The sequence below is a fragment of the Streptomyces sp. NPDC093225 genome, assembly GCF_044753805.1.
GTDB lineage: Bacteria > Actinomycetota > Actinomycetes > Streptomycetales > Streptomycetaceae > Streptomyces.
The window spans coordinates 86,200-133,268 of the sequence record NZ_JBIVNX010000005.1; the positions used below are offsets into that span (position 1 = coordinate 86,200).

Here is a 47,069-nt window from a genome sequence, read left to right on the forward strand (position 1 = left end):
TCGCCAGGGCCGTCTCCGCGGGGGTGCGCGCGCCCAGGTCCAGCCCGATCGGGCCGTGCACGTGCGCCAGCTGCGCCTCGGTCAGCCCCGCCGCGAGCAGGTCCTCGCGCCGCCGGGCCTGCGTGCGGCGGGACCCCAGCGCGCCCACGTAGGGGATCCCGAGCCGCAGTGCGCCGCCCAGCACCGGCGCGTCGAACGACGGCTCGTGACTGAGCATCACCAGACAGGCCGAACCCCGCCGTGCCGTCAGCCGCTTCTCCGCCTCCGCACGGTCCTGGGTCGTCAGCCACTCCCAGCCGAGCAGTTCCGCCTGCCGCCCGATCAGCTCGGCGAGCTCGCCGGTCCCGCCGATCACCAGGTACGGATCGGCCGGGTACGCCTCGATCAGGACCAGGCCCTCGTCGCTGTAGCGGGCCTCGCGCCCCGCCCGGTGCCGCCCCAGGAGCTCCAGGGCCTCGCGCACCGCCTCCGGACCGCCGGCGGGAGCGGCGCCGTCGCCGACGCGCACGACGGTGCTCACGGCCTGCGTGCCGTCCTCGCTCAGCCGCGTCACCAGGGCCGCGCTCGACCCGAGCGCCAGCTCCTCCCACCACTGCCCGGGAACGGACGCCAGCGGCTGCACCAGGATCTCCGACTGCCCGCCGCAGGTGAGGCCCGCGCCGGTCGCCTCGGTGCCGTGCACCGACACCTGGCAGACCCGCGCCGTCACCCCGTCCGGGACCGCGGCCGCCTCCGCGACGAGCTGCTCGTCGAACACCCCCCGGTACAGGCTCCCCGCGCACTCGCCCCGCGGATCGACGAGCAGCGCCCCGGCGGGGTCCCGGGGGCCGAAGCCCTGCTCGGTCACGGGCCGGGCCAGGAACGCCGTACGCCCCTCGGCCGCCCACCGCCGCGCCGTCTCCACCAGCTCGCGCATCACACGCCGCCCTTCTCGCGTCTTCCCGGTCTTCCCAGGTCAGACCCCAACGTATGCCCGCCGGCGGCCCGCGCACCCGCGCCGGACGGAACTTCGGCCGGTCCGCCAACCCGCTCGCTTGGACGATCTGCCGGGGCCGGCCCGGGACGGCCTTGGTGGAAGTCGATCAAGGCCCGGTCGTACCCCGCGCCGGCAGGGCGCCCGGCCCGGGCGCGGGGGGCGCGCGCCGCGCGACGGGGCGGTACACGGGCTGAAGACAACGAATTCATACCGGTGTGCCAGGGCGCCGTTTCCCGTTCGGCGAGGTCCGGGTTGAGCCGTCCGTGACGACTCCTCCCGGCCCGGCCGCCCCGCCGGGCGCACGCCACGCACCCGTGGCCGCCCTGAGCGGTGCCTACTGGCTCGACTCACCGTCCCGCCACGAGGGCGAGGACTGCGGCCGCTGCGACCAGCTGCGGCGCGCGAACGCCGCGCTCGTCCGGCTGCCCGGCCCCAGCGAACGCCGGGAGCGTCCCGGGCTCCCTCCGCAGGAGCGGGGCGCGGCGGCGCTGCGCGTGGTCATGACCATCCTCGCGGTCCTCACCATCGCCTCGGCCCTGGCCGTCACCGGTCTCGGCGACTGACCCGCGCGTCAGTCCTGCGAGCGCTCCGTGACGGCCGCGTCGGTGCGGTCGCTCAGGAACTCGTACCACCGGCGCTGCAGGCAGACGTAGCGGGTGTCCGCCTCCACCAGGCGCAGGAAGGCCGCCACCGTGTCCGTCAGGCGCGCCTGGAGCCCGGTGTCGGTCAGGTTGCCCTCCGGCGTGAAGCCCTCGTGGGCGCGGGCGAGGCTGAACATGTCCGGGTAGACACGGGTGCCCAGGTGCTCCAGCGGGACGCGCAGGGCCCACAGCCCGCGGTTGCCGCCCACCAGCGAGGGCGAGGCGGACACCAGCAGGGCGTGCTTGTCCTTGAACGGCTGGGGGCGCACTCGGGAGACCCAGTCGATCGCGTTCTTCAGCACGCCCGGTACGGAGGCGTTGTACTCGGGCGAGGCGATCACGAAGCCGTCGCAGGAGGCGATCCGCTCGCGCAGCGCCAGTGCGCCCTGCGGCAGGCCGGTCTCCTGCTCGGTGTCGCCGTCGTAGACCGGCATGTCGAAGTCGGCCATGCGCGCGAGGTCGACGGCGCCGCCGGCCTGGGCGGCGAGCCGGGCGACGAGCTCGGCGAGCCGCGAGTTGAGGGAGTCGGAGCGCCGGGAGGCGCCGAAGACCAGCACGCGGACCGGCTCGCGGCCCGTCCCGTGCGCGGAGTCTGCGGTCATGGGGTGGGGCCTCCAGGGCGGGCGGTGGCGGGCGGGCGGCGGGCCGCCGACGGGGCCGCCGACGGGGCCGCCGACGGGGCGGCGACGGGGCGGCGACGGGGCGGCGACGGGCGAGGCACACCGAGCGGAGCACACGCGCGGAGCCGGGGGCGGGTGCCCGGGCCGTCGCGGGACGGAAGTCACCCGGGCAGCCGCACACCCGGCGCACCGCAATGCTCCATCCTCACCCAGTTGATTCCTTAAGTCCGATTTGGGCTGGAGTGATGGTTTCTGTTGCGTGACGCCCGGCTCGGTCAATTCCTCGGGTTTGGCTGGTCTTTCCCGCTTATGTGGCACCGTCGTGCATTCGGTGACATGTGTCACGTGGGACGCGTCGGGGCGGGGAGATCGACTTCGCGACTGCGGCTCTGTGGAGCCTCAGTTGGCCATCGGCGTGTCGGCCGATCATGTTCGTTTTCCGTCGCCGTTCCTGCGGCAACTTTGCGTTAAGGAATTCGGGACTTGTTCAGCCGTGCAGCTCTCGCCTACGGTCACGCTCATTCCGGGTGGAACGCCGAATCCTGCCGCCGCCCGGATTCCCCACACCACTCACTCATTCACGTACGGCAGGAGCGGGGGACCCAGGTAAGCGCCGCACCGGCCCATCCGGTGCGGCTTGGGGTGAAGGCGCGCTCGACCAGCGCGTCCGGGCATCTCCAGCCCGAACCCGACAGCTCACCTCGCAGGCGACGGAGAGGAATGCGCCATGCCCGGAAAAGGCAAGCACCGCCGTCCCAAGAACTCTCGACTCGGCCGCGGATTCTTCGCGGTCGGCACCGGCGGCGCCGCCCTGGCCCTGCCCGTGATCGGCGCGACCACCGCCGCGGCGGCCGCCCCGACGGCAACGCATTCGATCACTGTCGCAAAGATCGCCGCCCCCACCCTCACCCCCGAGGCCCTTCTGAAGGCCCCGGCCACGTATTCCGTCGTCGCCGGTGACTCGCTCGCCGGGATCGCGAAGAAGCACGGTGTGGCGGGCGGTTGGAAGAAGCTGTACCAGGACAACAAGTCCGTCATCGGTGACGACCCGTCACTGATCCGACCGGGCATGAAGCTCCGCGTGGACGGCAAGGCCGCGGCCCCCGCCCGCACCGCCGCCGCGCGCGCCGACCGCTCGACCCGCCCCACGACCCTCAAGGCCACCCCGGCCGTGGTGAAGAAGACGTACGCGAACAACCTCGACGGTTGGATCCGCGAGTCCCTCGACATCATGGCCAAGCACGGCATCCCCGGCTCGTACAACGGCATCTACCGCAACGTCATGCGCGAGTCCTCGGGCAACCCGCTCGCCATCAACAACTGGGACATCAACGCCCAGAACGGCATCCCGTCGAAGGGCCTGCTCCAGGTCATCCAGCCGACGTTCAACGCCTACCACGTGCCCGGCACGTCGATGGACCTCTACGACCCGGTCGCCAACATCACCGCGGCGTGCAACTACGCGGCTGCCCGCTACGGTTCGATCGACAACGTGTTCGGCGCCTACTGACCGGTCGCCGTACCGCACGCCGGCGCTGCACGCGCCGGCACCGCGCCCGCCGCCTCGGCCGGCCCGGAAGACCGCTCGGGGGTCTATCGGGCCGGCCGTCGCGTCGTCGGCGGGTCACCGCGCGGGCGGGCGGCGGCCGAGGCCACCGCGCGCGGCGGAGGGGCGGCGGGTCACAACGCCTGAGGGAAGCGGAAGAGGCGGTCCGGGTCCAGGGCGCGGCGCAGCGCTTCCAGGCGGGCCAGGTTCGGCCCGTAGTAGGCCCCGCGCCAGTCCGTGAGCGCGGGGTCGGCGTAGTTCTGGTAAGCCGCCCCGCTCGCCCACGGCCGCAGCGCGGACCACAGCCCGCCCAACCAGGCCTCGTGCCGGGCCGCCTCCGCCGCCGAGGCCCCGGCGGGCCAGTACGCCAGGTACTGGGTGAGCAGCCCGTACGAGCGGTGGGCGAAGGCGGTCTCCGCGACGCCCACCCGGTTCAGCGCGCCGCCGCACACCCCGTCCAGCTGCACCACCCCCCGCCCGCCCGGCGGCACCGCCCCCGGGTACCCGGCCAGCGCGTCGAGCAGCGCGGCCACGGCCGCCGGCGGCAGGCCCGCGCCGGTCCAGAAGTCCGACCGGCCGGCGTACGAGTCGCGCCCCAGCAGTCCCGCCGGATCGTGCCCCGGCAGCGTGCCCGGCAGCCGGCACTGCGCGGCCGCGTACCCGAGACACCCGGCCATCGCCCGCATCGTGTCGGCGTAACCGCGCCGGACGACGTACCGGTCGCGCGGCTGCACGCCGACCGCCGCGGCCAGTCGGTCCAGCTCCTCCTCCAGCTCCGCCCGCCCGTCCAGGCACACCACCCGCACGGCGGGCGCGGGCACCGCGCCGTCGCCCCGTCCGCTCCGTCCCCCGTGCCCGCCATGCCTGCCGTCCCCGCCGCTCCTGCCGTTCGGCCCGCGGTCCCGGCCGTCCCGGTCGTCCCCGCCGTCCACGGTGAACTCGAGCTGGCTCCAGAACGGGTCCGCCAGCCCGGCCAACCAGCGCTGCCAGGCCCCCACCAGCCCGGCCGTCGCCGACGCCGGCCAGTGCAGCTCGGCGAAGCCGCAGTCGCCGGCCGGCCAGGTCCGGAACCGGAACTCGGTGACCACGCCGAAGTTCCCGCCGCCCCCGCCGCGCAGCGCCCAGAAGAGCTCCGCGTCCTGCGCCGGGCCCACCTCGCGCACCCGCCCGTCCGGCGTCACCACCCGCGCGCCCGTGAGCGCGTCGCTGGTGGCCCCGTACGCCCGGGCGGCCACGCCCAGGCCGCCGCCGAGGGTCAGCCCCGCGATGCCCACCGACGGGCAGAGCCCGGCCGGCAGGGCCGCGCCCCGGGCGCCGAGCGCCGCGTGGACCTCGCCCAGCCGGGCGCCCGCCCCGATCCGGGCGGAGCCGGTTCCGGGCTCGACCGCGGCCATCAGCCCGACGTCGACGACCAGGCCCGTCCCCGTCGACCAGCCCGGGTAGCTGTGCCCGCCGCCGCGCGCCACGACCGGCAGTCCGGCGCGGCGGGCGAAGTCGAGGCAGGTCACCACGTCGTCCTCGTGCGCCGGGTACGCCACGGCCGCCGGGGCCACCGCGTCGTGCCGCGGCTGGAACAGCCGCCGGGCCTCCGCGTACGCCGCCTCGCCGGGCCGGACCAGCCGCCCGTCCAGCCCCCGCGCCAGGGCGTCCAGGTCCGGCTCGCGGCCGCGCGCGAAACCGGCGGCGAGCGGAGCTGCCAGTAACTGCCGACGACCCAGACCCATGTCCCCTACTCCTGCCATCCCGCTCCCCGGAAAGCCGCGCGCCCCGCCGGGCCGCGCCCCCCGCGTGCCGCGGACGGGCCCGGCGCGGCGCGCGCGGGAGGCCGTACCGCCCCGTGGGCCCGGGGGCTACCGCCGGTAAAACCGAAGAAAATTCCCGGGCTCCGGACTGCGGTTCCCGCACACCCCGTTTTCGTTGCCTTAGCACGTTCTTAACGCGTTCTTGGTCTGTGCGGGCGTGTCAGAGCAACGGATTCCGCAGCAGGCAAGGCATTGACCTGTGGTGCACCGGAGGCTTCCATTCAGCCCGGGAGCCATTGGAACCACCCTGACCACCTGCCGCCTCGGAGGCGATACCGCTCCCACCCCCTGAACCACCGCACACGCCGATCGGAACCGCCAGATGACCGACACCCTCAGCGCCCCGCACGCGCTGGCCCCCCAGACCGGCCCCGTGCCGCAGAAGCTGAAGCGCTCCATCGGTGTCGTGGGCGGCACCCTGCTCACGCTGTCGTGCGTGACGCCGGCCTCGACCCTCTTCGTGGTCGTCCCGGACCTGTTCTCCAGCGTCGGCACCTTCACCTGGCTCACCATCGCGATCGGCTCGCTGCTCTGCATCGGCGTCGCGTTCTGCTACTCCGAGCTGGGCACCCTCATCCCCAGCGCGGGCGGCGAGTACGCCATCGTCTCCACCCTCGCCGGCCGCCTCGCCGGCTGGCTGGTGTTCGTGCTGTCCCTGCTGGTGGTGATGATCGTGCCGCCGGTGATCGCCATGGGCACCGCCGACTACCTCGCCCCCCTCGTCCACGTCCCGGCCCCGCTGGCGGGCGCCGGGGTGATGCTGCTCGCCACCCTCGCGGGCCTGCTCGACCTGCGCGCCAACGCCTGGATCACCGGCATCTTCCTCGTCCTCGAGGTCATCGCGGCCGGCGTCGTCGCGGTCCTCGGCTTCGCCCACTCCGAGCACGGCACCGGCACCCTCGTGCACGGTGCCGTGGCATCGGGCGAGGGCGGGGCGCACGCCGCCGTCACCGCGGGCCTGGTGATCTCCGGCCTGGCCATCGCCCTCTTCATCACGCAGGGCTTCTCCACCGCCGTCTACCTCTCCGAGGAACTGGAGAACCCGCGCCGCAACGTGGCCCGCACCGTGCTCGCCACGCTGGCCATCTCCACGGCCGTCATCCTCGTCCCGGTCATCGCCATCACCATGGGCGCCCCCGACCTGGCGACCCTGACCAACGGCGACATCAGCGGCATGATCGCGGCCTGGTCCAACTCGGCCGTCGGCACCTTCATCAGCCTCTGCGTCGCCCTCGCCATCATCAACGCGGGCATCGTCATGGTGATCCAGAACTCCCGCGTGCTCTTCGCCTCCGCCCGTGACAAGGCCTGGCCCGAGCCCGTCAACAACGCCCTCGCCCGTCTCGGCCGGTTCGGCTCCCCGTGGGTCGCCACCCTGGTGGTCGGCGTTCCCGGCGCGGCGCTCTGCTTCGTGAACCTCGACACCCTGTACGGAGTCACCGGCGTCTCGGTCACCGGCATGTACCTGCTGGTCGCCGTGGCCGCCCTGTTCAGCCGTCGGGGCGCCCACCGCGACATCCCCGCCTGGCGGATGCCACTGTGGCCGGTCGTCCCGCTGCTGCTGATCGCGGTCCTCGGGTACGTCCTGTACATGCAGGACACCGAGTACCTGCTGTGGACCGGCGGCATCACCGCGGTGGCCACCCTCTACTGGCTGTTCTACCTGCGGCCGCGGCAGGACACCCGCTGGCTGGTCAGCATCCCCGAAGACGCGCAGGCCTGACCCCACGGGCAGCGCGGCGGCCCGAGGGCCGGAGCGGCACCCCCGGCCGCCCCGGCCCTCGGGCGTTTCCCCGACCGGCGCGAGGGGGCGCGGCCCGGCGCCCGCGGTGGGATTCTGGAGGGGGAAGCACGACACGCCGTGGGGGACGGAGGGCGAGATGGGCTTCTACTCCGACCGGGTGCTGCCGCACATCATCAACACGGCCTGCGGGATGAAGACGACCCGGCCGATGCGCCGCCGGGTCTGCGAGGGCCTGGCGGGCGAGGTCGTGGAGATCGGCTTCGGCACCGGGCACAACGTCCCCTTCTACCCGCCCGAGGTGACCGCCGTCAGCGCGGTCGAGCCCTCCGAGGTCTCCTGGCGGCTGGCCGCCGACCGGGTCCGCGTGTCCACGGTGCCCGTGCAGCGGGCCGGGCTCGACGGCCAGTACCTCCCCTTCGAGGACGACTCCTTCGACGCGGCCCTGAGCACCTGGACCCTGTGCACGATCCCGGACCCGGACGCGGCCCTGCGCGAGCTGCGCCGCGTCCTGCGCCCGGGCGGCACCCTGCACTTCCTCGAGCACGGTCTGGCCCCGGCCGAGGACGCGGACGTCCGCCGCTGGCAGCGCCGGCTGGAGCCGCTCAACAAGCGCCTCTTCGGCGGCTGCCACCTCACCCGCCCCCAGGACGAACTGCTGCGCGCGGCGGGCTTCACCCTCACCTCGCTCGACCGCTTCTACGAGGAGGGCGCGCCGAAGCCCATGGGCGCCCTCTACCTCGGCACGGCCTCGGTCGGGCGGTGACGACGCCTCAACCGCCGGCGGTGTCGATGACCGACAGGGTGCCGTCGCCGCTGTTGGCTACGTAGACGCGCTTGCTGTGGGGCTCGAAGGCCAGGCCCGACGGCCCGGATCCGACCGGGACCGTGGCGACGACGCCGTGGGACCCGGCATCGATCACCTGCACCGTGTCGTCGGACAGGCTGACGTAGGCGTCCCCCCGAGCGTCGACCGCCACGGCGATCGGATGGGCGGCGACGTCCACGTTCGAGACGCCGCCGGTGGTCAGATCGATCACCGACACCGCGGTGGTGCCGGAGTTGGCGACGTACGCCCGATGCCTGGGGGCGTCGATCGCGATGCCGGTGGGTTGCTGCAGGACCGGGACGACCGCCGTGACGTCATGGGCGGCGGCGTCGATCACCGAAACGGTGTGGGCCTCCGGCTGCGTCACGTACACGCGGTGGTCCGTGGGATCGACCGCGACACCGAGGGCGCCCAGGACCTGGAACTCGGGGAGGACGAACGGGGTGCCGCCGTTGTGGACGGCCGACACCGTGTCGCTGGTGCGGTTGGTCACGTACGCCCGGCCCGCGAGGTGGTCGACGGCGATCCTGGTGGTGTTGGGCGGAGGCCCGGACGGGCCGTCGATGGTGAGGGTGGCGACGAGGGCGTTGAACCTGTCGATCACCGACACGGCGTTCCCGCCGTTGTCGGCGACGAAGACGCCGAACTGCGGATCGGTGGCCACGCCCTCCGGCCAGAAGCCGACGTTGACGGTCGTGGTCACGGTGTTCGTCGTGGACTTGACCACCGACACGGTGTGGTGGCCGACGTTGGTGACGAAGACCTGGTCGTGGACGTCCACCGCCACACCGACCGGATCCGCCCCCACCGGGATGGTGGCGACCACATGCGATTGTTCCGCGTTGAATGTTTCACCCATGACATGGCCTACGTCTCAGCGGATTCCTGCTGGTCTTCCGGACATCGGTTCACGTGCGCACCGGCGCGGACGGGGCGACGCCGTGCAGCCCCGCCGGGCCCCGACCGCTCGCGCAGGGGGAGCGGTGGTTCGGGCGGAGGGGCGGTGATCACCATTATCCCGACGGTCAACGGTCGCGGCATCTCGACGCGGCCCGGTGCCTCGAGCGGGCCGGTGCCCCTGGCCGGCCGTGCCCCCCGGCGATCCGGTGCCTCACGCGGCCCGGCGCCGCTCCCGCCAGGCCCGGCCCAGGATCCGCAGCGGCGCGACCACCCCGTACCCGACGTCGCGCCGCAGCGCGCCCGCCCCGGCCCGCTCGACGGCGGCGAGCTGGTGGGCCATCAGCTCCGTCATCACCCGGCCCACCGGCCGCAGCCCCGGTGCCGCGAGGTCCACCACGTCCGCTGCGGCCGTCAGCGCCTCCCGCGCCCGGGCGCACTCCGCCGCCAGCAGCGCCCTGACCGCGGGCGTGTCCGCGGCCCCCTCCAAGTCGGCGCGGCTCACGCCGTGCGCCGCCAGCCGCTCGGCGGGCAGGCACAGCCGCCCGTCCCCGAGGTCCCCGGCGAGGTCGGCGAGGAAGTCGACCCGCTGGGCCGCGTCCACGAACCGCCGCCATCCCGCGGCCTGTTCCGGGTCCGGCCCGCCCGGGTACTGCAGCCCGGTGAAGACGACGACGCCCGGCCAGGCGTACGCGTCCACGTACGCCTGGAAGTCCGCCTCGGTGGCGAAGCCCGCGAAGCCCGCCTCCGCCGTCCCGGCACCCGCCAGGAACCGGGTGATCCACTCGGTCGGCAGGCCCCGTTCGGCGACCGCGTGGGCGTACGCGCGCACCACCGGGTCCGGATCGTCGCCCTCGGCCAGCACCCGGTCCACCCGTCCGGTCAGGGCCTCCAGCGCGCCGGGCACCCCGCTCTCCGCCACGTCGTCGACGAGGTTCATGAAGGCCAGGCCGGCCGTCAGCCAGGGCTGCAGTTCCGGCGCGGCCAGCAGCCGCAGGGCGAGGTAGGGGGCCTGCTCGCGGCGCAGCACGCGCCGGGCGGCGGCCGTGCAGTCGGCCCGCAGGGCGGGGTCGGTGAGCTGTGCGGCGGTGAGCGCGGCGCGCCAGGTGGGCACGGGGTCCGGGTCTCCTTCGGGGCTGGTCCACGGCCTACGGGCGGACGCCCGGCCGGTGCGTACGGACGCCCGGTGGTTCGTACGGATGTCCGGGCCCCACCGTATCCGCGGTCGGCGGACCGCCCGGCCGCGGGGCGGGGCGGCCCGCACCGCCGGCCGGACCGCGGGGGCGCTCGCCGGGCGGCCCCCGGTCGGGCCAATGGGCGGAGTGTTGCCTTCCGTTCGCGGGGGCGGGTGGGCGCATAGTGCCGCTATGAACCGAACCCGCAGGGCGCTGCTCTGTGCCGCCACTCTGATCGCCGTGACCCTGCCGGTCCTCCCACCCGCCGCCACGACCGCGGCCGCCGCCGGCGGCGGCCCGGGCGGGGGCCGCCCGAACTGCGTCGACTCGCCCCGGCCGGCCCGCGGCAGCGAGGCCCGCGCGATCGTCGACCTCGCGCGCACCGCGCAGGGCGAACTCGGGCTCAAGTCGGTCGTCCTGCGCGTGACGCGGGGCGGGCGCGAGGTGGTCACCGCCGCCATGGGCGAGTCGATGACCGGGGTGCCGGCCACCCCCGACATGCACCTGCGCGTCGGTTCGGTGGGCATCGAGTACATGGGCACCGTCCTGCTGCAACTCGTCGACGAGGGCCGGGTCTCGCTCGACGACCCGGTCGCGCGCTGGCTGCCCGACCTGCCGCACGCGAAGGAGATCACCCTGCGCATGCTCGGCAACAGCACCTCCGGCCTGCACGACTACGTCACCGACCCGGTCTTCCTCGCGGAGCTGGGGGCGCACCCCTTCCGGCACTGGACCCCGCAGGAGCTCGTCGGGATCTCCACCGCCCACGACCTCTGGTACGAGCCGGGCACCAACTTCAGCTACTCGCACGCCAACTTCGTCCTGCTCGGCGCCGCCCTGGAGAAGATCACCGGCATCCGGCTCGACCACCTGCTGCGCCGGCGCGTCACGGGTCCGCTGGGCCTGCCGGACACCCGCAACTCCTTCACTCCCGAGATCGCGCCGCCCCCCGTCCTGCACGCGTTCAGCTCCGGCCGCGGGACGTACGAGGAGACCACCTACTGGAACCCGTCCTGGACCACCGCCCCCGGCGCGGTCCTGACCAGTCACATCTGCGACCTGGCCCGCTCGGCCCGGGGCATCGGCCGCGGCGAGCTGCTCTCGCCCGAGGCCTTCGCGACCCAGCTCGACCCCGGCACCGTGGGCCTCGGCCACGAGACCCGCACCTGCCCCAAGACCGTCTGCCTGCGCAACACCGAGCGCTGGCACTTCGGGATGGGCTTCATCGTCGACCACGACTGGATCTACACGAACCCGTCGTTCACCGGGTACGCGGCCATCTCGGCCTACTTCCCCGGGAGCGACCTGGCGGTCGCGGTGTCCGCCACCGAGGGCCCGGACACCGACCTCGTCAACCCCGCCGAGGAGATCCAGCACCGCATCGCCGCGCTCCTCACGCCGGGCCACGTGCCGGGCGGCCCGGACAGCGCCTGACGCGGGAGCGCCCCCGGCCGCGCGTGCGGCCGGGGGCGCCCTTCCCCCTGCTGGCTGGGCTAGTCGACCGGGTGCCGGATCACGGCGCGGTCAGGCCCAGCGTGTAGGAGCCGGAGCCGCTGTAGGCGTGCACCAGGTAGCGGTAGTAGCCGGCCGAACCGTAGTAGCTGATGTCCTCGTCCGCGCCCTCGTCGCCGGACACGGCCACGTCCACCCACGTGGAGCCGTTCCACTTCTGCAGGTACAGGTCGAAGTCGGTGCCGGCCGGGCCGCGCAGGCAGCCCACGTGGGTGCCGGACCGGCTCGAGTAGTAGTACGAGCCGTTCGGCTGGACCTGGGCCTGGCCGGAGCTCAGCGTGCCCTGGTAGGTGTACTGGGTGTTGTCGCAACCGGTCGGCGGCTGGGTGCTGCCGACGGTCAGGTTGTAGGTGACGCTGTGCTCGACCGAGCCGGTGCCCTTGACGGTGATCTGGTACGAGCCGTTCGCCGTGCCGGCGGCCGCCGCGACGGTCATCGTCGACGAGCCGCCCGAGGTCACCGCGTCCGGGCTGAAGGAGACCATGACCCCGCTCGGCGCGCCGGAGGCGGAGAGCGCCACCTTCTGCGCCGCGCCACCGGTGGTCTGGGTGCTCACGGTCGAGGTGACCGAGGCGCCCGCCTGCACCGAGCCGCTGGTCGGGCTCAGGGCCAGCGAGAAGTCGGGCTGGGTGGTGCCTCCGCAGTCAGTCTCACCGGACTGCGCCGGCACGCCGACCGCGTTCCAGGCCGCCTTGACCGCGTTGCACTCGACGCTGCCGTAGGTGTTCTTCGCGCTCGCCAGCGTCGCCCGGCGGGCGGCGGGGTGGTTCCACGAGGAGGTCTTGCTCAGCAGCGCGCCCATGAAGACCTTGCCGGCCTTCTGGATGCCGATGCCGGTCACGGACGACGGGCCGCCCGAGCAGATGGGGCTGCTCGGCTTGCCGCCCCCGGGGTTGGAGCCCTCGGCCAGCAGGTAGAACCAGTGGTTCTGCGGGCCGGCCGCGGCGTGCACCTCGGTGTTCGAGTTCAGCTGCGGGTAGCAGTTGGGGTCGCCGGCCACCGACGGGTTGTACATGTACCGGATCGGCTTGCCGTCGCCCAGGAAGTCGAGCTTCTCGCCGACGGTGTAGTCCGGGGTGTCGTTGGGGTTGTTGGCGTACGCCTCGGTGAGGGCGCCGAAGATGTCGCCGGTCGACTCGTTCATGCCCCCGTTCTCGTTGCTGGAGCCGGAGCCGCCCGGGGTCTTGTCGAAGACCTCGTGGCCGTACTCGTGCGCCACCACGTCGATGCCGGTGAGCTGCATCGTGGAGTTCTGGTTGTGGCCGTACGTGGTCTTCGTGCCGTCGTAGTACGCGTTGACCTCGCCGAGGCCGGCCCGGGCCGGGACCATCGAGCCCTGGCCGTTCTGGCCGTTGTAGCCGAACCACTCCTTGAGCATGGAGTGTTCCTTCTGGGCCGCGTACATGATGTCCACGCACGCGGTGACCAGGTTGTTGGCCGTGCCGTTGCCCCACGGCGAGGAGCCGGTGTAGGCACCGCCGGTCTGGCCGCCGCACTGGAAGCCGGAGCGGTTCGGGTCGGTCATCGAGGAGGCGGCGGTGTCGATGGTCACCGTGCCGTTGTGGTAGCCGCGGCCCTCGGCGTCGGACACCTTCTGGTCGGCGCGGGCTATCTTCCCGGTCCGCGCGTCGACGTACGTGTCGAGCACGCTCGGGGCGTTCCTCGCGGTGCGGCCGCTGACACGGGTGTGCCAGGCGAGCAGCGCCCTGCCGTCCTTGAGGAGCACGGTCAGGGCGGGCCCGGTCGCGCTCTCCACGCGGTGCAGCTGCCTCCGCGCGGTGGCCAGGGCGGTGGCGGCGGAGACCTTCGCCGTGGTGCCGACCTTGATGGCGGGGGCGGGCGCGGCCGCCACGTCGCGGACCGTGCCCCTGCTGTCCGAAAGCACCACCGCGTCGCCGCCGACCACCGGCAGGCCGCGGTAGGTTCGCTGGTAGGCCGCGTAGAAGAGGCCGTTGGCCCAGGGGGTCACCGACGTGCGGACGAGGTCCTCGTCGCTGCCGTGGCGAAGCCCGTCGAGACCGCTGCTCGCCGCGCGGTCGGCGGCCGCGAGTGCGAGCGACTTGCCCTGCTGGGGAGGCACGGGCGAAGGGGTGGGGGCGGCGGCCGACGCCGCGCCGGCGAGGGCGCCGGCGAGGCTCGCGGTCAGCGCCATGGCTGCCACGGTGGCCGTCAGTCTGGTGCGGTGCACGTCCACTCCGTTCGTGGGGGAGGCTCGGGGAACACGGCCTGCGATTCGGCCGGTTCCCGTCTGGGGTCGCCGCCGAGTATGGGCGTGCTCATGACCGGACAGGGACATCTCGCGCGTCATAACGCGGGAGTTATGGTGTGCCGTCCACCCCTTGCGTAACCTGCTGAAATGCAGCTGGAATTGAGGCATCTGGAAGCCGTCTGCCGGATTGCCGAAGCGGGCAGCCTGGGGCGCGCGGCGAGTCGGCTGGGCGTCTCCCAGCCAGCCCTCTCGGCGCAGTTGCGGCGCATCGAGCGGGTCGCGGGCGGGGAGTTGTTCGTACGCGGCCGGCACGGCGTGGAGCCCACGGCGCTCGGCCAGTTCGTGCTCGCCAAGGCGCGCCGGGTGCTCAGCGAGATGGAGGACCTGACCGCCGGCGCCCGCGCCGTCGCGCCCGGTACGCCGCTGCGGCTCGGCTGCATCCTGCTGGTGCTGCTCGACGGGTTGCTGGAGCAGATCGAGCGGGAGCTGGCCGGGCGGGAGATCACCGTCGACGTGGAGCACTCGGTCACCGCACTGGCCCGGCTGCTGGGCTCCGGACGGTACGACGCCGTCCTGTACGGCGAGGTCAACGACCACGAAGTACCGCTGCCCGAGGGGGTGCTGGCCCGTACGCTCATCCCCCGCGAGCCGTTCTGCGTACGGCTGCCCGCCGACCACCCGCTCGCCGCGCGGACGGAGGTCGAGCTGGCCGATCTCGCCGAGGAGCCCTGGATGACCCTGCTGGAGGACGACGACGGCGGGCCCGAGGCGCTGGTCGCCGCCTGCGCGCGGGCCGGCTTCACCCCGTCGCTGCGCTACCGGATCACCGACCGGAAGATGCACTGGGACCTGATCGCGGCCGGCCGGGCCGTCTCGGTCAGCCAGCCCACCGCGCCGGCGGCCGAGGGCACCGTCCTGCGGCCGCTGGCCGGCAGCCCGATCACCGGCCGGATCCGGCTCGCCTGGAACCGCGCGGCCGTCCCGGCCGCCCAGGCCGAACTGCTCTACCGCGCCGCCGGCCGGGCGTACCTGGCCCAGGTCGACAACAACCCCTTCCACCGCGCCTGGTGGGACGCCCACCCGGAACTGCACCCGGTCCTCGACTGACGGACCGCGGACCTCCGCACGTTCCGGGGCGACCGGGCGGCGGCCGGTCCGCAGGCCGCCGGATCCCCGGCCGGGTCAGCCCGCCGCGGCGAAGGCGAGGATCTCCGCGGCCGCCGCCCCGAGGGTGGCGAAGTGGCGGTGCACCCCCTCCTGCGCGACGGGGGAGTTCACCCCCCAGACCGTCATCCCCGCGGCCAGCCCCGACCGCACGCCGGACGGCGCGTCCTCGACGACCAGGCAGTCCTGCGGGTCCGCGCCGAGCAGCTCGGCGGCGCGCAGGTACGGCACGGGGGAGGGCTTGCCCTCGGTGACGGCGGCCGCGTCCACGACGAGGCCCGGGGCCGGCAGGCCGGTGCGGGCGAACCGGCCCCGGACCCGGTGCTCGTAGTTGGAGGTCACCAGCGCCCAGGAACCGGGCGGCAGGGCCGTCAGCAGCTCCGGCGCGCCCGGGTACGCCGCGTACGTGCCGCTGCGCACGTCCTCGTCCTCCAAGGCGTGCAGCGCGGCCAGGCACTCCTGCGGGTCCAGGTGCGGGGCGACGTGCGCGAAGGTCTCGACCGGACGGGTGCGCAGCGCCACCGCGTACACCTCGTCCGCGTCCAACCCGTGTCCCAGGGCCCAAGTGCGCCACACGCGGCGCTGGTTGTCGAGGGCGTCGACGAGGGTGCCGTCGACGTCGAAGAGGATGCGGCGGCCGGACGGAACCGGGCCCGCGGACTGATCTGTCATGGCCCGATCCTGTCAGGTGCCGCAGCCCGGGGGTCACGCTCCCCCGTGCGCCCAAGGATCGTACGGTTTCGGCCACTTGCCGGATTCCTCTCCATCCCGAGTCGTACGCGCGATCCGCCCTCGGGGATGATTCGCGTGGCTCCGGCATGTAACAGGGTTGTGGCGTCCGTACATCATCGAAAGGAACGGCCTTCGTGCGCATGCGCCGATACGCCCCGCTGCTCGCCGCGGGACTCTTCGCGACCACGATCCCCGCACTCGCCCCCGCGCAGGCCCAGGCCGCCGGCGCTCCCGGGTACCTCACGCAGAAGCCGGCCTGGCACCGGTGCGACTCCCACGCGCCCGCCGCGTACCAGTGCGCCACGATCAAGGTGCCCCTCGACTACCGGCACCCCGAGGGCCGCAAGATCGACCTCGCCATATCGCGGCTCAAGAGCAGCAACCCCGCCAAGCGCCACGGCGTCCTGCTGCTGAACCCCGGCGGCCCCGGCGGCTCCGGCCTGGACCTGCCGCTGTTCCTCGGCGACGCGCTGCCGAAGAAGGTCAAGGAGCAGTACGACCTGGTCGGCTTCGACCCGCGCGGCGTCGGCAGGAGCACCCCCATCAGCTGCGGGCTCAACGACGCCGAGCAGCGCTGGGACCGCCCGTACAAGCGCGAGACCTTCGCCCGCGACACGGCCTGGGCCAAGTCCGTCGCGGCCAAGTGCCGTGCCACGTCCGGTGACCTGCTGCCGTACATCACCACCCGCAACACCGCGCGCGACATGGACGTCGTCCGCTCGGTCCTCCGCGAGCGCACGATCTCGTACCTGGGCTACTCGTACGGCACCTACCTGGGCGCCGTGTACGCGCAGATGTTCCCGACCCGGACCGACCGCGTCGTCCTCGACAGCGCCGTCGACCCGGCCCGGATTTGGCGCGGCATGATCCAGGTGTGGGCCTCCGGCGCGGAGCCGGCCTACGACCGGTGGGCCAAGTGGACCGCCGCCCGCAACCGCACGTACAAGCTGGGCAGCACGCCGGCCGCGGTGTCGAAGACCTTCTACGGCCTGGTCGCCCAGGCCAACCGCAAGCCGATCCCGATCCAGGGCCAGAAGCTGACCGGTGACGACATCCGCAGCTACCTGCGCGGCGCGTTCTTCAGCCCGAAGTCGGCCGCCGAGGCGGTCGTGGAGCTGAAGAAGGCCGCCGCGGGCCAGCACGTCGGTGCCGCCGCGCTGCCGATGCTGCCGACCCCGGCGCGGACCGCCGCCGAGGCGCCGGCCGACAACGGCACCGCCGTCTTCTGGGCCGTCGCCTGCGGCGACACCCGCTCCTGGCCGAAGGACCCGGCGCAGTACCGCCGGGACGCCCTCCGCGACAAGGCCCGCTACCCGCTGTACGGCGACATCGCCTCCAACATCCTGCCCTGCGCGTTCTGGGGCAAGAACATCGAGGCCGAGACCCCGATGACCGGTACCGCCAAGGTGCTCACCGTCCAGAACGAGTGGGACTCCCAGACCCCGCTGGCCAGCGGCAAGGGCCTGCACCGCGCACTCAAGGGCTCGAAGATGGTCCTGGCCCTCGGCGGCGAGGGCCACGGCGTCTACCTGACGCCGGGCTCCTGCGCCAACGCCCCGATCGACGCCTACCTGACCACGGGCAAGCTGCCCAAGGCCGACATCACCTGCCGGACCACCTCCTCCGGCCAGCGCAACCCGCTCTCCGGCGCGGTGCCCGGCCCCTTCCCGGCCGCTCCGAACCGCTTCTGAGCCGCTGCTGAGCCGCTTCCGCGTCACCTCCGAGACGAGGCCGACCCGGCAGCACCGTTCCGTCGCGCGCCCCTGAGGGCGCGGGGCGGGCCGCCCCCGGGCCGGCCGGCCGATCCCCGTGATCGGCCGGCCGGCCCTTTCGCGTGTCCGGCCCGCGCAGGCGACACACGCAGGACCGCCACCCTCCGCTTGCTTGAAACTGCTCGTTTCGGTGCAGTTTCAAGCAGCAATCTCCAAACTGGGCCGTCGGCGCGCTATGTTGCCATGCGCATGCCCAACGCACGGTGTGGTGCGCGGTCCCGGCTCCGGCCCCGGCCCCGCCATGCCCGGACCGCACGAGGAGCTGCCCCATGAGACTCGGTCTTCAGCGCGCACGGCTCGGCGGGAGCAGGGGAGCGCCGCCCCCGCACCGGCGCCGCGGACGCCTCCGGGCGCTCGGCGCCGCCCTCGCGACCGCCCTCGCCGCCACGGCCCTGGCCACCGCCGGGCCCGCGGGCCCCGCCACCGCCGCCCCGGCCGCCACGGCCGGCAACGCCACCGGCATCAGCCAGTCCGGCACCACCTTCACCGTGACCACGTCCACCAACGCCCGGGCCCGCGTGGTCGTCGCCCGCTCCGACATCTTCCGGCTCTGGCTCTCGCCCGACGGATCGTTCACCGACGACCCGGCCGGCTCCGACCTCGCCGTCACCACCGACTTCGGCTCCGTGCCCGCCACGTCCGCGGACGCCGGTACGTACTACAAGATCACCACGCCGTCCCTCGTCATCCGCGTCAACAAGTCGCCGCTGCGCTTCTCCGTCTACCGCCCGGACAACACCACCCCCGTCTGGCAGGAGACCCAGCCCGTCTCCTGGTCCGGCGGAAAGACCACGCAGTACCTCGCCACGGGCGCGGACGAGCAGTTCTACGGCACCGGCCTGCGGCTCGGCGAATGGGCGCTGCGCGGCAAGACCGTGCCCGTGGCGGTGGACAACAAGTGGCGCGAGAACAACAACGCCAGCCCCGCGCCGTTCTACATGTCCACCAACGGCTACGGCGTCATGCGCAACACCTGGGCCCCCGGCTCGTACGCCTTCACCGCACCGGGCGCCTTCACCCACAACGAGACCCGGTTCGACGCCTGGTACTTCACCGGCGACGGCCTGAAGTCCGTCCTCGACGCCTACACCGACGTCAGCGGCAAGCCCTTCATGGCACCGCTGTGGGGCTTCGAACTCGGCAACGCCGACTGCTTCAACGCCTCCAACCCCGCCTATCAGGGCGACCACGACCGGCTGCGCCACCAGACCACCCCCGACGTGGTCGGGTACGCCGACGACGCCCGCGCCGCCGACATGCCCTCCGGCTGGTTCCTGCCCAACGACGGCTACGGCTGCGGCTACACCCAACCCCTCAAGTCCACCGTCGACGCCCTCAAGGCCCGCGGCTTCCGCACCGGCCTGTGGACCTCCACCGGCCTGTCCGGCATCGCCGACGAGGTGGGCACCGCCGGCACCCGCGGCGTGAAGACCGACGTCGCGTGGATCGGCGGCGGCTACAAGACCGCCTTCGACGGGGTGAAACAGGCCGTCGACGGCATCGAGAAGAACTCCGACGCCCGCCGCTTCGTGTGGACCGTCGACGGCTGGGCCGGCACCCAGCGCAACGCCGTCGTCTGGACCGGCGACACCTACGGCACCTGGGACGACATGCGCTGGCACGTGCCCGCCATCGCCGGCGCGGGCCTCTCGGGGCTCAACTACGCCTCCGGCGACGTGGACGGCATCTTCGGCGGCAGCCCCAGGACGTACGTCCGCGACCTCCAGTGGAAGGCCTTCACCCCGGCCTTCATGACCATGTCCGGCTGGGGCGCCACCAACCCCGCCGCCGGCTACCAGGACAAGCAGCCCTGGCGCTTCGCCGAGCCCTACCTGTCCATCAACCGCAAGTACCTCCAGCTCAAGATGCGGCTGACCCCGTACCTGTACACGATGAGCCGCACCGCCCACGACACCGGCGTGCCCAGCACCCGCGCCCTGGTCCTCGACTACCCCGACGACCCGGTCGCCCGCGGCAACCTGACCAGCGGCCAGTTCCTGGCCGGCGACTCCTTCCTCGTCGCCCCCGTCGTCTCCGACACCACCACCCGCGACGGCATCTACCTGCCCGCCGGCACCTGGACCGACTACTGGACCGGGAAGACCTACGCCGGACCCGGCTGGCTCAACGGCTACGCCGCGCCGCTCGACACCCTGCCCCTGTTCGTCAAGGGCGGCGCGATCGTTCCGATGTGGCCCACGATGAACTACGCGGGGGAGAAGCCCGTCTCCACCCTCACCTACGACATCCACCCCCGCGGCAACTCGACCTTCACCCTGTACGAGGACGACGGCCTGACCCGCGCCTACCAGAGCGGCGCCTTCGCCCGCCAGAAGGTGGACGTCGGCGCGCCCGCCGCCGGCACCGGGGACGTCACCGTCACGGTGGGCGCGGCGAACGGCTCGTACACGGGCAAGCCCGCCGCGCGCGGCTACGAGCTCGGCCTGCACGTGGCGGCCGCGCCCACCGGCGTGACCGCGGACGGCGCGGCCCTGCCCGCCCAGCCCGGCAGGAGCGCGTACGACGCCGCCGCCACCGGCTGGTTCTTCGACCCGGCCGACCGCGGCGGCGTCCTGTGGGTCAAGACCGGGCAGAAGTCCGGCGCCTTCACGGTCACCGCCGCGGGCACCCGGATCCCGGCCGCCGACCCGGTCCCGTCCTCGGCTCCGATCCCGCGCACCGGCTGGTCGGTGGTCCGCGCCGACAGCCAGGAGACGGCCGCCGAGAACGGGGCCGCGGCGAACGCGATCGACGGCGACCCCGCCACCCTCTGGCACACCGCCTGGTCCTCGGGCACCCCGGCGGCCCTCCCGCACGAGATCCTGATCGACCTCGGGGCCCGTTACGCCGTCGACTCCCTGGGCCACCTCCCCCGGCAGGACGGCGGGGTGAACGGGCGCATCGGCTCCTACGAGGTCTACCTGTCGGACACCACCGCCGACTGGGGCTCCCCGGTGGCCACCGGCACCTTCGCCGACACGGCGGCGGCCACGTCCGTGCCGCTGGCCGCGAAGACCGGCCGCTACCTGCGGCTGCGCGCCCTGACCGAAGCCGGCGGACGCGGGCCCTGGACCAGTGCCGCCGAGATCACCGCGACCGGCCGGGCCGCCGCGCTCCCCGTCGACGCCGCCCTCGTCAACGGCGCCTCGGGGACGTGCGTGGACCTGCCCCACAGCGCGACCGCCCCCGGTACCGAACCCACGCTCTACAGCTGCCACGGCGGGCCCAACCAGCGCTGGACGCTGCACGCCGACGGCCGCCTGACCGGGCTGTCCGGAGTCTGCATCGACGGCGCCGCGGCCGCCCGGATCACCGTCCAGGCGTGCGACGGCAGCGCCGGCCAGTCCTGGCAGCCCGGCCCCCAGGGCTCCCTGCGCAACGCGGGCCGGTGCCTGAACGCCGCCGGATCCGCGAACGGGACCAGGCTGACCCGGGCGAACTGCGACGACTCGGCCGCCCAGCGCTGGTCCTTCGGCTGACCCGCGCCGCGGCGTCGCGTACGGCACCGCGTAGCACCACGTACCGCACCACCTACGGCACCGCGTACTGCACTGCGTACCGCACCGCGTACGCCACCCGGACCGGCCGGCCCCTGGGACTTCCCCCTCAGGGGCCGGCCGCGCGTCTGACGGGTGGCGTCAGGAGCCGCGTACGGCGATGGCCGCGACGGGGCAGGCGCGGACCGCCTCGCGGACCAACGGGCTGCCGTGGCCGTCCTCGCGCCCCGGCAGCAGGGTGCTGAACCCGTCGTCGTCCTGGGCGAACACCTCCGGCGCGGTCAGCGCGCACTGGCCGGCCCCGATGCAGACGCCGTGGTCGATGTCGATGTGCACGGTGCTCCCGCCCCTCACCAGGTCACGGGGAGCTCGAGCATCCCCTGGATCGTGTCGCCCGGCTTGAACGGGATCGTGTCCGGGTCGGCCGCCAGCCGCAGGCCCGGCAGCCGTTCGAACAGCGTGCCCAGGGCGATCTCCATCTCGGCCCGGGCCAGGTTCTGGCCCAGGCACTGGTGGATGCCGAAGCCGAACGCCAGGTGGTGCCGGGTCGGCCGGTGCCAGTCCAGGTCGTCCGGGTCGGCGTACACCGTGGCGTCGCGGTTGATGACCGAGGTGGGGAACACCACCCCGTCGCCCGGCCGGATCACCGTCCCGTCGACCTCGATCGGCGCGGTGGCCACCCGCAGCATCCCGTCCGCGATGGACAGGTACCGCATCAGCTCCTCCACGACCTCGCCGACCAGGACCGGTTCGGCCCGCAGCTCGGCCAGCCGCTCGGGATGGCGCAGCAGGGTGAAGGTACCGAGAGAGATCATGTTCGCGGTGGTCTCGTGCCCCGCCACCAGCAGGATCGCGGCCAGTGCCACGAGCTCCTCGACGTCCGTCTCCCCGGTCTCCAGCCGCTGGGCGATCAGCTCGTCCAGCAGGCCCTCGCCCGGTTCGGCGCGCTTGCGGCCGATCAGCCGGCGCAGGTAGTCGTCGATGGCGTCCCGGGCCGCCGTCACGTCGTCCGTCGTCGGGCCGCGCAGCAGCCGGCGGGAGGCGCCCTCGAAGAAGTCGTGGTCCTCGTACGGCACTCCGAGCAGCGCGCAGATCACCATGGACGGCACCGGCAGGGCGAAGTCGCCGACCAGTTCGGCGCCGGGGCCGCGCGCAACCAGGCCGTCGACGAGCCGGTCCACCGTGTCCTGGATGCGCGGGCGCAGGGCGGCGGTCCGCTTGAGGGTGAAGCTGGGGATGAGCACGCGCCGCTGGGCGTTGTGCTCCGGGTCGTCCACCCCGAGCAGGGCGGTGCGCCGGAAGGTCAGGGCCTTGAACCGGGCCGAGGTGATGGGGAAGTCGGGGTTCTCGCGGTCCGTGGACAGACGCGGGTCCGTGAGCAGTGCACGGGCCCGGGCGTGGCCGGTGACCGCCCAGACGGTGCGGCCGTCGAAGAGGGTCACGCGGGAGAGCGGGGGGCCCTCGCGCAGGGGGCGGTAGGCGGTGGGCGGGTGGTAGGGACAGGTGCGGGTCGCGGGGAAGGGGACGGCCGGGGCGGTCTCCGTCTCCGTCAGTTCCTTCGGTTCCGTCATCTCCGTCATCGGACTACCTCGCAGGTGCTGGTCCTCCGGCGCCGGCCGTGCGGGGAGCGGCACCGGCTCGCCGTCCATTACATGCCTCAGGCACCTATCTGGCCCATACGAGTTCCGGCCAAACCGCCCAAGTTCCCCCGAGCGGCGCCAAACCGCCCGGGGGAACCCGGGTACCCGTCCGCGGCGGCTACTCGTTGTGGAGCACCCGGGCGATCGTCAGGCGGGCCGCCGACCGGGCCGGCACCACGGCCCCGAGCACCGCGATCCCCACGCCCGCCAGCAGCATCCCGGCGAGACGCGGGGCGTGCCAGACGTCCTTCATCCACTCGGGGAAGTCCACGATCCCCACGTGGTCCACCAACAGCCGGTGCGCGACCATGCCCAGCGGGAGCCCCACCAGCCCGCCGACCAGCCCGAGCCCGGTCACCGACGTCACCGTCATGAGGACGACCTGGCGCGGGGTCATGCCGATGGACTTCATCATCCCGAGGTCGCGGCGCCGCTCGCGCGTGCTCAGCAGCACCGTGTTGAACACCCCGAGCGAGGCCACGGTGGCCAGGAGGACGGAGAAGACGGAGGAGAAGCCCACGACCGTGGCCGTGGCCGCACTCCCGGTCGAGGTCGCCTCCGGGCGCAGCCCCGGATCCACCGCGCGTACCGCCGCCACGTACGCTCCCGCGTCCGCCCCCCGGGCCAACTGCACCTTGTACTCGATCGCCCGGGTTCCGGGCAGCAGCGCCTGGAGGGTCGGCCAGTTCGACGAGACGGCCTTCGCGTTGCCCTCGATCACCCGGCCGACCACGGTCACCGGCATGCGGCGCCCGCCCACCTCCAGCATGGTCCGGTCGCCGACCGACAGCCCGCGCTGGCTCAGGAACGCCGGGCCGGCCGCGACCTCGCCGACCCCGCTGGGCCAGTGCCCTTCGACGACGCCCCGCTCGAACACGTCCGTGTCCCCGCGGTAGAAGTCCGCGAAGTACTCGCCGGGCAGCCCGGCCAGCCGGACGTGGCTGAACGCCCGCGCGACCACCTTCTGCGCGCCGAGCGACCGCAGCCGCGCCTCCGTCGCCGCGTCGCCCAGCCGCGGCGCGGGGCGGTCGGGCACGGACGGGTCCGCGTTGACGTACACCCCCGGCCCGCCGGTGCCCCGGCCGAGGTCGGCGAAGGCCGTCATCGTCCCGGTCAGGCCCGTGGTCACGGTCACCGCCGTCACGCCGAGCGCGATCGCGGCCAGCGTCAGCAGCGACCGGCCGGGCCGGGCGAAGGGCTGCCCCAGCCCCAGGCTCACGGCGCGCGGCAGCGGCGTACCGCTGAGGAACCGCTGCACCCGCAGGCCCCGCCCGGCCGCCGGCGCGCTGCCGGCCGTGATGGCACGGGCCGCCGGCAGCCGGTGCGCCCGCAACGCCGGCACCAGCGCCGCGACGACCACCAGCAACGGCATCCCCAGCAGGCAGGCCACGGCGGGCCAGCGGCCCGCGCCGACCGTCACCACGCCCGTGTCGATCCCGGCGAACGCGATGCGGACGAACGGCTCGGCCAGCGCACCCCCCAGCAGCGTGCCCAGCACGCAGCCCAGCAGCGCCGGGACCGACACCATCAACAGGTACACGGACACCACCTGGTTGGGGGTGAAGCCGAGCGCCTTGAGCACCCCGATGTGCCGGTGGCCGGAGACCACCGCGCCGCTGACGACGTTGCCGACGATCAGGACCGACACCAGCAGCCCGAGCACGCCGAAGAGCGACACGAACGGCAGGAACGCGTCGGCCGTCGCCGAGAACGCCTCCTCCAGAGCGAGGTACGAGCGGCTCGCCGTGACCGCGCCGGCCGGCAGGCCCCGCGTGGCCGCCGCCACCGCGCCGCGCACGGCCCGCTCCGAGCCCGCGTCCTCGTCCGCGAACCGGTAGAGCATCTGTGTCGAACGCGGGTGCAGCGCCGCGAGTTGGCCGGGCGTCACCCACGCGCTCGCCGACTTGCTCATGCTCGTGGCGAAGCCGACGACGCGCAGCGGCGGTACACCCGGGGCGTCCAACCGCGACCCCAGGAGCTGGTCGGTGTCGCCGGGCCGGTCCCGGGCGACGACGATCTCCCCGGGGCCCCGCGCCCACCGGCCGGACACCACCTCCACCCGGTCCACGGGACCGCCGGGGGAGGCCCGGCCGACCACGGTCAGCGTCCCGGGCGCCATGTACATCCAGGGCTCGGGCACGTCGACGCTGGCCTGGCCGAACGGCCCGGCCGCGGCCTCGACACCCCCTGCGCGCGCGGTGCGTGCGACGGCGTCCGGCGGGGCCTTCGAGGTGTCGAACACCACCAGGGCGTGGGCGCCGCGCTGCGCGGCGAAGGCCTTGTCGAAGGGGGCCGACGCGGCGCCGACCAGGGCGAGGGCCAGCAGCACGGTCGTGGACGAGCACAGGACGACCAGGGCGATCACGGCCGTCTGGATCCGGCGCCGGCGCACGGCCGCCCGCGCGGCCCGCCACACGGCGCTCACGCGCCCGCTCCCGAGGAGAGGGCCGCACCGGCGACGCCTTCGGAGTCCGGCCCCTCCAGCGTGCGCTCGCGCGCCACCCGGCCGTCCGCCATCTCCACCAGCCGACTGGCGCACCGGGCCGCCAGCTTCGGGTCGTGCGTGACGATCAGCAGCGTCTGGCCGATCTGGTTGAGGTCGATGAGCAGGTCCATCACCTGCTCGCCCGAGCGGCTGTCCAACGCGCCCGTGGGCTCGTCGGCCAGCAGCAGGGCCGGCCGGTTCACCAGCGCCCGCGCCACGGCCACGCGCTGGCGCTCGCCGCCGCTGAGCGCGGCCGGGTAGGTGTCGCGGCGCCCGGCCACCCCGAGTTCGTCCATGAGCTCCAGCGCCCGGCGCCGGGCCTGGCGCGCAGAGGTGCCGGTCAACTGCGCGGCCAGCGCGACGTTGTCCAGGGCGGGCAGGTCGTCGATCAGGTTGAAGAACTGGAAGACCATGCCGATGTGCCGGCGGCGGAACAGGGCCAGACCGGTCTCGCCGAGGTCGCCGAGGTCCTGGCCGTGCACCCGGACCGTGCCCGAGGTGGCCCGGTCCAGCCCGGCCACCAGGTTCAGGAGGGTCGACTTGCCGCAGCCCGACGGGCCCATGACGGCCACCGCCTCCCCGGCCCGGACCTCCAGGTCCAGACCGGCCAGGGCCCGGGCGTCACCGAACTCCTTGTGCACGTCCTCCAGTCGGACGACGACCTGCGGCTCGCTGCTGTCGTGATGTGTTGCCATGCCCCGAACCTAAGAGGCGGTTCGGGGCCGGTGCGTCGCCCCCACGGTGTAACCCGCGGGGGTCGTCATACCGGGGATGTACGCGCCTGCATCCGGGGAGGGATGCGGATCTTGGCCCGGGCTGAGAGGCTGGTGGCGGGGGGTCCGGCCGTGAGCGAGGGCCGGACGACGGCGGAGCAGCGGGACTGCGGGACAGCGGGACAGCGGGTGCCGCGGAGCACGGGAGGGGGGTGGCGGCGATGACGGGTCTGTTGATCGTCGCGCTGGTGCTGGCGTGCGCCGCGGCCGGCGCGCTCGGCGCCGCGCTCGTACGGGCGCGGCGGCTGCACCGGGCCGCCGTCGGGGAGCGTGGCTGGCAGCTGGAACGCGAGAGGGAAAGCGCGGCGCGGGCGGCGGTGGACGCCGAACGCGCCCGGATAGCCGCCGAACTCCACGACATCGTCAGCCACAACGTGAGCCTGATGGTGGTGCAGGCCGGAGCCGCGCGCGAGGTGCTCACCACCCTGCCGGAGCAGGCCGCGGCGGCGATGCTGGCGGTCGAGACGGCAGGGCGGAGCGCGATGACCGAACTGCGCCACCTGCTCGGCCTGCTCGCCCCCGCGCAGGACGGCACCGACGGTCCGGCCGAGGGCGGGCGGGACCTGGTGGTCGAGCCGCAGCCGAGCATGGCCCGGCTCAGCCGGCTCGTCGACCGGTTCGCCTTCGCCGGGCTGCCGGTGGAGGTCCGCATCTCCGGCGAGCCACGGCCGCTCCCGGAGGGGATCGACGTGACGGCGTACCGGATCGTCCAGGAGGCGCTCACGAACGCCCTCAGGCACGGAGACGGGGCGACGGCCGAGGTGACGGTCCGTTACGCGGAACGCTGGCTCCGGGTCGAGGTGCTCAACACGGGGCCGAGCGTTCTCGCGGGGGTGCCGGTCGGGTCGGGGGTGGGGGCTGCTGGGATGGCTGGGGTTGGTGGGGTGGCTGAAGTGGCTGGGATGACAGGGGCGGCTGGGTCGGGCGGCTCGTCCGGGGCGGCCGGGGTGGTTGGCTCGTCCGGGGCCGGCGGGTCGGCGGGCCCCGTTGGGACCGGGCGGGGGCTGCTCGGGCTGCGCGAGCGGGTGGCGGTCTACGGCGGTGAGCTCGATGCCCGGCGCCGGCTCGGCGGCGGCTTCCGCGTGCGCGCCCGCATACCCCTGGACCGCCCGTGACGAGCCCTCACGCACCCGAGCCCGCGGCTGCGGTGGCGCCCGGCCCGCGCGTGGTCATCGCCGACGACCAGGAGCTCGTCCGCACCGGCTTCCGGATGATCCTCACCGCCCGCGGGATCGACGTCGTCGGCGAGGCCGCCGACGGGGCGGCCGCGGTCGAGGAGGTGCGCCGGCTGCGCCCCGACGTCGTCCTGCTCGACATCCGCATGCCCGGCATGGACGGCCTGGAGGCCGCCCGCCGCATCCTCGCCGAGGACCCGTCCTGCCGGGTCGTCATGCTGACCACCTTCGACCTCGACCAGTACGTGTACGCGGCCCTGGCCGCCGGAGCCAGCGGCTTCCTGCTCAAGGACGTGACCTCCGACCACCTCGCCGCGGCCGTCCGCCTCGTCGGCACCGGCGACGCCCTCCTCGCGCCCTCCATCACCCGGCGCCTGGTCGAGCGCTTCGCCGCGGACACCCCCGTCCCTGCTCCGGCCGCCCACCGCGACCTCGCGGGCCTCACCCCGCGCGAGCGGGAGGTCCTCACCCTCCTCGGGCGGGGCCTGTCGAACGCCGAAGTGGCAGCCCACCTCACGCTCAGCGAGGCCACCGTCAAGACCCACGTCGCCCGGATCTTCGCGAAGCTGTCGCTGCGGGATCGGGCGCAGGCCGTCGTGCTCGCCTACGAGACCGGGCTGGTGAGCCCGGGGGAGCGCGACCTCTAGCAGAGACGCTCGGGGTGTGGTGTGGGGGCTTCCGGTGTCGGGGTGGGCCCTCGCTTCGGGGCGGGTCCCGTGGTATGCGGGTCCCCTCGGCGCTTGACGCGTCGTGGCCTGCAGGCCCTGCGGCAGGCCCACCCCGGAGGCTTTGGGGCTTCGCCCTGGCCTGCGGCCACCTCCGGCCCGGGCCTGCCTCCGGACCAGCCTGCCACGACGCGTCAAGCACCTCCCCCACACACCACGGGGCGGCCGCTCCCTCGAATCGTCCTCGGGGCGCGTCCGGAGCGTTTCGGTGGAGGAGCGCGCGCGGGCGGAAGGGGGCGCGTACGCGCGACGGTGCGCCAGCTTCCGAAGAATTGTGAAAGACGGCCCTCACCAAGAGGCAGGTTTCCTGTTGGCTAGTGCGTGAGAGCAGTTCCACTCTCCGGCTGCCGTACCTGGGGGCAGGCAGGCCCGGCCATCGCACCATGTGCCACGGGAAGGATTCGCGTCATCGTGGATCTTGTCGAGTACGCCTTCGTGCCCATAGCCGTAACCCCGCGCCAGTCGTTCGTTAGTCAGGAAGTCGTCGCATCGGCCGGCGGCGCCAGCGGTCAGCCGTGGGGGAACGCATGAGCGAAGGCGAGTTCGACCCTTCCGGAGACCAGACGGTCTCCAACGAACTGGTGGGAGTCCTGCCTGTGGAGTACACGGCGTTCCACTCCCAGCACCACCGCGCCTACCTGTGCTACGCCCACCTCCAGCTCGGCAACCGCGAGGACGCCGACGACGTGGTGGACGACGTCTTCACCTTCCTGCTCAAGGTCTGGCCCCAGGCCCTGAGGGAGTCCAGCCTGCACGGCTTCGCCTGGTCGGTGCTCCGCGAACACGTGGAACGCAGACTGGTCCTGCTGCGCAGGTCCCCGGCCATGGTGGAGACCGCCTGGTACGCGGCCCTCAGACGTTCCGGCAAACAGCCCTTCGAGCGCCACGGAGCGAGACTCGCCCTCTACGCGGCCATCGCCGAACTCCCGGAGCGCGACTACGACATCGCCCTCCTCGCCTTCCTCGGCGGGTACAGCGAGGACAAGGTCGCGCAGATGATGGGCATCAGCACCGCCGCGGTCCGCTCCAAGATCCGTGGCGCTCGCCGTGCCCTGTCCAGGAAATTCGGGCTCGACTGGGCCGCCGGAGAGGAGAAGGACCAGTGAGCGACACGACCCGGGACCTGGACCTGGACCTGACGACCGTGCTGTGGGAAGTGACCGTCGCCCTGCGCGACGCCGAGGTGCTCGCCGAGGAGTACGCGGGGTACGACGAGGACGCCGCCCGGCGCCGGATCGCCCGCCGCGTCGTCGCCGACCGCAACCGCGCCGCCGCGGCCCGCGCCCGAACCGCCGCCAAGCGGTCCGGCCGCGGCCGCCGGCGCACGGCCGAGCCCTGTCCCGCCGTCACCGACGCCCTGGTGCTCGACGCCGCCTGCCACGTCCGGGCCGCCCGCGCCCTCGACGCCCTGACCTGGCACGTCGTCGACAGCGAGGAGTTCACCGAAGTCGCCCTCGACGCCGACGCCTGGCCGCACAGCCAGGCGTCCGCCCTCCTCTTCGGCAGCCTGCTGCACCTCTCGGGGAAGCTCGAGGGCGCGCAGTTCTGGTTCCAGTACGCCGCCGGGGCGGGCTCCCGTACCGCCGCCCGCTGCCTGTACCTGCTGCACCTCTCGCGGGCCGAGGTCAGCACCGCCCGGCACTGGCGGGACCAGGCCGCGACCCTGGAGGCGGACCCCGGCCTGCCCGACCCGCCCGCCGTCCCGGACCGCCTGGAGGAGGCACTGGGCGCCTCGGTCATCTGGAGCTCGCCCCCCATCACCACCCAGGACCTCACCTTCCTGCCCCGGCAGCCCGCCCCGGCCCCCTCCCAGCAGATCCGCGACCGGCACCGGCTGCCAGGCCCGCTGTGTCGCGCCGTGGCCGCCCTGGTCGCCGACGAGGACCCGGATCTGGGCGAGATCGTGCTGCCCGGCCCGCAGTTGGCCGTGGCTCTGGCACGCTGCGCCCAACTGGACCCGCGCCGCCTCACCCGGGACGCCAGCGCCTGGTCAGCGGCCCCGCTGCGGGCCCCCCGGCTCACCCAGGGCGCCGAGCGCACGGCCGAGCACAGGTGCGCGCCGACCGCCCTCACCACCGTCCACCGCGCGCTGCGCGTCCTCGAGGTGATCAACCGGTACTCCGGCGGCGTCAGCCTGGTCCAGATCGCCCGGCAGACCCAACTCCCGCCGCTCATGCTCGCCCAGGCGCTGCGCCGACTCGTCCGGACCAACCTGGCCACGCCCATCGGCCCCGACGCGTACGTCGCCGGCACCGCCCTGCGGCTGGCCGGCGCCGCGGGCGAGAACGGGGTGGGCCGCCTCCAGGAGACCCTCGCCTGGGTCAGGGACGCGGTCGGCGCCGCCGTGTACGTCAGCCGCTACACCGACGGCGAGATCGCCATCACGCAGTACGCCGACGGGCCCGCGGCGCCCGTGGTGGAGGAGTGGGTGGACTTCCGCGCCGCCGCGCACGCCTCGGCCGTCGGCAAGGCCCTGCTGACCCAGCTCGACTACGACGGCCGCATGGACCACCTGGCCCGGCACAAGATCGCCCGGCTCACCGCCCACACCATCACCAACGAGCAGGTGCTCTTCCACCAGCTCGACGCCCGCGGTCCCGGTGAGGCACTGCTGGACCTCCAGGAGTACGCACTCGGCACGGTGTGCGCGGCGGTGCCGATCACCACCGGTCCCGACGCGGAGTGCCTCGCGCTGTCGCTGCCCGGCACCGACCCGCGGCGTCTCCAGCAGGCGGCCCGCACCCTCCAGAGCGAGGCGGCCACCGTGCTGCTGGCGCTGCTGGTCACCGGTGGCGCCGGCCCTGAACCGGCCCCGACCGGCGCCGGATCCGTGGTGGCGGTCGGGGACTCGGCCCTGTGGAGTTGTGCGGCGTTAGAGTGTGGGGCCTGACGGTCGGGCGACGCGTGTCGCGCCCGGCCGGGGCCCCGACGCCCCCTCCGTAGGGGGCGGATCCTAGGACCGGTCGCGGCCCAGCCTCTCGACGGCCGCGACCAGCCGGTCCCAGAAGAGGTCCTGGTCCAGGGTCAGGGCGACGCGGGCGTTGGCGGGCCGGCCGAGGGTGCCGTGCAGGTCGACCACCGTCGCGCCCCTGGTGTGCCGACCGTGGAGCTCGACGGCCACGTGGGCCTCGGTGCAGTGCACGATCTCCGGGTCGATGACCCGGGCCACCGCCACCGGATCGTGCAGCGGCGGGGCCCGGAACCCGAACAGCCGCCGGTAGGTGCCCCCGAAGAAGGTCATCAGCTCGGCGCAGGTCCGGCCGAGCGGAGTGTCGAGGCCGGTGAAGCGGGCCACCACGTCGGGCGTGGCCAGGGCCTGGTGGGTGACGTTGAGCCCGCACATGGTCAGCGGCACCCCGCTGCGGAACACGATGTCGGCGGCCTCCGGGTCCACGCACACGTTGAACTCGGCGGCCGGTGTGGTGTTCCCGCGCTCCGTCGAGCCGCCCATGAGCACGATCTCCCGGATCCGCGGGACGACGTCGGGGTAGCGGGTGAGCAGCAGCGCGACGTTCGTGAGCGGAGCCGTCGGCACCAGGGTCACCGGCTCCGGGTGCTCCGTCAGGATCCGGTACATGAGCTCGACGGCGTGCTCGGGGACGACGTCCACCTCCGGCGCGCCGAAGTCCGGTCCGTCCAGCCCGGACTCGCCGTGCACGTCGCCGGCCACCCGCAGCGGCTCGACCAGCGGTCGGTCGCAGCCCGCCGCGATCGGAACGTCCCGGATCCCGGCGACGGTGCAGACCCGGCGGGCGTTCAGGGTGGTCTTCTCGAGCGTCTGGTTGCCCGCCACCGTGGTGACGGCCAGCAGGTCCACCGCCGGGTCCCCGGCCGCGAGCATGATGGCCAGGGCGTCGTCGTGCCCCGGATCGCAGTCGATGATGATCGGCACACCCATGGCCGCACTCCTGTCCGCCCGGTCCCGTCGGCCCCTCCAGTCTGCCCTCCGGACCGCCGGGAACGCCGCTGCGTGCCCGGAATGCGCCAGGGCCGTGAGCGGTCCGGCCGAAAGCGGCCGGCCGGCTCCGGTGCGGAGCCGAGGGCCGGCCCGTCAGCAGTGGTTGACCGCCACGGGGTGGTTCTCGTAAGGACCGTAACCGGGGAAGGTCGCGGTCGCGTCGGCCGCGACCTCCCGGCAGCCGGACCTGCTGCCGTCCTGGTAGAGGACCTGAAGGCCGTACGTGTCGCCGCAGCCGTTGAAGACGGAGGTGTAGCGCCACGTGGTGGACCAGCCGACGCACGTCGGCGCGATGCCGGAGGCGGGTGTGCGCGGGGTGACCCGGAAGGCGTCCTGGGTGGTGACGGGCGAGCCGGCCCGCGGCCGGACGAGGCGGTTCGGCCCGGCTTCCCAGGTGATCGTGCCGTCGGGCTCCCGGAGGACGTACTTGTATTCGACACCGGAGTCGGAGTCGACGACGGTCTCGCCGGTCCACGCGGGATAGCCGTGCGCGTCGAGCGGTATCCCGTGGGCGGGATCCCAGGCACCCAGGGCCGGGACGTTGCCCACCACGAGGACCTGGTCGCCCCAGTCGGTGGTGGCCGTGACCTGGAAGTGGAACGGCGAGCCCGCCGGACCGTCCGCCGCGGAGGCCGGCGCAGCCCAGGGGAGGAGCGCGGCCACCAGCGTCGCCAGCGCGCCGACGCGCCTGCCGTTGCGTCCCTGCATGGGGTGGGTCCTTTCACGGGGTGGACGGAGACGGCGGCAGCCTATCGAGGTCTGAAAATTCTTGCAGCAACTTTCAGAAAGAGTGCTGACCCTGGCGCAGTCCCGGGGGCAGGGCGCCGAAGGGGTCCTCGTGATGCTCGAGGAGGGCGGCGCGGACGGGCCGGCGGGTGGCGCGGGATGCTTCCCGCGCGGCCGCTCAGTCGGGTCGGGGCGTCGTGTCCGGTGTCTGCCACGCCGCCATCTGCTCGCGGAACTTCGGGCACCTGACGATGTCCTCCTCGCTGCACTTCAGGGCGTGGGTCAGGAGCTCGTGCGCGTGGTCGAGGTCGACCCTGCGCTGCTCGATCTCGGACAGCTTGGCGCGGATCATCGCCTCCCGGTGCGGCTGCTCGCGCTGGAACTCGCCGATCTCGGCCAGCGTCAGGCCGGCCTGCTGGCACGTGCGCAGCACCGTGATGCGTTCGGCCGCCTCCGGCGGATAGCGCCGCTGCCCGCTCTCGCGATCGGGCGTGGGCAGCAGCCGGTGGCGTTCCCAGTACCGGATGGCCGACGCGGGCACTCCCGTGATGTCGGCGAGACGACCGATCGTCATGCGCACGTCCAGCTCCTCCTGCTCCTCGTGGTCACGGCATTTGACTTGAACCTTAGTTCAAGTTGAAGAGTGGTCGGCACGTGGACAGCGGCGAACGAGCGGCCGCTGACAGCACACTTGGAGGGACCGCCATGAGCGATGCGTACATACGGAAAGAGCGGGCCGAGCAGCTGGTGGCAGCCGCGGAGGGGCTCTTCGCGGCCGGGGTGATGTCGCACTCCGGGCACGCCAACCTGAGCGCCCGGCTCGACGGCGAGCGCCTTCTGCTGACGCCGGGGTTCGTCCGCGGCCTGCGGCCCGAACAGCTGGCGACCGTCGGCTTCGACGGGCAGGTCCTCGAAGGCGAGCTGCAGTCCGTCAGCGCCGAGATCATCGCCATGCACAGCGCGGTGTACGAGGCGCGCCCCCACGTGGGCGCGATCATCCACACCCACTCGCCCGCCGCGACCGCCTTCGCCGTGGCGCACCGGCCGCTGCCCTGCCGGACCGAGCCGATGCTGCGCTTCGGACAGGCCGAGGACGTCCCCGTGGTCCCCTGGGGCCCCCGCGGATCGGACGTGTCGGTACGGGGCATGGCCGACGTGCTGGAACGGCGCCCCACGACGGCCGCGGTCCTGCTGGCCAACCACGGCCTCCTGGTGTTCGGCCCGGACGCGGCGGCCACCGCCCACCTCGTGGTGGCGATCGAGGAGAGCGCCGAGGCCGAGATCGCCGCCGCGGCGATCGGCGGGGCCGTGGACTTCCCGCCGGGCGCCCAGGAGGCCGTGCGCGCGGCGATCGCGCGGGTCGCGTCATGACGGACGGCACCCCTTCCTCCCGGGCGGAGGCCGTGCGCGACCGCTACCGCGCCACCCTCGGAACCGTTCCCGGCGGGGTGCAGGAACGGCTGCGCCTGGCCGAGGAGTTCGGCCGGCTGCCGACGGAGGAGGCGATCGCGGCCCTGCGCCACATCGTGCTGACCGACAACCCGCTGGGCGCGCGGGTGCAGCAACTCGTCCACTTCGGGCAGTTGTTGGCCCTCGGCCGGGAACACCCGGCGCGGATCCACGCCCAGGGCGCACTCCACGCCGGAGCCGGCATCGCCGACCTCGTCGGCGTCGCCGAGACCGCGCTCATCACCGCGGGGGTGCCGGCGTACGCGCTCGGCTGCGAGATCATCGCCGAGTTCCGTCCGCGCGGGGACGGCGGCGCAGAGCGGCCCCCGGACCGTCCGGGCGGCCCGGTCCGGCTCTGAGAGGGGCGGCCCGGCGGGACGGCGGCGGGGCCGTCACCGCCGACGGGTGCGGTGACGGCCCTCGTTCGCGGGGGCGGCGGCCCCGCCACCGGCCGACGGCCGGTGGTCGACGCCCCGGGGCGTCAAGGGTGGTCGAGGGCCGGCCCGGAATCCACCTGGGCCTCCGGCGCGGTGCGCGGCGCCGGCAGGCAGGCCCGCAGCGCCGCCACGTCGACCTCCGTCAGGCTCGACCGGAAGGTACGGGCCGGGCCGCCCGGCACCTCCAGCAGCGAGGGCACGACCAGCACTCCGCAGCCGGCCGCCTCCGCCGAGGCCGCCCCGTCGGGGGAGTCCTCCACGGCCACGCACCCGGCCACCGGCACGCCCAGCCGTTCGGCCGCCACCCGGTACGGGTCGGGGTGGGGCTTCGTACGCGGCGTGTCCTCGGCGGACAGCGTGAAGGCGAAGGGCACGTGCGCCAGCGCACCGCCCACGACGCTGTCGACCACCACCCGCGGCGAGGCGCTCACCAGCGCGAACGGGAGCCCGTCCCGCTCCAGCGCCGACAGCAGCCGCTGGGCGCCGGGGCGCATCGGCGCCCCGGCCTCCACGCGGGCGAAGAACCCGGCGGTCAGGTCGGCCCCGACCGCGTCCACGTCCCCGCGTCCGGCGACCCGGACGAGGTGGGCGGCGGTGTCCTCGACGGCCCGGCCCACCACCTCGCCCGCGTCGGCCCGGGTGAGCCGGTGGCCGAGTCCGGCGGCGACCTCCTCGGTGGTCTGCCACCACAGGACCTCGGTGTCGACCAGGGTGCCGTCCATGTCGAACAGGACGGCGGCCAGCCCGCTCACGCGCCGTCCTCCGCTTCCTCCGGGGCGTCGGACGCCCGGACCCCACCCGTCCCGGCGGTCGGGGCAGCCGAGGTGGTCGAGGTGCCGGCCGCGAGAGCGGCCGTGGCCGCGACCACGAGCACCGGACGCTCCGCGAGCACCACCCGCGCCCGCGTCCCCGGCGTGAGTCCGCCCGCCTCGCGCGAGGGCAGGTCGGCCTTCACCGGCGCGGCCACCCCGGGGAGTTCCAGGTGCACACGGGTGACCGGGCCGAAGAAGGAGGTGGAGACGACCGTGGCCGTACCCTCCGGGTCGGCGGTCGCGGTGACGTTCTCCGGCCGGACCAGGACCTCCACGTCCCGGACGCCCGGCACGTCGCCGTCCACCGGCAGGCGCGAGCCCGCCACGTCCACCAGCGCCCCGCCCTCCCCGGCCAGCCGCCCGGGCAGCCGGTTCATGGCCCCGATGAACTCGGCCACGAAGGGCGTCGCGGGCCGCTCGTACAGCTCGGCGGGTGCCGCGCACTGCTCCAGCCGGCCCGCGTTCAGGACGGCCACCCGGTCCGCCATGGACAGGGCCTCCTCCTGGTCGTGGGTCACGAAGATGGTCGTGATGCCCAGGGACAGCTGCAGGCGGCGGATCTCCTCGCGCAGGTTCGCGCGGACCTTGGCGTCCAGCGCGGACAGCGGCTCGTCCAGCAGCAGCACCCGCGGGCGCAGCGCCAGCGCCCGGGCCAGCGCCACCCGCTGCTGCTGGCCGCCCGACATCTGGTGCGGGTAGCGGTCGCCGTGCGCGGGCAGGCCCACCAGCTCCAGCAGCTCCTGGGCGCGCTCGCGCCGGCGGGCGGCCGGCACCTTGCGCACGCGCAGCCCGAAGGCCACGTTCTCGCGGGCGTTGAGGTGCGGGAAGAGGCTGTACGACTGGAACACCATGCCCGCGTCGCGGCGGTTGGCCGGTACGTCCGTGATGTCCTCGCCGTCGACCAGAACCTCGCCCGAGTCGGGGTGCTCGAAGCCGGCCAGCACGCGCAGCGCGGTGGTCTTGCCGCAGCCCGAGGGACCCAGCAGGGCGATGAGCTCGCCGGGCTCCACGGTCAGGTCGAGGCCGTCGAGGGCGGTGGTGGCGCCGAAGGACCGGCGCAGGCCGCGGAACTCGACGCGGGCACCGGAGGTCTCCGCGGCCCCGGGCTCCGGTTCGCGGGCCTGCGTACGGTCCGCGGAAAGGGTGCTGGACATCAGGACTGGGTCTCCTTGCGGGAGGTGGGGGAGGAGCCTGCTGCCGTGGTGCGCGGGGCCGATCCGGCCCGCGAGAGCAGGAGCAGCAGCGCCCACGTGATCAGGAGGCTGAGGATCGACACGGCCACCGACATCCGGGCCTGGGCTCCCGAGATGGACACGATCCACACGGCGAACGGCTGGAATCCGAGCAGCGAGGCGATGGTGAACTCGCCGAGCACCAGCGCGAGGGTGAGGAAGGCGGCCCCGGTGAGCGAGGTGCGCAGGTTGGGCAGCAGCACGCGCCCCACGACGTACGGCCAGCTCGCCCCGCAGCCGCGGGCCGCCTCGACGAGGGTCGGCACGTCGATGGCGCGCAGCCCGGCGTCCAGCGAGCGGTGCACGAACGGCAGCGCGAGGACGGTGTAGGCGAGGACCAGGACGACGGGGAAGTCCTCGTTCTGGATCGCGATGAACGTCTGGTAGAGCGGCGTGCGCGACAGGTGCTCGGGGCCCCAGCGCAGCACCGTGGTGATGCCGGTGACCAGCGCGATGGGCGGCACCACCAGCGGCAGCAGGCAGACCGCCTCGACCACCGGGCGCAGCCGGGGCGCCCCGATCCGTACGGCGATGAGCGCGGGCACGGTCAGCAGCAGCGACAGCGCGATGGTGGCGGCCGCCAGGCCCAGCGAGAGCAGCAGGCTCCGGGCGAAGCCGTCGGCGGAGAGCAGCTCGGTGTACGCCTCGAAGGACACGCCCTGCCCGGGCACGTGGACGGTGAAGACGAAGGAGGCGACGAGCGGCAGCAGGAAGTACGCGCCCGCGAGGGCCAGGACGAGTCCGCGCCAGACGCGGGGCCGCCGCCGGGCCGCCCGGACCCGGGTGCGCGCGCCGGGGCGCTCGGCGGTGGTCACTATCGCAGCCATCGGGCGCTCCGTCGCTGAAGGGGCAGGTAGACCGCCATGACCAGGCCGGCGATCAGGATCATGTCGAGGCCGAGCGCGAGGGCGACGTTCTCCTGGCCCGTGAGCACGTTGCCGGAGAGCGCATCAGCGATCTTGAGCGTGACCAGCGGTACCGAGCCGCCGACCAGGGCCGCGGCCGTGGCGTGCGCGGCGAAGGCGGTGCCGAAGAGCAGCACGAACCCGCCGAGCAGGGACGGCGTGAGCACCGGCAGGCCGACGTGCCACCAGAACTGCGGGGCGGTGGCGCCGTTGTTGCTCGCGGCCTCCCGCCACTGCGGGCGCAGTCCGTCCAGCGCGGGCACGGTGACCAGCACCATCAGCGGGATCAGGAAGTACAGGTAGACCACGGTCAGGCCGGTGAACGAGTACAGGCTCCAGCCCAGCGACTCGAGGTCGGCCAGCTGCGTGACCACGCCGGAGATGCCGACGGTCGCGATGAACGCGAAGGCCAGCGGCACGCCACCGAAGTTGGCCAGCACGCCCGAGGCCGTCAGGGTCGCCTCGCGCAGCGTGCGGGAGCGGGAGGTGACCACGGCCTGGGCGATCAGGACCCCGAGGACCGCGGCGACGAGCGCGGTCAGCGCCGACAGCTCGACGCTGCCGAGCAGCGAGTCGAGGTAGGGGCCCTGGAGCGAGCGGCGCAGGTGCTCGGTGGTGGCGTGGGTGGCGCCGGTCGAGGGGTCGGTGCCGGTGAAGGCGCCGTACGCGATCGCGCCGAGCGGGATGCCGAAGCAGACCGCGGTGAAGACGAGGAGGGGGAGGACGGCCGGCCAGGTGCGGCCGCCGCGCCGCCGGCGGCGGATGCCGCCGGCGGGCCCCGGGTGAGGGGTGGAAGCGGTGGTCATCAGGAGACGGCCTTGTCCCACTTCTCGGCGAGCGTGGCCTTGGCCTTGTCGAGCTCCTCGGAGGCCGGGAAGGACGGGGTGCCCTGGACGGCCGGGAGCTTGGCGACGAAGCCCTGGTCGGCGGTCCTGTCCGCGGTCATGACCGGGAGCAGGACGGGGCGGGCGTAGCCCTTGAGCCACAGGTTCTGGCCCTCGGTGCTGTAGAGGAACTCCATCCACAGGCGGGCGGCCGCGGGGTGCGGGGCCTCCTTGTTGACGGCCTGCGAGTAGAACTGGGCGTACACGCCGTCGGTCGGGATCGAGACCTTCCAGTCGACGCCCTTGGACGTGAACTGGTCGGCGTAGCCGGCGTTCAGGTAGTCCCAGTCGATGCTGATGGGCGTCTCGCCCTTCTCGACCGTGGCCGGGGTGGACTCGACCGGGATGAAGTTGCCGGACTTCTTCAGCTTGGCGAAGTAGTCGATGCCGGGCTGGATGTCGGCGAAGGAGCCCTTGTTGGCGAGGGCGGCCGCGTACACGCCGCCGAAGGCGGAGCCGGACTTGGTCGGGTTGCCGTTGAGGGCGACCTTGCCCTTGTACTCCGGCTTGAGCAGGTCGGCGAAGGTGGCCGGGCAGGTCTTGATGCGCTTGGCGTCGCAGCCGATGGAGACGTAGCCGCCGTAGTCGTTGTACCAGCGGGCCTGGGCGTCCTTCTGGGCGGCCGGGATCTTGTCCCAGGCGGCGACCTTGTACGGGGCGAAGAGGTTCTCCGTCGCGCCGCTGCGGGCGAAGGCGATGCCCAGGTCGAGGACGTCGGGGGCGCGCTTCTGGCCCTTGCGGGACTTGACGGCCGCGATCTCGTCGGCGCTGGAGGCGTCCGGGTTCTCGCTCTTGACCTTGACCTTGTACTTGGCCTCGAAGGCCTTGACGATCTCGCCGTAGTTCGCCCAGTCGGCGGGGAGGGCGATGACGTTGAGCTCGCCCTCCGCCTGCGCGGCCCCGGCCAGGGCGTCCAGGCCGCCGAAGTCCGCGGCGGAGGTGGCGGAGCCCGCCTGGACCTTGCCGTTCTTGCCGGCGGCGTCGTCGGGGGCGGCACCGCAGGCGGTGAGGGAGGTCAGGACGGCGGCGCCGAGCAGGCCGGCGGCCGCGACGCGGCGGGCGGTGGGACGGAACACGGTCTCTCCCGGAGACGAGGGCAGCGTTCTCGGGCTGCCCGGGATGAGGGTGCGCGGTCGTGCGGGGGGAGTGGGGGGCGTGCGGGGCCCTCCTGGCACGTACTCGCGAACTTGTCTGAACAAGTCGACCCCAGTTCGCCCGGGCTCGCTGACCGGGTGGTGAACGGCACATGTCATGCGGGGCACGGCTCGAAGAAGAGGCAGGGATGGCCGAAAGGGGCCGTGACAGGCGGTGGTTGGGTGTGGAGTACCGCTGCGCCGGCGGCTCGGGGGCGCGTAAGGTGAACCCGGATGATGATCATTTGCGAGGCCCGTCAGGAGCACCCGCCCGAGGCACAGGAGAAACGGTGAGCCGGTACGAGGAGATAGCGGAGGCCCTGCGCCGGGCCATCCTGTCCGGCGCGTACCCGGTCGGTGCCCAGTTGCCCTCCGAGAGCGACCTGGCGTCCCGGTGGTCCGCCTCGCGCGGCACCGTCCGGCAGGCCGTGGCCCTGCTCGCCTCGGAAGGCCTCATCGGATCACGCCAGGGAGCGCGCCGCATCGTGCTCCGCCAGGAGCGCCGCCACAGCTTCGCCGAGCTCAACAGCTTCGCCCAGTGGGCGCAGGGCGTCGGGCACCGGGTGACGAGCACCTTCCTGAGCCGCACGCGACGCCCGGCGACGGCCGACGAGGCGGCCCGGCTCGCCCTGGACCCGGGCACCGAGATCCTCTACGTGGTGCGGTTGCGGCACCTCGACGGAGAACCGGCCATGGTCGAGCGCACCGCGTACGCCGACTGGGTCGCGGCCGCCGTCGAGACCCTGCCGGACGACTGCGTCTCGGTCATGGACAGCCTCGCCGAGCAGGCCGGTATCGTCGCGCACTACGGGGAGCACCTCATCGACGCGCTCGCCGCCGGCGCCGAGGACGCCCGGTTGCTGCAGATCCGGCGCGGCGGCCCGCTGCTGCGCCAGCGGCACATCTCCAGCACCCGGACCGGCCGCCCCATCGAGTGGACCGACGACCGCTACCGGGCCGGCAGCGTCACCTTCAGCGTCACCAACTCGGCGGCCGTCACCCCGCTGGAGCGGCACGCGGGGAAGACGCTGCCGCCGCGTCAGGGCGACGCTTCCAGGTCGTAGGAGCGGTTCCCGGCCATACGTGGCTCAGGGTGTACGTGACCCCGAGCGCACGCGGCCACCGGCGCACGCGGCTCCCCCGTCGCACGGCCCGGCCGGCGACGGGGGAGAACGCTCCCTCCGCAGGGGGAGGAACTGCGGAGGGAGCGACAGGGGGGTTACGCGACGCCGGGGATCTGCCGGGCGGCGAAGGCGGCGCGTACCGCGTCGGCCGCGGCGGCGCCGTACATGGAACGGGCGGTCGCGATCGTCTTCAGGGCCGCGTCCCGGAAGCTCGTGTCGGGCGCGAAGCCGAACTGGGCGTTGACGATGATCCGGTCGGCGGTCCGCGCCCCCAGCGCGTTGCGGACGTCGAACAGCGCCCGCGACCAGATCTCCCCGTCCGCGTGCACCTCGCCCTCCAGGTCCGCGTACGTCTTGTTCCCGTCCACCCGGCGCAGGCAGTGCGGCGCGGCGGTGTACGGGACCGAGTCCCAGTCCGCCACGCACGCCAGGTCCGCACGGCGCTGCCAGCCGTACGCCTGCACGGCGTGCTCGCCCACCTCGACGGCCAGGTAGTCGCCGAAGGCCTCGCCGATCGCCCCCGCCTCCGCGGAGGAACCGAACCCGGGCACCTGCGCCTCGTGCACGGCGTGGCCGTACTCGTGCACGATCACCTCGGCGTCCTCGGCGTCGTCCACGCCGCCCTTGCCGAAGCGGATCTCGTCCTTCTTGTCGGTGAAGAAGGAGTTGTCCGCACCCCACTGGTTGATGCGCACCGGCTGCGGGCGGTCGTTGGCCCCGCGCAGCTCGCTGCCGAAGCCCAGTCCCTGCAGGTACTCCTGCGCCTCGTTGACCCAGAAGTAGGCCATCACCTGCTCGAACTGGTCGTCGCGGCGGTTGTACGAGGCGGCCGCCGAGACCGCGGCGGGGGCGCCGGTCTCCGAGCGGACGTAGGCCCACCGGCCGGACAGCCGGCCGCTCGCGTCGAGGTTGCGCAGCGCGGCCAGGGCGTACGCCGACTCCGGAACGGCCGTGGCCGAGTCGCGGCCGTCGGCGAGGTTCTGGTCCCCGGTGGACTGGACCGGGTTGACCATGAAGATCCGGGCCTGCGGCAGTGCGGCGGCGCCGGGGGCGGGCGCCGCGACGACGGGTCCGGCCGGTACGAGCAGTGCGACGCCGGCGGTGGCCGCGGCGAGCAGGCCGCGGGTGGTGGTGCGGCGGGCCATACATCCTCCAGGGTGGGGCGGTTGCGTGAGCGGCGGTGATCCTCGCTCACGCAGCAGGTCCTTGGCCATACCTGTACCGTCCCGATCTGCGAACGGGACCCGCCCGGCGCAGCCGGGACGGTCGGTCGGCTCATCCCCAGGTGCGCGAGCACAGGACGAGCGGGTACCCGTCCGGGTCCCGGACGGTGACCCCGTACTCGTCCCAGTAGGGGTTGTGCGCGGCCGTGCGCGTCCCGCCCGCCGCGACCAGCCGGTCCACCAGCGGCTCCGGCACCGGCTCGCCCAGGTACACCACGAAGAGGTCGTCGACGGTGGGCCGCGGCTCCACCGGGTCCTCCGGGTCGCGGGTGAGCTCGAAGTGCCAGCCGCCGCCCGCCGGCCCGACCATCAGCAGGTCGTGTTCGCCCGGCACCCGCTCGGCGGTGCGCCAGAGCACCTCCAGCCCGAGCCCGCCGACGTAGAAGCGTTCCGCGGCGGCCAGGTCGCGCGAGGGTCGGGCGATGCGTACGTGCGTCCGTGAATCGATCACGGCGGCGATGGAACCATGCCGCCCGGTGGCGGCCAAGGAGCCCCGGGCGGCGGCCCCTTGGGTGCGGCGGCTACGCTCTGCCCCCGTGCGCCTCTCCCAGATCGTGATCGACTCCGCCGATCCCCGCGCCCTGTCCCGCTTCTGGTCCGCGCTCCTCGGCGGCGAGCCCCACGACCGTGCCCGGGGCTGGTCGCACGTGGACGCGCCCGGGTTCCCGCGGCTGGCCTTCCAGCCCGTACCGGAGCCCCGGGCGGGCAAGAACCGGCTGCACCTCGACGTCGCGGTCGCGGACGTACCGGCCGGGGTGGCGCGGGCCCTGGAGCTCGGGGCCACCGCCGCCGGACCGCTCACTTCCGACGACCAGGGCGCGTACCGGACGCTGCGGGACCCGGAGGGCAACGAGTTCTGCCTGGTCTCCGCCTGAGACCCCGCTGCGGGGGCCCCGGGGACCCCTCATAAGCTGGGCTCCGGGCCACCGCGGCCCCTGACGCTGCTCGGGAAGGGACCACCCCATGAGCCAGAAGGCTCGCAAGCTGTTCGAAGCGCTCGACCTCAACCACGACGGGGTCCTCACCCGCCTGGAGGTGATCTCCGCGCTGCGCGACAAGGGGCCGACCCTGGCAGCCACCGGGGACCTGCCGTTCTGGGGCCTGGGTGACGCGGACGCCTCCTCGGCCCTGTTCGACGCGGCCGACAAGGACGGGGACGAGGTGCTCACCTTCGAGGAGTTCGCCCGCGAGGTCGACCGCCGCTTCGGCTGGGCGTAGGCCGCCCCTTCCGCGCGGGACGGCCCGGCGGGCCCCACCGGCTGGCGGGGCCCCGCCCGACCGGTCGGCCTCGCCAACAAGTGGCCCCCCCGCCGACCAGTGGCCCCCGCCGGGCCGTAGGGGCTCAGACCACCATCAGCGGGACCAGCAGCGCGTAGGCCACGCCGGCCTCGACCGCGTACCCGTACATGGACGGGTGCTGGATCGGCGCCGTCAGCAGCACGACGCTCTGCGCGGCCCGGGCGGCGGCCACCCACGCCTCGTCCGGCCGCAGCGAGCCCTGGTACCACGTCGCGCACGCCCCGGGGCCGCCGGCCACGAACATGTCGTCCTCCAGGCGGTACGCCGCACCCCACGTATCGGCCGGCACCGCCCAGGCGTCGAAGTCCGCGAAGTGGTGCCAGCCGCCCTCGCGGATCGCCTCGTGGTACGGCCACAGGGCGAGCCCCTCGGGCGTGAGCGCCACCTCCTGGTCGTCGGTGGTGAAGTGCACCATCGGCAGCGGGTCGGGCCCGTCACCGGTGGCGGCCCAGGCGAACAGCGGCGTCGGCTCGGGCGGGGCGGCCGCCGGGCCGTGCGTCGGGACGGGTTCCGCGTGGGGGTGGTGAGCGCTCATCCCGCAATTGTGATCCATCGGGGATAAGGGCCGGATACGCCCCCCTATTCGGTGAACGAGCCGTGCCGGCCGGCCCCGGCCGCGAACCGGGCGGCCCCGCTCCGGGTCTCACCGGCCGTCAGCGGGACCAGACCGTGCCGGTACTCGCCCGCCAGCGCCTCCGCCTCGGGCAGCCCGTGCTGCTCCCGCACCGAGAGCCGGTCGTGACGCAGGCACAGCTGCGGGAAGCCGGCGATCTCGTGCGCCAGCCGCTCCGCCGCCCGGCGCGACCCGCCCGGCGGCACGAGCCGGTTGGCGAGCCCGATCGCGTACGCCTCGGCCGCCGGTACGGGGCGCCCGGTCAGGATCAGGTCCATGGCCCGGCTCTCGCCGATCAGCCGGGGCAGCCGCACGGTCCCGCCGTCGATCAGCGGTACGCCCCACCGCCGGCAGAACACCCCGAGGACCGCGTCCTCCTCGACCACGCGGAGGTCGCACCACAGGGCCAGCTCCAGGCCGCCGGCCACCGCGTGCCCGGCCACCGCGGCGATGACGGGCTTGCCCACCCGCATCCGTGTCGGCCCCATGGGCCCGTCGCCGTCGGGGGCCACCCGGTTGCCGCGCTCGGAGCCCACCGCCTTGAGGTCCGCGCCGGCGCAGAAGGTGCCGCCCGCACCCCACAGGACGGCCACCGCGGCCTCGTCGTCGGCCTCGAACACGCGGAAGGCGTCGGCCAGTTGTGCGGCCGTCGGACCGTCGACCGCATTGCGCACCTCGGGACGGTCGAGGACCACCGTGAACACCGGTCCGTCCCGCTCGATCCGCACCGCCGGTTCCTTCGCTGCCACCCGATGACTCCCTTCCGTACGCACGGACCTCCATTGTGCGGACACGGGTCGGGCGAGCGCCATCACCACTCGTGACGACGGGAATTCGCGAGGTGATCACAAAGATGAATACTTTACTGAATTTGCGTCAGCAGGGTATTTCCTACGGTTCCGTAGTATCTCGATCAGGTAACGACATCCTTAAATTGGTGTGGACCACACCTAGTTGACGCGCGTAACTTCCCTTGTTTTTAAGCGAATTGACTGTTCATCAAATTGGACCACTTGGTAACAGGTTGGATTCTCCGGGGCGGCTCCCGTTTGTCCGAATTCGCCACCGTCGACGTCTGGCAGCCTTCTGCGAACCCAGTCTCCTGACCCAGGATTGAGGTGCAGATGTCCAGACATCGGCAGCTGAAACAACGTCAGAATCGACACAGGAAGCCCCGGCTCATATTCGCCGGAGCCGGTACGGCCCTCGCGGCCGCGATCGCCGCGGGCTTCCTCTACACCGGTGGCCTCGAGGGGGCGCAGGCCACGCCGATCGCCGAGGGTGGCCCCGCGGCCGTACCCGGAGCGCTCACCCCGGCGTCCGCGCCGGCGCGCGACAAGGAGCCCGCGCCCCTGCTTGCCGTACCGTCGGACCAGAAGGCCCGCGGCATGGTCTACGAGGGGCTGGCCACCGCGCCCAAGGGCGACCGCTGCGTGGGCGTGTACCGCACCCGCGCCGGCCTGTGCACCCACGGCCCGGACGCGCCGCCCAAGGGCGTCGACATCAAGAAGGACACCCCGCCGGTCATCAAGTCCCGTGCGACGGCGGCCGACCCGGCCGCGGGTCCCTCCTCCGCCGCACCGGCGGGCGGCCGCTCCCAGGACGCGCCCGCCGCCGACGCCAAGGCGGCCGTGAAGGCCCCCGCGGACGCGCCGCGCCCGCCGAAGGGCGCCGGCGGCTACGGCGGTGCGGGCGGCTACGGCGGCACCGCCGCGAGTGGTGGCACGGCTGCGGCCGGCCCGGCCGGCCAGACCGTCCAGTGCGACGGCGACGGCAGCACCGGCAACCGCGTCCAGGTCGTGTACGTCCACGGCCCCGGCCAGGACCGCTACGCCACCTACCTGGCCTCGTTCCGCAAGTGGGCCGTCGACGCGGACCTCATCTACAGCAACAGCGCCAAGGAGACCGGCGGCGTCCGGCACATCCGCTACGTCACGGCCTCGGACTGCACCCCGACGGTGCTGAACATCGAGCTCCCGGACTCCGCGCTCAGCGAGTTCAGCGCCACCAACAACGCGCTGGCGGGCAAGGGCCTGAACCGCCGCGACCGCAAGTACATGATCTTCGCGGACGCCCAGGTCTACTGCGGCATCGGCACCTTCAACGGTGACGAGCGGCCCGGTCAGAACAACCTGAGCAACTTCGGTCCCTCCTACGGCCGCAGCGACACCGGCTGCTGGGGCGGCCACACCGCCGCCCACGAGCTCGGCCACAACCTGGGCGCGGTCAACAACAGCGCGCCCAACACCAGCCGGGGCGCCCACTGCACGGACGAGAACGACGTCATGTGCTACTCGGACACCCCGTACTACCCGCAGATGCGCAACATCTGCACCAACCCGGCCAGCGAGAACATCCTCGACTGCAACCACGACGACTACTTCAACACCAGTCCCCGGTCGGGCAGCTACCTCTCGACCCACTGGAACGTCGCCGACAACCAGTTCCTGATGAAGGCCAAGGGCGGCGACGGCACGGACCCCGATCCGCACCCGACGCCCACCCCGACCCCCCGCCCCGGCACCGGCCCCGACGCGACCGTCGGCCAGATCACCGCCGACTCGGCGGTGGCGAGCTGGCGCGCCGTCTCCGGCGCCGCCTGGTACCAGGTGCTGCTGGACGGCCGCCACCTGACGTGGACCCAGTCGACCGCCGTGCGCATCTACAACCTGCGCCCCGGTACGACGTACAAGGTCGCCGTCTCCGTCCGCGACTCCGCGGGCCGCGACAGCGGACCCGGCCGCGCCGCCTCGTTCCGCACCTCCGGCGCCGGCGACAACACCACCACCAAGCCCGGCGCCCGCTACCTGCTGGGCAACGGCAGCACCGGCCTCGCGGCCGAGATCTGGGGCGGCCGCACCGCCGACGGCACCGTGCTGGTGGGCTCGCAGAGCACCGGGTACGCGCAGCAGCAGTGGTCCTTCGACAACGTTGGCAACGGCCTCGTCCGGATCCGCTCCGCCGCCTCCGGCAAGTGCCTCCAGCCCGGCGGCGCGCCCTCCCGCGGCATGTGGGTCGCCCAGCGCACCTGTGGCTCGAACACCTCCCAGCAGTGGCGGGTGCGCACCGCCAACGGCACCGTCACGGTGGCCGACCGCAGCGGCGCGTACGCCCTGTCGGTGAGCGGCCGCCCGTACTACGGCGCCTGGCTGCTCGACCTCCAGCCCGTCGACGGCCGCCCGGCCCAGGCCTGGACCCTCCGCAAGGCCGCCTGACCGCAGGCACCGCCTCCCACACCCCTCCGGCCGGATCCGCTGCGATCCGGCCGGAGCGGCGGGGGGGGGGGGGGGGGGGGGGGGGGGGCCCCCCCCCCCCCCCCCCAACGCCCCCCCCCCGGGGCCGCCGCCCCCGCGGCCGCGGGCC

Annotated in this window: 40 protein-coding genes, 1 pseudogene and 1 riboswitch (1 of these 42 running past the window's edge); of the genes and pseudogenes, 18 read left to right on the plus strand and 23 right to left on the minus strand. The window is 73.9% G+C overall.

Going from position 1 to position 47,069, the window contains the following annotated elements; all coding sequences use genetic code 11:
- Positions 1–916, minus strand: partial view of an XdhC family protein gene (locus tag ACIQCH_RS07295; RefSeq protein WP_402578867.1) — the 5' portion only. Its footprint begins 77 nt before the window's first position; the window shows 916 of its 993 coding nt (coding positions 1–916); it begins with the start codon at positions 914–916; its stop codon lies off the left edge, out of view.
- A gap of 323 nt (positions 917–1,239) precedes the next feature.
- Between ACIQCH_RS07295 and ACIQCH_RS07300 the strand changes: the two genes are divergently transcribed.
- The gene (locus ACIQCH_RS07300; protein ID WP_402578869.1) at positions 1,240–1,539 is read left to right on the plus strand and encodes a hypothetical protein; all 300 of its coding nucleotides are present in this window, start codon (positions 1,240–1,242) and stop codon (positions 1,537–1,539) included.
- 8 nt (positions 1,540–1,547) lie between these two features.
- On the opposite strand, the gene ACIQCH_RS07305 is transcribed toward ACIQCH_RS07300, so the two are convergent.
- Entirely contained in the window at positions 1,548–2,219 is a 672-nt protein-coding gene (locus ACIQCH_RS07305) for an NADPH-dependent FMN reductase (protein WP_402578871.1), read from the minus strand.
- Between the two features lie 579 nt (positions 2,220–2,798).
- Positions 2,799–2,960: riboswitch (cyclic di-AMP (ydaO/yuaA leader) on the plus strand.
- A gap of 4 nt (positions 2,961–2,964) precedes the next feature.
- On the opposite strand from ACIQCH_RS07305, the gene ACIQCH_RS07310 reads away from it, so the two are divergent.
- Positions 2,965–3,747 carry a transglycosylase SLT domain-containing protein gene (locus ACIQCH_RS07310; protein ID WP_402578873.1) on the plus strand — a complete coding sequence of 261 codons (783 nt, stop codon included), beginning with the start codon at positions 2,965–2,967 and terminating at the stop codon, positions 3,745–3,747.
- A gap of 170 nt (positions 3,748–3,917) precedes the next feature.
- On the opposite strand, the gene ACIQCH_RS07315 is transcribed toward ACIQCH_RS07310, so the two are convergent.
- A complete protein-coding gene (locus tag ACIQCH_RS07315; protein WP_402578875.1) occupies positions 3,918–5,507 on the minus strand; it encodes an FAD-binding oxidoreductase in 1,590 nt (529 codons plus the stop codon).
- A 400-nt stretch (positions 5,508–5,907) separates the two neighbouring features.
- Here ACIQCH_RS07315 and ACIQCH_RS07320 point away from each other — a divergent pair, with 400 nt between their 5' ends.
- Together ACIQCH_RS07320 and ACIQCH_RS07325 are read left to right on the plus strand one after the other, a co-directional pair.
- Positions 5,908–7,308 carry an APC family permease gene (locus ACIQCH_RS07320; protein WP_402578877.1) on the plus strand — a complete coding sequence of 467 codons (1,401 nt, stop codon included), beginning with the start codon at positions 5,908–5,910 and terminating at the stop codon, positions 7,306–7,308.
- A gap of 157 nt (positions 7,309–7,465) precedes the next feature.
- Complete coding sequence (locus ACIQCH_RS07325; RefSeq protein WP_402578879.1) at positions 7,466–8,092, plus strand: class I SAM-dependent methyltransferase; 627 nt, start codon at positions 7,466–7,468, stop codon at positions 8,090–8,092.
- A gap of 7 nt (positions 8,093–8,099) precedes the next feature.
- Here ACIQCH_RS07325 and ACIQCH_RS07330 read toward each other — a convergent pair whose 3' ends face one another.
- Both ACIQCH_RS07330 and ACIQCH_RS07335 read right to left on the minus strand, forming a co-directional pair.
- Positions 8,100–8,981, minus strand: coding sequence for a YncE family protein (locus tag ACIQCH_RS07330; protein WP_402578881.1), 882 nt, complete (start codon positions 8,979–8,981; stop codon positions 8,100–8,102).
- A 285-nt stretch (positions 8,982–9,266) separates the two neighbouring features.
- Complete coding sequence (locus ACIQCH_RS07335) at positions 9,267–10,166, minus strand: squalene/phytoene synthase family protein (RefSeq protein ID WP_402578883.1); 900 nt, start codon at positions 10,164–10,166, stop codon at positions 9,267–9,269.
- A 253-nt stretch (positions 10,167–10,419) separates the two neighbouring features.
- Between ACIQCH_RS07335 and ACIQCH_RS07340 the strand changes: the two genes are divergently transcribed.
- A complete protein-coding gene (locus ACIQCH_RS07340; protein WP_402578885.1) occupies positions 10,420–11,661 on the plus strand; it encodes a serine hydrolase domain-containing protein in 1,242 nt (413 codons plus the stop codon).
- Between the two features lie 79 nt (positions 11,662–11,740).
- On the opposite strand, the gene ACIQCH_RS07345 is transcribed toward ACIQCH_RS07340, so the two are convergent.
- A complete protein-coding gene (locus tag ACIQCH_RS07345) occupies positions 11,741–13,927 on the minus strand; it encodes a M4 family metallopeptidase (protein ID WP_402578887.1) in 2,187 nt (728 codons plus the stop codon).
- 168 nt (positions 13,928–14,095) lie between these two features.
- On the opposite strand from ACIQCH_RS07345, the gene ACIQCH_RS07350 reads away from it, so the two are divergent.
- A complete protein-coding gene (locus tag ACIQCH_RS07350; protein ID WP_402578889.1) occupies positions 14,096–15,055 on the plus strand; it encodes a LysR family transcriptional regulator in 960 nt (319 codons plus the stop codon).
- A 75-nt stretch (positions 15,056–15,130) separates the two neighbouring features.
- Here the strand turns inward: ACIQCH_RS07350 and ACIQCH_RS07355 are convergent, their stop codons facing one another.
- Complete coding sequence (locus ACIQCH_RS07355; protein ID WP_402578891.1) at positions 15,131–15,784, minus strand: HAD family hydrolase; 654 nt, start codon at positions 15,782–15,784, stop codon at positions 15,131–15,133.
- Between the two features lie 200 nt (positions 15,785–15,984).
- Between ACIQCH_RS07355 and ACIQCH_RS07360 the strand changes: the two genes are divergently transcribed.
- Both ACIQCH_RS07360 and ACIQCH_RS07365 read left to right on the plus strand, forming a co-directional pair.
- Positions 15,985–17,535, plus strand: a complete 1,551-nt coding sequence (locus ACIQCH_RS07360; protein WP_402579159.1) for an alpha/beta hydrolase — start codon at positions 15,985–15,987, stop codon at positions 17,533–17,535.
- A 350-nt stretch (positions 17,536–17,885) separates the two neighbouring features.
- Positions 17,886–21,095 carry a TIM-barrel domain-containing protein gene (locus ACIQCH_RS07365; protein ID WP_402578893.1) on the plus strand — a complete coding sequence of 1,070 codons (3,210 nt, stop codon included), beginning with the start codon at positions 17,886–17,888 and terminating at the stop codon, positions 21,093–21,095.
- 159 nt (positions 21,096–21,254) lie between these two features.
- Here ACIQCH_RS07365 and ACIQCH_RS07370 read toward each other — a convergent pair whose 3' ends face one another.
- The 4 genes from ACIQCH_RS07370 to ACIQCH_RS07385 all read right to left on the minus strand — a co-directional run bounded on the left by ACIQCH_RS07370 (position 21,255) and on the right by ACIQCH_RS07385 (position 25,933).
- On the minus strand, positions 21,255–21,449 hold the full coding sequence (locus ACIQCH_RS07370) for a ferredoxin (RefSeq protein ID WP_402578895.1): 195 nt from the start codon (positions 21,447–21,449) through the stop codon (positions 21,255–21,257).
- Between the two features lie 14 nt (positions 21,450–21,463).
- Positions 21,464–22,684, minus strand: coding sequence for a cytochrome P450 (locus tag ACIQCH_RS07375; RefSeq protein WP_402578897.1), 1,221 nt, complete (start codon positions 22,682–22,684; stop codon positions 21,464–21,466).
- A gap of 187 nt (positions 22,685–22,871) precedes the next feature.
- Positions 22,872–25,178: an ABC transporter permease gene (locus tag ACIQCH_RS07380; RefSeq protein WP_402578899.1), complete on the minus strand. Its 2,307-nt coding sequence runs from the start codon at positions 25,176–25,178 to the stop codon at positions 22,872–22,874.
- The gene (locus ACIQCH_RS07385; RefSeq protein ID WP_402578901.1) at positions 25,175–25,933 is read right to left on the minus strand and encodes an ABC transporter ATP-binding protein; all 759 of its coding nucleotides are present in this window, start codon (positions 25,931–25,933) and stop codon (positions 25,175–25,177) included. Before ACIQCH_RS07385 ends, ACIQCH_RS07380 begins: the two co-directional genes overlap by 4 nt.
- 239 nt (positions 25,934–26,172) lie before the next feature.
- Between ACIQCH_RS07385 and ACIQCH_RS07390 the strand changes: the two genes are divergently transcribed.
- The 4 genes and pseudogenes from ACIQCH_RS07390 to ACIQCH_RS07405 all read left to right on the plus strand — a co-directional run.
- Positions 26,173–27,126: a sensor histidine kinase gene (locus ACIQCH_RS07390; RefSeq protein WP_402578903.1), complete on the plus strand. Its 954-nt coding sequence runs from the start codon at positions 26,173–26,175 to the stop codon at positions 27,124–27,126.
- Positions 27,123–27,833: a response regulator gene (locus ACIQCH_RS07395; protein WP_402578905.1), complete on the plus strand. Its 711-nt coding sequence runs from the start codon at positions 27,123–27,125 to the stop codon at positions 27,831–27,833. Before ACIQCH_RS07390 ends, ACIQCH_RS07395 begins: the two co-directional genes overlap by 4 nt.
- A gap of 605 nt (positions 27,834–28,438) precedes the next feature.
- Entirely contained in the window at positions 28,439–29,017 is a 579-nt protein-coding gene (locus tag ACIQCH_RS07400; RefSeq protein WP_402578907.1) for a sigma-70 family RNA polymerase sigma factor, read from the plus strand.
- 896 nt (positions 29,018–29,913) lie between these two features.
- A pseudogene (locus ACIQCH_RS07405) lies at positions 29,914–30,696 on the plus strand (IclR family transcriptional regulator C-terminal domain-containing protein); the annotation flags it as partial.
- Positions 30,697–30,864: 168 nt separating this feature from the next.
- Here ACIQCH_RS07405 and ACIQCH_RS07410 read toward each other — a convergent pair.
- The 3 genes from ACIQCH_RS07410 to ACIQCH_RS07420 form a co-directional block, all read right to left on the minus strand.
- Positions 30,865–31,809 (minus strand): nucleoside hydrolase, encoded by a 945-nt coding sequence (locus tag ACIQCH_RS07410; protein WP_402578909.1) that lies wholly within the window; start codon positions 31,807–31,809, stop codon positions 30,865–30,867.
- Positions 31,810–31,962: 153 nt separating this feature from the next.
- Positions 31,963–32,577 carry a carbohydrate-binding module family 20 domain-containing protein gene (locus ACIQCH_RS07415; RefSeq protein WP_402578911.1) on the minus strand — a complete coding sequence of 205 codons (615 nt, stop codon included), beginning with the start codon at positions 32,575–32,577 and terminating at the stop codon, positions 31,963–31,965.
- 196 nt (positions 32,578–32,773) lie between these two features.
- Entirely contained in the window at positions 32,774–33,169 is a 396-nt protein-coding gene (locus ACIQCH_RS07420) for a MerR family transcriptional regulator (RefSeq protein ID WP_402578912.1), read from the minus strand.
- Between the two features lie 131 nt (positions 33,170–33,300).
- On the opposite strand from ACIQCH_RS07420, the gene ACIQCH_RS07425 reads away from it, so the two are divergent.
- A complete protein-coding gene (locus ACIQCH_RS07425; protein WP_402578914.1) occupies positions 33,301–33,966 on the plus strand; it encodes a class II aldolase/adducin family protein in 666 nt (221 codons plus the stop codon).
- A complete protein-coding gene (locus tag ACIQCH_RS07430; protein ID WP_402578916.1) occupies positions 33,963–34,403 on the plus strand; it encodes a carboxymuconolactone decarboxylase family protein in 441 nt (146 codons plus the stop codon). Before ACIQCH_RS07425 ends, ACIQCH_RS07430 begins: the two co-directional genes overlap by 4 nt.
- Before the next feature lie 122 nt (positions 34,404–34,525).
- Here ACIQCH_RS07430 and ACIQCH_RS07435 read toward each other — a convergent pair whose 3' ends face one another.
- From ACIQCH_RS07435 to ACIQCH_RS07455, 5 genes are read right to left on the minus strand one after another with little or no spacing between them, the layout of a single operon-like run.
- Positions 34,526–35,233, minus strand: coding sequence for an HAD family hydrolase (locus ACIQCH_RS07435; RefSeq protein WP_402578918.1), 708 nt, complete (start codon positions 35,231–35,233; stop codon positions 34,526–34,528).
- Positions 35,230–36,447 carry an ABC transporter ATP-binding protein gene (locus ACIQCH_RS07440; protein WP_402578920.1) on the minus strand — a complete coding sequence of 406 codons (1,218 nt, stop codon included), beginning with the start codon at positions 36,445–36,447 and terminating at the stop codon, positions 35,230–35,232. Before ACIQCH_RS07440 ends, ACIQCH_RS07435 begins: the two co-directional genes overlap by 4 nt.
- Entirely contained in the window at positions 36,447–37,352 is a 906-nt protein-coding gene (locus ACIQCH_RS07445; RefSeq protein ID WP_402578922.1) for an ABC transporter permease, read from the minus strand. Before ACIQCH_RS07445 ends, ACIQCH_RS07440 begins: the two co-directional genes overlap by 1 nt.
- Positions 37,340–38,236: an ABC transporter permease gene (locus ACIQCH_RS07450; RefSeq protein WP_402578924.1), complete on the minus strand. Its 897-nt coding sequence runs from the start codon at positions 38,234–38,236 to the stop codon at positions 37,340–37,342. Before ACIQCH_RS07450 ends, ACIQCH_RS07445 begins: the two co-directional genes overlap by 13 nt.
- Positions 38,236–39,390: an ABC transporter substrate-binding protein gene (locus ACIQCH_RS07455; RefSeq protein ID WP_402578926.1), complete on the minus strand. Its 1,155-nt coding sequence runs from the start codon at positions 39,388–39,390 to the stop codon at positions 38,236–38,238. Before ACIQCH_RS07455 ends, ACIQCH_RS07450 begins: the two co-directional genes overlap by 1 nt.
- A gap of 347 nt (positions 39,391–39,737) precedes the next feature.
- Here ACIQCH_RS07455 and ACIQCH_RS07460 point away from each other — a divergent pair, with 347 nt between their 5' ends.
- A complete protein-coding gene (locus ACIQCH_RS07460; RefSeq protein WP_402578928.1) occupies positions 39,738–40,511 on the plus strand; it encodes a GntR family transcriptional regulator in 774 nt (257 codons plus the stop codon).
- A 155-nt stretch (positions 40,512–40,666) separates the two neighbouring features.
- Here ACIQCH_RS07460 and ACIQCH_RS07465 read toward each other — a convergent pair whose 3' ends face one another.
- Positions 40,667–41,716 (minus strand): M4 family metallopeptidase, encoded by a 1,050-nt coding sequence (locus tag ACIQCH_RS07465; protein ID WP_402578930.1) that lies wholly within the window; start codon positions 41,714–41,716, stop codon positions 40,667–40,669.
- Positions 41,717–41,846: 130 nt separating this feature from the next.
- Positions 41,847–42,245: a VOC family protein gene (locus tag ACIQCH_RS07470; RefSeq protein ID WP_402578932.1), complete on the minus strand. Its 399-nt coding sequence runs from the start codon at positions 42,243–42,245 to the stop codon at positions 41,847–41,849.
- 85 nt (positions 42,246–42,330) lie between these two features.
- On the opposite strand from ACIQCH_RS07470, the gene ACIQCH_RS07475 reads away from it, so the two are divergent.
- Complete coding sequence (locus ACIQCH_RS07475; RefSeq protein WP_402578934.1) at positions 42,331–42,669, plus strand: VOC family protein; 339 nt, start codon at positions 42,331–42,333, stop codon at positions 42,667–42,669.
- A gap of 88 nt (positions 42,670–42,757) precedes the next feature.
- A complete protein-coding gene (locus ACIQCH_RS07480) occupies positions 42,758–43,012 on the plus strand; it encodes an EF-hand domain-containing protein (protein WP_402578936.1) in 255 nt (84 codons plus the stop codon).
- 124 nt (positions 43,013–43,136) lie between these two features.
- Here ACIQCH_RS07480 and ACIQCH_RS07485 read toward each other — a convergent pair whose 3' ends face one another.
- Both ACIQCH_RS07485 and ACIQCH_RS07490 read right to left on the minus strand, forming a co-directional pair.
- Positions 43,137–43,628 (minus strand): hypothetical protein, encoded by a 492-nt coding sequence (locus ACIQCH_RS07485; protein WP_402578938.1) that lies wholly within the window; start codon positions 43,626–43,628, stop codon positions 43,137–43,139.
- Between the two features lie 44 nt (positions 43,629–43,672).
- Complete coding sequence (locus ACIQCH_RS07490) at positions 43,673–44,455, minus strand: crotonase/enoyl-CoA hydratase family protein (protein WP_402578940.1); 783 nt, start codon at positions 44,453–44,455, stop codon at positions 43,673–43,675.
- 375 nt (positions 44,456–44,830) lie between these two features.
- Between ACIQCH_RS07490 and ACIQCH_RS07495 the strand changes: the two genes are divergently transcribed.
- Positions 44,831–46,921 carry an RICIN domain-containing protein gene (locus ACIQCH_RS07495; RefSeq protein ID WP_402578942.1) on the plus strand — a complete coding sequence of 697 codons (2,091 nt, stop codon included), beginning with the start codon at positions 44,831–44,833 and terminating at the stop codon, positions 46,919–46,921.
- The last annotated feature ends 148 nt before the right edge of the window (positions 46,922–47,069 follow it).

Bases quoted from the DNA above. Each gene is read 5' to 3' on its own strand.
- ACIQCH_RS07445 (WP_402578922.1), bottom strand. From the start codon at position 37,352: ATGGCTGCGATAGTGACCACCGCCGAGCGCCCCGGCGCGCGCACCCGG.
- ACIQCH_RS07365 (WP_402578893.1), top strand. From the start codon at position 17,886: ATGAGACTCGGTCTTCAGCGCGCACGGCTCGGCGGGAGCAGGGGAGCG.
- ACIQCH_RS07400 (WP_402578907.1), top strand. From the start codon at position 28,439: ATGAGCGAAGGCGAGTTCGACCCTTCCGGAGACCAGACGGTCTCCAAC.
- ACIQCH_RS07450 (WP_402578924.1), bottom strand. From the start codon at position 38,236: ATGACCACCGCTTCCACCCCTCACCCGGGGCCCGCCGGCGGCATCCGC.
- ACIQCH_RS07480 (WP_402578936.1), top strand. From the start codon at position 42,758: ATGAGCCAGAAGGCTCGCAAGCTGTTCGAAGCGCTCGACCTCAACCAC.
- ACIQCH_RS07320 (WP_402578877.1), top strand. From the start codon at position 5,908: ATGACCGACACCCTCAGCGCCCCGCACGCGCTGGCCCCCCAGACCGGC.
- ACIQCH_RS07315 (WP_402578875.1), bottom strand. From the start codon at position 5,507: ATGGGTCTGGGTCGTCGGCAGTTACTGGCAGCTCCGCTCGCCGCCGGT.
- ACIQCH_RS07350 (WP_402578889.1), top strand. From the start codon at position 14,096: ATGCAGCTGGAATTGAGGCATCTGGAAGCCGTCTGCCGGATTGCCGAA.
- ACIQCH_RS07495 (WP_402578942.1), top strand. From the start codon at position 44,831: ATGTCCAGACATCGGCAGCTGAAACAACGTCAGAATCGACACAGGAAG.
- ACIQCH_RS07385 (WP_402578901.1), bottom strand. From the start codon at position 25,933: ATGGCAACACATCACGACAGCAGCGAGCCGCAGGTCGTCGTCCGACTG.
- ACIQCH_RS07305 (WP_402578871.1), bottom strand. From the start codon at position 2,219: ATGACCGCAGACTCCGCGCACGGGACGGGCCGCGAGCCGGTCCGCGTG.
- ACIQCH_RS07465 (WP_402578930.1), bottom strand. From the start codon at position 41,716: ATGGCCCGCCGCACCACCACCCGCGGCCTGCTCGCCGCGGCCACCGCC.
- ACIQCH_RS07425 (WP_402578914.1), top strand. From the start codon at position 33,301: ATGAGCGATGCGTACATACGGAAAGAGCGGGCCGAGCAGCTGGTGGCA.
- ACIQCH_RS07430 (WP_402578916.1), top strand. From the start codon at position 33,963: ATGACGGACGGCACCCCTTCCTCCCGGGCGGAGGCCGTGCGCGACCGC.
- ACIQCH_RS07325 (WP_402578879.1), top strand. From the start codon at position 7,466: ATGGGCTTCTACTCCGACCGGGTGCTGCCGCACATCATCAACACGGCC.
- ACIQCH_RS07420 (WP_402578912.1), bottom strand. From the start codon at position 33,169: ATGACGATCGGTCGTCTCGCCGACATCACGGGAGTGCCCGCGTCGGCC.
- ACIQCH_RS07310 (WP_402578873.1), top strand. From the start codon at position 2,965: ATGCCCGGAAAAGGCAAGCACCGCCGTCCCAAGAACTCTCGACTCGGC.
- ACIQCH_RS07440 (WP_402578920.1), bottom strand. From the start codon at position 36,447: ATGTCCAGCACCCTTTCCGCGGACCGTACGCAGGCCCGCGAACCGGAG.
- ACIQCH_RS07340 (WP_402578885.1), top strand. From the start codon at position 10,420: ATGAACCGAACCCGCAGGGCGCTGCTCTGTGCCGCCACTCTGATCGCC.
- ACIQCH_RS07390 (WP_402578903.1), top strand. From the start codon at position 26,173: ATGACGGGTCTGTTGATCGTCGCGCTGGTGCTGGCGTGCGCCGCGGCC.
- ACIQCH_RS07410 (WP_402578909.1), bottom strand. From the start codon at position 31,809: ATGGGTGTGCCGATCATCATCGACTGCGATCCGGGGCACGACGACGCC.
- ACIQCH_RS07415 (WP_402578911.1), bottom strand. From the start codon at position 32,577: ATGCAGGGACGCAACGGCAGGCGCGTCGGCGCGCTGGCGACGCTGGTG.
- ACIQCH_RS07355 (WP_402578891.1), bottom strand. From the start codon at position 15,784: ATGACAGATCAGTCCGCGGGCCCGGTTCCGTCCGGCCGCCGCATCCTC.
- ACIQCH_RS07375 (WP_402578897.1), bottom strand. From the start codon at position 22,684: ATGACGGAACCGAAGGAACTGACGGAGACGGAGACCGCCCCGGCCGTC.
- ACIQCH_RS07360 (WP_402579159.1), top strand. From the start codon at position 15,985: ATGCGCCGATACGCCCCGCTGCTCGCCGCGGGACTCTTCGCGACCACG.
- ACIQCH_RS07485 (WP_402578938.1), bottom strand. From the start codon at position 43,628: ATGAGCGCTCACCACCCCCACGCGGAACCCGTCCCGACGCACGGCCCG.